Source organism: candidate division KSB1 bacterium (genome assembly GCA_024655945.1).
In the GTDB taxonomy this organism is placed as follows: Bacteria; Zhuqueibacterota; Zhuqueibacteria; order JANLFK01; family Oleimicrobiaceae; genus Oleimicrobium.
Genome location: JANLFK010000019.1, coordinates 1 through 49345, shown reverse-complemented (window position 1 = coordinate 49345; position 49345 = coordinate 1). Strand labels below are relative to the sequence as shown.

Genomic DNA, 49345 nt, shown 5'->3' with positions numbered 1-49345 from the left:
TCTCATTTAAAGATAAAAAAAAGGGGCCGCTGTCAAGGACTTTTTTTTCGCGGGCAACCTCCGGGAGGTTGTAGCGGCTCGGAGAAAGCCCATGCGGTCAAGTAGGCCTGGCGGATCAACCTCCCGGAGGTGCCCGGGAAGCAGCCGCCGCGACCACCGCATGAAGCCGCCTGTGGGTGCGCAGAGGGCCAGAGATCGCCACGCGACTGCCGCACGAACAGCCTTCTCCCCGCCCGCGGTTACTCATAGCGCAGCGCGGCGCGAGGGTCCACCAGGTGCAGGTAAAGCCCCCAATCCCCCCGGCCTGTTCCACTTTGGCCAAGACCATGTTCACCCCGCGTCTGAGCCGCACCACGAACAGGTCCTGCGCCGGCGCGGCTGCCCGGTGGACATGCTCCCTGTGCACAAGTTCGCCGTTTACCGATAGGGCCACGCCATCGTCGCTCCCCAAAAGGAGCAGCGTTTCCAGCTCCTCGGTGGCTTGCACTTCCGCAAAGGCATAGGCCACCGCGTTCTCCTTGACCGCAAAACAGGCAGTCAGGTCCAAGAAGCCTTCGCGGTTGGCTTCGGCCGGCTGCCACGCCACGGTTCCACCGAGACCGTCCTCGTAGGAGCTACGTTCTGGGCCGTAGGGGCGGTCAAGACCTGCATCGTCGCCATTGTCGAATGGCCCCACCACCTGCCACTTGGTGGTGAACCGGCAAGAAAGACCAGGAAAGTGGGCACTGGTGGTCCAGGTCCTGGCCAGCTCCTTACGGCGGGCAAGGGAGGCGGAACGCGCCTGGGCAAGGTAGAGGTCCCAGGCGGAGAGATCGCCGAGTGCAAAGACAAAGGGCTGCCTGACAAGCCGCAGCTCCGGCGGGGAGGCTTTTACCACAGCCTGTACCAGGGGGTGGATGCGCTGTTTGTCGTTGCGGGCCAGGCTCACTACCTGGGGCAGCATGGCCGCAAGCGAAGGGTCGGCGGGAGAGACTTCCGCCCGCTTGACAAGGGTCTCCAGGGTAACCTGGCTCAGCTCTACTGGCCCGAACGCGGGCAGTGCCATGTCGAGCTCGTCGGTCACCGTGCAGTGCGGGTCGAGGCCCCACCCGTACCACAGGTAGGCGTCCGGTGGCCGCGCCTGCCGCAAGTACAGGTCAATAGAGGGTTCTGAGGACGATGCCTCCAATTTGTAGATGAGGCGCAGGTCCTCCCCCTCAGAGCTCCGGATGGAAAAGCCCATAGGCGGGGTGGAGCGGCACAGTCGACCATTTGCTCCCACAAAGTGCAATCGGTAGCAGGGGTAGCGGAAGGGCACGATGGAAATGTCCGCCAGTTGGAGTCCGGGCCAGATGTCGCGACATCCAAACAGATCGCGCAGCACCAGGAGGGCCAGACGTCTGCCCAGGCGCTTGTGCCCGGCAGTGCTGACGTGGATGGGGTCATCAAGGGGCAGGTCAATGCTGGCCACCATGCCGGCGTGCGTGAGTTGAACTGCACAGAGCCTTTGCTCCTCGCGGACGACATTCCAATAGGGGTTCTCGTTGGCGGTCACGTACCGTCCCAGTTGCACGTAGTAAAAGGGGAGCTCTGGGTTGCCAAAATCGCGGCGCACCGCGGCCACAAAGGCCAGGAATCGCTCGCGGAACAGGCGGGCGGCAGTCTGATTTGCATCCGACTCCCCTTGATAGCACGGCACGCCCCGCAGCTTGCGGCCCACTGCCTTGAAGCGCCGGTACATGGAGCCGTAGAGGGAGGCACCACCCTGATCGCGTTTGGCAGGGTCCCACTGCTCCATGGAGGTGCCTCCATGGGCGCAAGGCACCAAACCGATGGGCACGCCGGTGCGGGCCACCAGCTCTTTGGCAAATGGCAAGCCCAGGCCAGCGCCCGTCTGTGCGTCGCGCTTGGCAGCGGCGCGCGCCTTGGCAAGCTCGGAGGGCGTACGCCCGCCGTGGTGCACCGGGTCCGGCGAGTCCAAAAGCCAGTGCAACGGATCAGCAGCGATGCCCCACTTTTCGTCAAAGCCGTAGCAGTTCACCGAAATGCTGGGGTCCTCAGCCTCGCGCAGGTCGCCGATCCCCTGCATGTTCGACTGCCCGGCGAGGAGCTACAGGTCGCCGACCAACACGTGGCGTACCTAGGCGCCGGCTATGACCTTGCCACTCGGGGCCACCACGCGCAGGAGGATGGCATACGGGCCGCCGGTCGGAAGTGACCTTATCGTGCCTTCTACCTGTCCGCGACGGCAGGCGCCTACCTCCTCCCAGTCGCGGAGCGTTGCCCCTGAGCGCTGGGCAATCACCATACACTCCACTCTGCCGGTCGCCCCATCGGCAACTGTTCCGGCAAATGACACAGAAGCATTGCCGTCGCTGTCACGTTGATAGGCCTGGTAGTCTGCCAGGCCCGAGCGGATGGTCAACTCGGCAGCTAAGAGGGAAACAGTTCCGATTGCCGTCGCTAAGGCGGCAACCATGAGGCAGCGCGTGATTCTTTTCATGGCTGTTCCTCCGCACATTTTTCGCTATCCGATTGTACGAATGCTCCGAAGCCAGAGCGCCGACCAGGCCAGTTCCAGGGGGTGGTGGGCCCGCTTTGCTGCTGGATTGGCCCGCGCCTTTAGCCCGCCACCTCGACGCCGGCCCCTTGGACCACCTCCCCGACTTGCCAGCAGTCTTGGCCGTGCTCGTGGCACATTCGCGCCAACTCCTCTGCCTGCTCGTGCGGCACCGCGACCAGCAGCCCCCCGGACGTCTCCGGCGTGAAAAGGAGCAGCTGAGTCTCTTCGGCGATGCCAGACGCAAAGGTCACCTGCGGCCCATAGCAATCCCGGTTGCGACAGGAGCCCCCCGGGAAGAGCCACGCCTCAGCATATTGCCTGGCGCCGTCGAGGAAGGGGAGTGCCTGCAGAGAGAAGCGGAGCCGTACGCGGCTCTTTTCGGCCATCTCACACGCATGGCCAAGGAGCGAGAACCCAGTTACGTCGGTACAGGCATGGGCGCCAGCACGCACGGCGATGCGCACAGCAGTGCGGTTGAGGAGCTTCATTTGTGCCACGGCTAAGGCTATGTGCGCGGGGTCGGCGACGTCCCCTTTTGCGGCGGTGGTCACCATGCCAACGCCGAGTCGCTTGGTGAGACAGAGCACGTCGCCTGGTCGGACGCCGGCCTTGCTGAGGATGCGCTTCGGATGGACCAGTCCGAGCACGGCAAGTCCGTATTTCGGCTCCTTGTCGTCCACCGTGTGGCCGCCGGCGATGACTGCCCCCGCTTCGGCCACTTTATCGGCTCCGCCCTTGAGAATCTCAGTGACCACCTCTGCCGGCAGATCAGGGGGAAAACAGCAGACGTTGAGGGCCAGGGTCACTTCGCCCCCCATGGCGTAGACGTCGCTCAGCGCATTGGCGGCGGCGATGGCGCCATAGTCATACGGGTCGTCCACGATGGGCGTGAAATAGTCCACCGTGAGGATGACCGCCACCTCCGGGGTGAGCTGGTAGACGGCGGCGTCGTCGCTCAGCTCCAGCCCCACCAGAAGCTGAGGGTGGTCGGCGCTTCTGAAGCGCTCCTGCAGAGGGCGCAGCACCTGCGCCAGGGTCTGGGGACCCGTCTTGGCCGCTCAGCCGGCCGCCGAGGTCAGGGCGGTCAACCGCACCTTCGTGCTCATGGTCAGCTTCCTTGGCTACAAGTTCACCACCTTGCCTGCGCCCAACAGGGTCTCGGCGATGGTGTACATGTTGGACACTTCGCCCACTGCGACCTTCTCCTTCAGGCCAAAGTGGCCCAAGCAGGTGCCGCAAGCGAGTATCTGCACCCCTTGCGCCTGCAAGGCCTGCAGGTCTTGCAGAACCGGTGAGCCCTCCACCACCAGGTAGACCCCGCTGTTGAAGAAAATGATGGTCTGCGGCAGAGGGTGCATCTCGTTCAAGGTGTGGAAGAAGCTACCTATCAGGATGCTGCCGAGTTCTTGGTCGCCGTGGCCCATGCGATCCTGGGAGATGGCCAGCACAAGCGGGCCTTGCGCTGGTTTGGCCGCGGCTGCCTTAGCGGGCGCCTCCAGCTGTCCGCCCTTGGTGATGTGCAGGTAGATGCCATCCGGGCGGGTCTCGCTCTGCACCGTGTACCCTGACTTTTCGGCCATGCGGCTCACATTCTGGCGCGAAGTCTCGTTGTCGACGATGACCACCAGCTCGTCAGATTCCTGCAGGGCCTTCCTGGTCAGGATGACCGGTTGCGGACAGGCAAGTCCTCGTGCATCAACGATGCGGCTCATGCGACTTTTCCTCATGTTTTTGCCCAATGTCAGATGTCATGTCTGCTCGTGACGGTAACCCCTGCCTCTGCAAGGAGCTGAGTGGCGCGGGCGCAATCGCTCCTTGCCACCCGCACGCAAACACCGCAGTCGGAGCTCACCTCCCTTGGCACGGGGATGAGTTTGCAGCGCAGGCCATGTGCCTTCAATACGCCCTCCGCCCGCGTGGCGTGGGAGATAGACGGGACCAGCAGGATAGCATAGCGCTCCTTCATCGCTTTCCCCCAGCGATGCGCGCGACGGCCTGCACTGCGCGTTCGATCTGCCGGCGGGTGGTGAAGGCGCTCAGGCTGAAGCGCACTGCCCCCTGCGGAAAGGTGCCGATGGTCCTGTGCGCACGCGGGGCGCAATGCAGCCCAGGGCGGCACATGATGCCATACTGCCGGTCCAGACGCTGGGCAACAACGGCGGGGTCTTTACCCTCAACGTTGAACAGCACCACTGGTGCGCGGCGCGCGGCACTGTCCGGCCCGTAGATGGTGACGCCCGCAACATTCTTGAGGCCCGAGAGCAGATGCGCCGTGAGTTTCTCTTCTCGCGCGCGGATTGTCTCCACCCCCTGACGGCGCAGCCAACGTACCCCGGCGGCAAGTCCGGCTACGCCCACGACGTTCGGCGTGCCACTTTCGTACTTGTCCGGCAGAAAGTCTGGCTGCTCCTCCTCCTCGGACCGGCTGCCGGTGCCGCCCTGCAGAAGCGGCTTCAGTGCCGACAGCGGCACGCGCGGACCGATAACCAGGCCCCCGGTGCCCATGGGCCCAAACAGCGCCTTGTGCCCGGTGAATGCCAATAGATCAATTGGCGTCTGCCGCAGATCCAGGGGGATGGCACCGAGCGTCTGAGCGGCGTCAACCAGGAGGAGGACGTTGCGCTTTGTAGCCAGTTGGGCGAGCTCATCCACAGGAAGCAGTGTGCCCACCGCGTTGGAGGCGTGCGTGGCCACGATCAGCCGGGTGCGCGGGGTAATGGCCTGCTCGACGGCGGCGCACGTCAACTCCCCGGTGACCGAGCACTGCACCACAGTCAGCAACACGCCACCTTGCTCTAAGACGCGCAAAGGTCGCATCACAGAGTTGTGCTCCATGCTCGTGCATACCACGTGGTCGCCCGGGTTGAGCAGGCCGTGCAGCGCCAAATTCAGCGCGGCGGTGGCGTTGGCGCAAAAGACGACACGTAGAGGGTCGTCGCACCCCACCAGGGCGGCAATCTCTTCGCGGCCGCGATAGAGCAGCCGTGCCGCGGCCAGTGACATCCGGTGGCCTGACCTGCCCGGATTGGCCCCGACTTTGTCCATGAATTGCACCATGGCCTGACGCACGGCCGGCGGCTTCGGCCAGGTGGTTGCCGCATTGTCCAGGTAGAGGTACTCGGACACCCTTGCACCTTTAACCGGTCAGCAGGCAAGAGCCTATGTACGCGCTGCCTCGCATGCGGCTCCAGGCGGCGGAGGCAGCTTTGCCCGAGAGGTCCAATGGTGAGGCATGCGAACGCGGACCCACGGGCAGCGGTCCTTGTGTGCGACCATAGCACTGCCGTATTGTAGCAAACTCGGGTCAGACAATCAAGCAGGTTTTTTTTGGGGGTGAGCGATGCAGTTTCAGCGGTAGCGGCCATCCGTGAGGGCGGTCTGGTACATGGCCAGCACGTTCTGCGTCGGCGTGTTGTCCTGCAGTTGATGGGCGGGCGCAAAGCAGTAGCCGCCGCCGGGCATCATGACTTCCAGGACGTGGCGACAGTAGGCGATTACTTCCTGCACGGAGCCGTGGGCAACAGGGCCGGCAGTGGAGATTGCTCCATGGAAAGCCAGCTCCTTGCCGAAACGCGCCTTGAGGTACTCGGGGGACATATCCTTGGCCTCCGGCTGCAAAGTATCCACGGCGGCGATGCCCATGGCGATGAACTCGGGGAAGGCCCAGCTACTGGAGCCGCAGGAGTGGATCATCACCGGAAGGTCAAAGGCGCGGGCAAGCTCCACAAAACGCTGCAGTCGCGGGCGAATCTGCTTGCGGAATAGCTCCACGCTGATCAGCGGGCCATTCTGCCCGCCCAAGTCTTCCCCGATCCATAAGAAGTCGATCTCACCACGGGCCGCTTCCAGCGTGCGCCGGGTGACTTCCAGCTGTACCTCCAGGCGCCGGTCGATGAGCAGCATGCCGGCTGGATCGTCGGTGGCCAAGTCGATGAGCGCTTGCTCCATGCCGCGCAGCATGGTGGTGCTGTTGATGATGTCGCCCAGCCCAGGACCGCCCGCGTAAAGGCAAAACTCCTTGTTCTGGCGACACTGCGCGAGCACCTGCGCGTAGTCATAGTCGTCCGAGGAGGGCATCGGCCAGCGCGCCACTTCTTCCTCGTCGGCAGCGCGCAGGGGAAAATCGCAAAAGTCCCAGTAGCCGCCAGCCGGATGTTCCACCAAGCGCGTGTGCGTGCCCCACTCCGGATCCACATGGCGCTCTGGCACCTCAGGATGGAGTCGCGGGCCGATGTACGAGGCCCAGACCCATTGGAAGTCAACGCCTAAGGCGGCGCGCAGATGCGGCCAGTCGTCGTGGGCCAGGCCAAAGTGCTGCATGAGGCGCGCCTGCACGCCGGGATTGGCGGCAAAGTTGATAGGCACCCTATCAGGCTCTTGATGGGCCAGGGCGGTGAGCACGCGCTCTTTGGGGCTCATTGCACGAGGCACCACGCATCTCCCTCTATTGGGCTGGTTCAGTGGCTGCTTGGGCCATGGCCAGGACATTCTCCGGGGGAACGTTGGGGAGGAGCGCCTCGTGGCTTGGACTCACCACCAGACAGGGGCCCAATACCCGCTTGAGACGATGTACCTCGGCTCTCACCTGCTCAGGCGTGCCGTGCACCAGCAACTGCTGCGTGTCCACCCCGCCCAAAAAGGCGATCCTCCCGCCGACGGTCTTGGATAGCGTCTCGGCATCCATGTTGGCGGCGCGCGCCTGCAGCGGGTGCAAGGCGTTGATGCCAAGCTCCACTATGTTGGGCAAGACCTTGTAGACGGATCCGCAGGAGTGGAGAATCACCTGGTAGCCGTACCCTTTGGCCTGGCACACCAGTTCTCGCATGTAGGGCAGGACGAATTCCTGGAACTGAGCAGGGGAGAACAAGAGGTCCAGCTGCGAGCCAAAGTCGTTGCCGAAAAACAAGCCGTCGATCAGTTCGCCCGCACGCGCGTACAGCCGGCGGTTGGCCTCCAAATAGAAATCCACCACCCGGCGGGTGACCGCGTGCACCACCTCCGGATGGGTGTACATCTTGACGAAGTAGTTCTCCATCCCGAAGAAAGCAGCCACGTCGTGGAAGAACGGGCACCAGAAGCCGCTGGCCCGGTAGACCTCGCCGGCGTTCTCCAAGGCCCACAGCCACTCGTCAAGATCAAGCAGGTCCGGGTCCGGCCAGGGGAATGATGCTACATCGGCCGGGTCTTCGCAGTCGGCAAACACCCCGGCGGCAGCGAGCCCTCGATCGCGGGGGCGAGTGTCAAAGATGGGTTTCCCTTGCGGATGGCGGTAGCAGGTGTACTGAAAGCAGATCCAGCGAAAGTCATCGCCCAAGAGGCGGCGCACGCTCTCCTCGTCCTCACAGCCGAAGGCGCGCAGATAGATGGGCCAGGTCTGTTCGTGGGGCTTTCCTAACCAGAAGCCAGTGCGGTCGGCTTCATTACCGCTGAAGATAATCTTTGCCCTCTCGCGCGAGGTCATCGCGCGACGACTTGTTGCGGGCGGGTCTTTGCTCACGAACAGTCTCTGTGCAGTCGCAGCGGATGCCTGTCTTGGCTGCCCTCACTCTTCCCGCACGGCCTGGCCTGCGGTGAGGAGGTCGTCGGCGGTCTCGAGGGGCGCGTGCTCCGCCTGCCGTCGCTCGGCGTGGCTCTCCACGTCGAGGATGCCTTCGATCTGGTGCAGGTTCATGAACTCGTGGCACGCCTGAATGAGCTCCGGCGAGGTGAGTTGGTCAGGCCCGACCACCTTCACCACCTTGCCCATGGCGCAGAGATGGTTCACCAACGCGACAAAATCGCCGTCGCCGGTGACCAGGATAATCTCATCCAGACGAGGCGCCTGGCTGAGGCTCTCTACGGCCATCTCGAGGTCCATGGTGGCCTTGGTCGAGCCGTCGGGAAGCCGCTTGATGGGCTTGGCTACCACGCGATAGCCAATGAGCCCAAGCAGGTTGAAAAAGTCGCGCTGCCTGCCATTTTCCGGATCGAAACAGGTAAACGCCGTGAAGGTGGTGACGGTGTGGTCGTGGGTGAAGAAATCACGGAGTACACGAAAGTTGATCTTGCCCTGCTGAAACCTCGCTTTGGTGGTCATGTAGATGTTCTGAATGTCGATAAACACGCCTACTCGCTTCATGTACCTCCACTTCCTCTTCTGCCCCCACCTTGCGCCTTGGCGGTCCCCCCCTGCTTTGTCCTACCGTCCAACTTAACCATGGAACGCGCAAAACGGATTCTGCCTGCGACTACCCGAAGCCTTGCGGCAAGAAAGGGTCCTGCGCAGGCCTGTTCCCCCTGTCGACTCTTGTTGCCTACGGACCGGCGAACTGGCCGATCTTCGGCTGCACCAATCGCTCAAAGTCCTTGTAGGCCAGCTTGATCAACTGGGTATGCGAGCCGGCATTGAAGGCGATCTGCTCGTCTTCGGCCAGTTCTTGCGCGGCATAGACCTCTATCCCGTAGAGGTTGCCGAAGGGCGGCATCGCCCCGACCTCGCACTCGGGGAATAGTTCCTTGAACTCCTGCTCAGAGGCGAGTTCGACCTTTTTCGCCCCGGCCAGCTGCTGCAAGCGCGCAAAGTCGATGCGTCGCGAGGCTGGCAGCACCGCCAGAGCCATTTTGCCGTCGATCTTGACTACCACCGTCTTGGCCAGCTCCTTGCCGGGCACGTGCGCTGCCGCGGCTATTTCCTGCGCCGTGTAGGCCGTGGAGTGGTTGATGGTGGTGTACTTGACCTTGTTACGGTCGAGGAACTCTTTCAGCGTTCTGACCGGCATGCGACCCTCCTCGGCGACTGAACGTCGCCCCTTGGTGGCCAAACCACGCGGAGGTGCAGTGCGCGTCGTTCCACGTGACCCCGAAGATTTATGCCTCTCCTGCAAAGGCCCGTCCTTGACCTCGGGTGTCAAAACAACTAAATTATAGGAAAAAGCGGGGAAACAATCAAGCGGAATGTGCTCCGAGGGACAAAGAGCAAGTGGGGTCGTCGGCAGGCTTTCTGCCTGGTCACGCAAAAAAGAGCTTGACTCTTAGAGCTTTTTTTCTTATGATTGACTACAGTTCACGGGGAGGGAGTGGGTCAGTTGGCGTGATACCAGTAACCCAAGAGGAAAGGGATCCCGCCATGGCATCACGAGGTGTAAACAAGGTCATCCTGATCGGGCACTTAGGGGCCGATCCCGAACTGCGCTACACCCCCAGTGGCGCGGCCGTGGCCAACCTGCGGGTGGCCACCAACGAGGTCTGGAAGGACAACGAGGGCAACACTCAGGAACGGACAGAGTGGCATCGCGTCGTGCTCTGGCGCAAGTTGGCCGAGGTGGCGGGCCAGTACTTGAAGAAGGGGATGCAGGTGTACGTGGAAGGGCGCTTGCAGACCCGCTCCTGGGAGGACAAGGACGGAGTGAAGCGGTTTGCCACCGACATCGTCGGCCTCAACATGCAGATTCTCGGCAGGAGGGAGGCGGAGGCAGCGCCGGAATTGCCGCCGGCTGATGTTACCGACATCGGGGCGCCGCCACCCGAAGGTGATGACCTCCCCTTCTAAGGTCGTGCAGCAAGTTGGCGCACCGCCGTGCGTGTCGATGGGCGGAGAGCAAGAATCCGGGATCAGTCGGTCTCGGATTCTTGCTATTGAGCCGCATCTACCAAAGAGCTACCGCCGTGCGTAGGAAGAAAGCAGCAGTGGATGAACTCATCGCCCGGGCGACAGAAGCCAAGGAACGGGCGGTAACCCCCTACTCAGGCTTTGCCGTGGGGGCTGCCCTCTTGGCCGCCGACGGCACCATCTACACCGGCTGCAACGTGGAATCCAGCAGCTACGGACTCACGCTCTGCGCCGAGCGCGTGGCCTTAGGCAAGGCCATCTCGGAAGGGCGCCGCGAATTGGTGAGCATCGCGATTGTCACCGACCTCGACGACTTTTGCCCGCCCTGTGGCGCCTGCAGACAGCTCCTATGGGACTATGCTCCGCGCTTGGAGGTCATCTTAGCGACGCGCTCCGGCCGACGCAAGCACTACAAGCTGCGTGACCTCTTCCCCGAGGCCTTCGACAACCACTTCTTGCATGAGAGGTGAACGATGACAGGCCCGGTGCACAGACCGGTGGTGGTGGGGATTGCCGGCGGCTCGGGGTCGGGCAAGGGGTATTTGGTGCGCCGCCTCATGGAGCGGCTGGGGAAAGAGCGCTGCGTGCGCGTGGAGCAGGATTGGTACTACGCCGACTTGAGCACCATGCCTGTTGCCGAGCGCGCACAGCGCAATTTCGACCATCCCGAAGCCATCGACTTTGCGCTGCTCGTTCGCCATTTGCCGGAGCTCATCCGGGGGAACACCATCCAGAGGCCGGTTTATGACTTTGCCCTCCACACGCGGCGGCCGGAGACCGTGTCGCTGTCGCCCGCCGAAGTGATACTGGTGGAGGGGATTCTCGTTTTGCACGATTCTCGCCTGCGCGCTCTGTGCGACATCCGCGTCTTTGTGGAAGCACCGGAGGAGGTGCGCTTTCAGCGCCGCCTGGCTCGTGACATTGCCACACGTGGGCGCACGGAGGAATCGGTGCGGGTGCAGTTTGCCCAATCAGTGCGCCCAATGCACCAGGCCTATGTGGAACCGTCCCGGCAGTTCGCCGATTTGGTAATTGACGGTTGCGGCGAGGACCTGGACGGTTTCCAGGCGCTGGTGCGGCGCATCGAACAAGAGCTTGCCAGCAGAAGAGCCTTAGTTAAGCAGGAGTAGCCACCATGCTCACCATCGCCCCGCGCAACGTTGGTTGGCTTGAGGTCATCTGCGGTCCCATGTTCAGCGGCAAGACCGAAGAGCTGATTCGCCGCATCAGGCGAGCGCAGATCGCCCGCCAGCGGGTCGCCATCTTCAAGCCGCGCATCGACGACCGCTACTCGAGTGACCACATCGTCTCCCATGACGAGCAGCGCATCCCCTCCACTGCGGTGGCCAGCGCCAGCGAGATTCTGGAAAAGTCGGCACACGCGCAGGTGGTGGGCATCGACGAGGCGCAGTTCTTTGACGAGGAATTGGTGGCGGTCTGCGAGACGCTGGCAGCGCAGGGCAAGCGGGTGATTGTGGCAGGCCTCGATCAGGACTATCGGGGTAAACCCTTTGAGCCTATTCCGCAGCTGCTGGCCGTGGCCGAGTACATTACCAAGACGCTGGCCATTTGCGTCAAGTGCGGCAACCCGGCCAACCGCACGCAGCGCATCACCAAGGCGAAGGAGCGGGTCCTGGTGGGCGCTGAAGACGTGTACGAGGCGCGGTGCCGGCATTGCTTCGAACCGCCGCAGGAGGAATGAAGCCATTATGCGTTGGATCGGCCTGCTCGGACTGGCGATACTCCTTGGCATCGGCGTGCTTTTTTCAAAGAACCGGCCGCGCATTCGCTTGCGGGTGGTCACCTGGGGTGTGGCGCTGCAGGTGCTTTTTGCCGTCATCATCCTCAGCCAGAACGCGCTCAGCTGGGTGGGGATGTACGTGTTCTTGGTGCTTGTGCTGCTCTACGTGTTCACCGATACGGCCCTCACGCCTGGTCAGTGGGGCAAGGCTGCTGGTCCAGCGACTGTGATCGCGGCCGGGGGGGCGGCTGTCGTGGCAATCGGCTACTTCTTGGACAGGCTGCAGGCGGCCGTTCCCCTGGTGGTGGTCACTGTGCTGGCAGCTATCGTGCTCCACGCCTGCAAACGACCGCAGTTTGCGCGTTACAGCAGCGGCGCGGTTTTGACCCTTGGGCTGGGTGTGCTCATCAGTCGCGGCATTTACGGTCAGAGCGTCATGCAGGTGCTGGCCGACCAGGTGGCGAAATTCCTCAAGCTCAGCGATCTCGGCGCCACCTTTCTGTTCGGCAACTTGGCCAAGGCGGAGTTCTTTGACCAATTCGGCGTGCAGTTTGCCTTTTCTGTGCTCCCGACCATCATCTTCTTTTCGGCGGTGATTGCAATTCTCTACTACTTGGGCGTGATGCAGGCCGTGGTGGTGATGATGGCGCGCTTCATGCGCTGGACCATGGGCACCTCCGGAGCAGAGACTCTCTCGTGCTCCGCGAACATCTTCGTTGGGCAGACCGAAGCGCCGTTGCTCATCCGCCCGTTCTTGGATCGCCTCACCATCTCGGAACTGCATGCCGTGATGGTGGGTGGTTTTGCGACCATTGCCGGCGGGGTGATGGCCGGCTATATCCGCATGGGGATCAACCCGGCTTACTTGATTACCGCCAGCGTCATGTCCACCCCGGCGGCGCTGGTCATGGCCAAGATCTTCCTGCCGGAGACGGAGCGTTCCGTCACCGCAGGCGATGTGCGTTTGCCGCCAATTCCCCGGGGTGAGAATTTGTTGGACGCAGCGGCGCGCGGCGTGACCGATGGGCTCAAACTGGCCGCCAATGTGGGCGCTATGCTCATTGCCTTCATCGCCCTCATCGGCCTGGTGGATGTGGTGCTGGCCTTCGGCGACAAGTTCATCGACGGACGCCTGCTGGGAGGTGTGTACAATGCGCAGAGGCAGGAGTTCCGGGGGATTTTTCCCGGCAGCCTGCGCGTGCTGTTTGGAGCCATCTTTTCGCCCTTGGCCTTCGTGATGGGCGTGCCGTGGAAGGAGGCTGCTGCCGTGGGCAACCTGCTGGGGATCAAGGTGGCTGCCAACGAGTTCGTGGCCTACGTAGAGCTGAGTAAGCATGTCGCTGCGGCCGACCTGTCTCCCAGGGCGACTTTGATTGCGACCTACGCGCTGTGTGGGTTCGCCAACTTTTCCTCCATCGGCATCCAGATTGGTGGCATCGGCGCCTTAGCGCCGAATAGAAGGCCTGAGTTGGCAAAGGTCGGGCTGCGCGCCATGATCGCCGGCGCCTTGGCTTCGTGGATGACGGCCACCATTGCCGGGCTGCTGTCTTAGCCGACCAGAAGGTATGGGCAAAGGACTGCGCGAAAAACTCCGCGAATCAATGGCTGCGCTGCGCGAGGCCGGCATAGGCACCCCCGAGGTGGCAGTGATCCTTGGCTCGGGACTGGGGGGCTTTGCCGACCTGGTGCGCAACAGCCTGTCGGTCCCGACCAGCGCCATACCTCATTATCCCCGCTCCACAGTACCGGGACATGCCGGCCGCTGGGTGTTTGGGGAAGTCTCCGAGGTGCGCGTCCTGGTAGTGCAGGGGCGCATCCACTTCTACGAAGGCTATGCCATGCAGCAGGTGGGTTACCCGGTTCACCTCCTGGCGGAATTGGGAGCCAAGGCTCTGGTGGTGACCACGGCCTCTGGCGGGGTCAATCCCTGGTTTTCGCCCGGCGACCTGATGCTCATTGTGGACCACATCAACTTGGGTTTTGCGAATCCCCTGAGGGGGCCAGCGGAGGAGCAACTGGGCCCACGCTTTCCGGACATGTCCGAGCCGTATGACCGCCAGTTTCTGGAAATGGCCCGGCAAGTCGCCCTGCGCATAGGCATCCGGGTGCAGCAAGGGGTGTTCTGTTGGCTTCGCGGGCCGAGTTACGAGACGGCTGCCGAGGTCAGAATGTTGCGACGCATTGGCGTGGACGCCGCCAGCATGTCCACCGTGCCCGAGGTCATTGTCGCCAGACAGCGAGGCATCAGAGTGCTGGGCATCTCCTGCATCACGAATTTGGCCACCGGGCTTGCGCCGCAGCCGCTGTCGCACGAGGAGGTCACTGCCGTGGCTGAGCAGGTGCGCTTGCGATTCCACCAGTTCCTCGCCGCGGTTGTCCAGGCAATCGCCGCTGAGTTGAGGAAAACGGGCTGACCGTGACGGGGATGGCGGACATTGTCGTGCGCAGCGCCACGGTGGTGACCATCAACGAGCGGCGGGAGGTGCTCACCGGGGACGTGGCCATCAACGGGAGCACGATTGCCGCAGTGGGAACGGTGGCGGCGCGCGGCAGGCGCGAGATCGACGGCGAGGGGTGCGTGCTGCTCCCTGGATTGGTGCAAGCGCACATCCATCTCTGCCAGACGCTCTTTCGCAATGTGGCAGACGGCATGCCCCTGCTGGAGTGGCTTCGCTCCTGGATCTTGCCGCTCGAGGCGCTGCACGACGAACGTTCCATGCGCGCTTCCGTGCGGCTGGGCGTGGCCGAACTCCTGCGTGGCGGTACCACGTGCGTGCTGGACATGGGCAGCGTGCACCACACCGAGGTCGTGTTCAGCGAGCTGGAGGCTTTGGGCCTACGCGCCAGCAGCGGCAAGGCAATGATGGACTGCGGCGACGAGATCCCGCGTGCGCTTTGTGAGGAGCCGTCCGCCGCCTTGGAGGAAAGCGTGGCCCTGTTGCGCCGCTGGCATGGCGCGGCACAGGGGCGCTTGCGCTATGCCTTTGCGCCGCGCTTCGCCCTGTCCAGCTCTGCGGAATTGCACCGTCAGGTGGCCGAGGAGGCACGGCGGCGCAATGCGCGCGTGCACAGCCATGCAGCCGAGCACCGTGACGAAGTCGCCCGTGTGCGCGGCAGGACGGGCAAGGGCAATGTTGCCTACCTGCACGGGCTTGGTCTCACCGGGCCGCAGCTCTGCCTGGCGCACTGCGTCTGGCTCGGCGATGAGGAGATGGCCATCTTGCGCGAGACTGGTACGCACGTCTTGCACTGCCCAACCGCCAACCTCAAGCTGGGCTCCGGCATCGCTAAGGTGCCGGAGATGCGAGCAATGGGGATCAACGTGGCCCTTGGGTCGGATGGCGCTGCCTGCAACAACAACCTCGATGCCTTCCAGGAGATGCGCATGGCTGCCCTCATCCAGGGGGCGCGGCTGGGCGCAGGGGCCCTGCCGGCACAGGCAGTGGTGGAGATGGCGACCCTGGGCGGGGCGCGCACCCTCGGCCTGGCCGACCAGATCGGGAGCATCGAGGTAGGCAAGAAGGCCGACCTTATTCTTGTTGACGTGCACCGACCCCACAACAGTCCTGGCCACGACATCTACGGCCAGCTGGTCTTTGCGTGCCGCTCATCGGACGTGCGCACGGTCATTATCGACGGCAACATCGTCGTGCACCAGGGCCGCGTGCTGGTGGTGGACGAGGAAGAAGTCGTGAGGAGAGCTGAAGAGGAAAGCAGCCGCCTTCTTCGGAAGATGCGGTGAAGCGGGAAGGGAGGCAGGCATGGTACCGTTGGAGCGGATTTTGAGAGCCCATCGAGGCGAGCTGCCCGTCGACCTGCTGCTGCGCAACGGCAAGATGGTGAACGTGCTCTCCGGCGAAATCTATGAGGCCGACGTTGCCATCTTGGGCGACACCATCCTTGCGGTGGGGCAGGCGTGCGAGGCACGCGAAACAATCGACCTGCGGGGGCTTTACCTGGCTCCCGGGTTCATCGATGGCCACATCCACATCGAGAGCTCCATGGTGGAAGTGCCGCAGTTCGCCAGGGCGGTGGTGCCCCTGGGCACCACGTCGGTGGTGGCCGACCCGCACGAAATCGCCAACGTGCTCGGCAATGAGGGGATCCGCTACATGATGGACGCCAGCAAGTACAATCCGCTGAACGTCTTCTTCATGCTTCCCTCGTGCATCCCCTCCACGAACCTGGAATCCACAGGCTCAGTGCTCCGCGCGTTCGATATCTTCCCCTTCCTGCGCGAGAAGTGGGTGCTGGGCCTGGGCGAGATGATGAACTTCGGCGGCGTGTTGGCCGGTGAGGAAGACGTGTTGGACAAACTGAAGATTGTAGAGGACAAGCGAATGGACGGGCACGCCCCGGGCCTGAGCGGCCGCGACCTGAACACCTACATCGCCATGGGCATCCGGTCCGACCACGAATGCACCACCGTGGAGGAGGCGCGCGAAAAGTTGCGCTTGGGCATGCACATCATGATCAGGGAGGGCACCGGTACCAGGAACCTGCGCGCGCTGCTCCCTTTGGTGACGCCGGAGAACGAGCGCCGCTGCATGTTCGTCACCGACGACCGTCACCCAAACGACATCTTGGAAGAGGGGCACATCAACTACATGATCAAGACGGCCATTGCCGAAGGTCTGCCACCGGTCACGGCCATCCGGCTGGCCACCATCAACACGGCAGAGTACTTTGGTCTGCGCCGCCTGGGGGCGATCGCCCCGGGGCGCACCGCCGATCTGGTGGCGTTCGATGACTTTGAGCATTTTGCCATCAAGAAGGTGTTCAAGAACGGGCGGCTGGTGGCCGAAGACGGCAAAGCCATTTACGACGTGCCTGTGCGTCCCCCCGCACAAGTGCGCAGCTCGATGAACATCAAGTGGCTGGAAGGAGGGGAGTTTGTCGTCCCGGCACGCGGCAACAAGTGCCGGGTGATGGGCGTGGTGCCGGACCAGATCGTCACCGAGTCGCTGGTGGAAGATGCCCCAGTCCGCGACGGCATGGTGGTGTCGGAACCGGAGCGGGACCTGCTGCGTTGCTACGTGGTGGAGCGCCACCGCGCCTCCGGCAACATCGGCAAGGGCCTGGTGCGAGGCTTTGGCCTGCGCAAGGGGGCATTGGCCTCCTCCATCGCGCACGATGCGCACAACGTCATCGTGTTCGGCATTGACGACCGCGACATTGCCCGCGCCGTCATTCACGTCAACAAAATGGGAGGCGGATTGGTGGTCGTTGCCGATGGAGAAGTGAAAGAGGCACTGCAACTGCCCATCGGCGGGTTGATGTCGGACCGGCCGCTGGAAGAGGTGAGCGCCGCCACCAAGCGGGTGAACCAGGCAGCCCGCGCACTGGGTGCGAAGATGGCGGACCCTTTCATGACCATGAGCTTTTTGGCGCTGCCCGTGGTGCCCAAGCTGAAACTCACCGACCGCGGTCTGGTGGACGTCGAGCGCTTCGCCTTCGTGGACCTGTTCGTCGATGCGCGAGAATAGGCTGCCGGCAAGTGGCCGGCGGGGCGCGCTCTGGGACCTGAGGGCCCATCTCTATCGTCGCTTTCGACGGTGGCCGCCCTTTGCGATTGTGGCCAACCGGGAACGGGCGCTCCTCAGACAAGGCCTTGCGGAAGTACCCGCAGGGGAGGGACGCGCCCTGGATGTGGCCACGGGCACCGGCGAAGGACTCGCCGCGCTCATGGGCAAGGTGGAGTGGTATGGACTGGATAGTTCGCGAGCGATGTTGGCCTACGCCAAGAGGCGACTGCCAGGGATGCGACTGGTGCGCGGTGACGCCTTAGCGCTGCCGTTTCGGCCCGGGTGCTTCGTGCTGGTGACCTGCATAGGGCTGGCAGAGTATCTGCCTGCAGTGACGGGCCTCCTGAGGGAAACAGCCAGAACCTTGCGCCCGGGAGGCGCGGCCCTGGTGTCAACCTCGCCGACGAACCTCCTGTTGTTCATGCGTCGAGCCCTGGGACATCGACTGCACAGGCACAGTCACGACTCCATCAGTCGCGCCGCAACTGCTGCGGGCTTCGTGCTGGTGAAGGTGCTCGCTTCGTGCAGCCAGCGGCTGTACGTGTTGCGCAAAGCGGGGGAGGAGGGCCAAGGCCTCTCGGTTCCCTGCTGAGCGGAAGGCAAACAGGGCCGGGTACCGAGAAAGCGTTATGCCTCCGAATGGAGACGACTTCTCATGAATCTAAAGAGAGTGAAGCTCATTTTCAACCCGAAGGCTGGTCTGCTGCGCCACACTCACCTGGTGGTGCGTATTGTGGACGAGTGCCTGCGGCAGGCTCCCTTTCGCTATGAGGTCCACAACGTCGAATACAAGGACCATGCCATAGAGCTGGCCTCCGCTGCCGAGTGCGAGGGGTTCGATGCGGTGGTGGCCATTGGCGGCGACGGCACCGTGAACGCTGCTGCGCGCGGTTTGCTGCACAGCCGGCTTCCCTTAGGCATTGTGCCCATCGGCTCGGGCAACGGTTTGGCGCGAGGCTTGGGCATACCCATCAGCATCAGGCGTGCGTGTCAGTTGCTCCTGGAAGGCGGCACGGTGCGTGCCATCGATGCGGGGCGCATAAGGGACCGCTACTTCTTTGTGGTGGCCGGACTGGGCTTCGACGCGGTGGTGGGCAAGCTATTCGACGACCAGAGCCTGCGCGGCCCGCTGCCTTACTTTTACCTCGGCGTGCGCGAATTTTTTAGCTATGAACCGGAGACCTTCATCCTACGCCTCGCCGACCGCCAGATCACCGTGCCGGCGCTCTTGGTCACTGTGGCCAACACCCAGCAATGGGGCAACGGCGCAATCATCGCTCCGCACGCCCAGCCTGACGACGGACTGCTTGACATCTGCATCATCCACAAGGTCAACCTCGGCCAGGCGCTCTTTCATCTGCCCAAGCTTTTCACCGGCAAGATCGACAAGGTGCGCCACTACGAGAACTACCGTTCGACGGAGGTGGAGATAGTGCGGGAGCGGCCGGGGTACTTCCATGTGGACGGCGAGCCGGTGGAGGGGGGCACGCATTTGCGGGTATCCATCGACCCCAAGGCATTGCGGGTCATCGTTCCTGCCCGCGGAGGCGAGCGTCACGAGGTGGGTTCTGCGTGTGAATGAGCCGGTTCCCCACGTGCCCACTGTGTGCCATTTCACCACGGTGCACCGGCCTTTTGATGTGCGCGTCTTCCACCGCGAGGCATGCGGCATAGCGCGCGCGGGGTATCGGGTGATGCTCATCGCCCATGCGGACTTTCAACAGCGGACGGACAAGGGGGTCGTGATCAAGGGGGTGCGGCGGGCCAAGAATCGCCTGCAACGCATTGCCCACACCGCCAAATTTGTTCGCCTGGCCATTCGCCAGCGGGCAGACCTGTACCATTTCCATGACCCGGAGCTGCTCCCCGGAGGCGTCCTCATTAAGTGGCTCTACCGGCGGCCGGTCATCTACGACTGCCACGAGAACTTTCCCGAGACGGCATTTGAGCGCGTCTGGTATCCGGCTTTTTTCAAGCCCTACCTTGCCAAGGTGGTGGCCGTGTTCGAGCCGCTTTTTGCAAGGCGGCTGGATGCGGTGGTCTGTGTGGTGCCCGATCAGGAGCAGCGGTTTCGCGCCCGAGGCTGTCGTACCCTGCTGGTGAGGAACTTTCCGCGTCTGGAGCCTTTTGACGAAGCGTTCCAGTCGGCACCCCCAAAGGAGAACCGCCTCATTTACGTTGGTGGGCTGACTGTGGTCAAAGGTGCCCGGATGCTGGTGGACATCATGGCCGAGCTCGGGCGCTTGCACCGCGACGTGCGCTTGGTGGCCATCGGCTCTTTCAACGAGGAAAAGGTGAAAGCGGAAGTGTTGCGGTACGCCCAGGAGCTGGGAGTGGCCGAGGTCATGGAGTTTCTCGAATACCAGCCGCACGAGGAGATCCCGCGCGAGCTGCTCAAGTCCCGCATCGCGCTGGTACCCTGGCAAGAGAACGAGCAGACGCTGCGCATGTTCTTCCCCAACAAGCTGTTCGAGTATATGGCCTGCGGCTTGCCCATCGTGGCCAGCGACCTCCCTTCCCTGCGGCAGGTGATAGGCAAGGCGGGCTGTGGCCTCCTCGTGAGGCCTGACGACGCCCGTGCCCATGCCGAGGCTATTGCCTACCTGCTTGACCATCCGCGCGTGGCCACTCGCATGCGCCTAGAGGGGCGCAAGGCAGTGCATGCCCTCTATCGCTGGGAGAACGAGGAGGCACGGCTGTTGGCCCTCTACCGGGAGCTCTTGCCGAGCCAGTAGGGATGAGGACTCGATTCGCGAGGCTTGTATGACGCTTGCCGTCCTGCTGCCGGGCTACCTGCCCAGTATCCCCTTCTTCGCCATGCTCGCCGCCGCCGATGTGGCGCTCTTGGCCGATGACCTGCAATACTCCACTCGCAGCAACCTGAATCGCGCGCGCATCAAGACTGCCACCGGGGCTCAATGGCTCACGGTGCCGGTGCTGAGCAAGGGTCGCCTGGGTCAGAGTATTGCCGCCGTCCGCATCGACCCGTATCATGAGTGGCGCAAGAGGCACTGGCGCTCGCTCATGGTCAACTATGCCCCAGCTCCTTACTGGGGCCGTTACGAGGGCGCGCTTGAGGAGGTGTACGGGCGTTCCTGGGATAGCCTGCTTGACCTCAACCGGACGCTGATCGAGATGCTCGCCCTGGAACTGGGTCTCAAAGTGCCCATGGGCCTGACTTCCCGCTTTAGCACACACCCGGCGCGCACGGATAAGGTGGTGGACCTGTTGCGGGCGTGCGGGTGCGATACCTACCTGGTGCTCCGTGCCGACTATCACCTGGTGGATAGTGAGCGCATCGCCGGCATGGGCTTGACAGTGCGCCCTGTGGATGTGGCGGAGCCCATCTACCACCAGCTCTTTGGGCCATTCGTCCCTGGCTTCTCTGTGCTGGACCTGCTGATGAACGAGGGGCCAAGCGCGGCGGCCTTGATCCAGCAGTCGGCCAAAGTGGCACCTGAGGGGAGGGCAAGGCAATCACCTTGCATTTGAGTGCCAAATTTCTTATATTGACGGCCGTCGCAGGTCTGGGAGCTCACTCGCGGAGGCGCTGATGAAAGCAGATGCTTTTGCGCAGGTCGCGGCGCGCATTGACGGGTATCGAGACGAGGTCATCAGGTTGGAGATCGAATTGACGGCGATACCCGCCCTGTCGCCAGAAAACGGTGGCGAGGGTGAAGTTGCCAAGGCCGAATATGTCAAGAAGCTGCTCGCCACCCTTCCCGTGGACGAGCTGCAGGAGATCAAAGCGCCGGATGCCCGCGTGCCGTGTGGCTATCGGCCGAACCTGGTGGCCAGGTTCAAGGGCGCCGACAGCAGTCGCACCGTGTGGGTCCTCTCGCATTTGGACATTGTGCCGCCCGGTGAGCTCAGCCTTTGGCAAAGCGATCCCTATCGCGTGCGAGTGGATGGCGACCTGTTGTACGGCCGCGGCGTTGAGGACAACCAACAGGGGATGGTCGCCTCGCTGCTGGCGGTGCGCGCGCTCCATGAGCAGGGCCTGCGTCCCGCCCATGACGTCGGCGTGGTATTGGTGGCCGATGAGGAGACAGGGAGCCAATACGGCCTGCAATACCTGCTTGCCCATCATCGTCACCTATTCGGCACCGAAGACCTCATCATCGTGCCCGACTCGGGAAATGCCGATGGTTCCATGGTGGAAGTGGCCGAGAAGAGCATCCTGTGGGTTGGCTTCAGGACCATAGGGAAGCAGTGTCATGGCTCGCGTCCGGCCTTGGGCATCAATGCGCACAAAGCTGCGGCGCACTTGATCGTCAAGTTAGAAGGGCTGTACCAAGCGTTTCCGGAGAGCGATCCGGTCTTCGCGCCGCCCACCAGCACGTTCGAGCCCACGAAAAAAGAGGCCAACGTGCCCAACATCAACACGATCCCTGGGGAGGACGTGTTCTACTTTGACTGCCGCGTATTGCCCGCGTACAAGGTGGACGACGTCATTACCTGGATGCAGTCGGCGGTGCGCGAGGTGGAAGCACAGTTTGGCGTGAAGGTGGAGCTTTTCTTCCCCCAGCGCGAGGATGCGGCTCCGCCTACGCCCGTGGACGCGCCGGTGGTGCAGGCATTGACCCGCGCCTTAGCCGAGACGCGGGGAGTGAAAGCAGTGCCGATGGGCATTGGTGGCGGCACGGTGGCTGCCCATTTCCGGCGTGCCGGACTGCCAGCCGTGGTGTGGGAGACCATTGACCAGACCGCGCACCAACCCAATGAGTATTGTCGCATCAGCAATGTTCTTGCCGATGCCAAGGTGTTTGCTCACCTCTTCTTGTACGCATAGCTTGCCGAGGGTGTCGTGGATCGCGACTTGGAATCCATGCAGCAGGCGCGCCATCTCTGTGTGCGGGCGCGCGAAGCGCAGCTCAAGTTCAAGGAATTTTCCCAGAAGGACGTGGACCGCGTGGTGGCGGCCATGGCAGACGCCGGCTTTCGTGCGGCAGAGCAACTGGCGCAGTTGGCCGTGGAGGAGACCGGTTTCGGAGTGGTTGCCGACAAGGTAGCCAAAAACCAGCTCGCCACGCGGGATGTCTACAACCTCATCAAGAACATGAAGACGGTGGGGGTGATCAACGAACTGCCCGGCAAACGCATATTGGAGATCGCCGAGCCGATGGGAGTGATCGCCGGCATTGTGCCGGTCACCAATCCCACCTCCACGGTGCTCTTCAAATCCCTCATTGCGGTGAAGGCCAGAAACGCCATCGTCTTCTCGCCCCATCCCAATGCGGTGCGTTGTGCCAATGCGGCGGCGGCGGTGATGAGTCAGGCTGCAGAGAGCGCGGGCGCACCCCCTGGTCTCATCAGTTGCATGACCCTTTCTACGCTCCAGGGTACCAACGAGCTGATGCACCATCGCGATGTGGCCATCATCTTGGCAACGGGCGGCGCGGGTTTGGTCAAGGCGGCCTACAGCGCTGGCAAGCCGGCTTACGGCGTAGGGCCGGGCAACGTGCCGGCGTTCATCGAGCGCACTGCAGACGTGCGCAAGGCAGTGGCGGACATCGCCGCCTCCAAGACCTTCGACAACGGCACGGTGTGCGCCTCCGAGCAGGCCATCATCGCCGATTTGCCCATCAAGGACCAGGTCATCGCCGAGTTGCAGGCGCGCAAGGCTTACTTTCTCAACCCGGACGAGTGCCGCAGGGTGGGTGCCACCTTGGTGACGCGCGAGCTCACGGTCAGCCCGGATTGCGTCGGACAACCGGCCTACGTCATCGCGCAGAAGGCGGGCATAGCGGTGCCGCGCGACACCAGCATGCTGGTCGCCCCGCTGGATGGGGTTGGGCCTCACTATCCCCTCTCCATCGAGAAACTCTCGCCGGTGATCGCCTTCTACGTTGCGGATGGCTGGGAGGCCGGGTGCGAGCGCTGTATCGAAATACTGAACTTTGGCGGGCTCGGCCATACGCTGGTCATCCACTCCCGGGACGAGGAGGTGATTATGCAGTTTGCCCTCAAGAAGCCTGCCTTCCGCATTCTGGTCAATACGCCCGGCACGCACGGAGCAGTGGGGATCACCACCGAGCTGGACCCATCCATGATGCTGGGCTGCGGCACGTACGGGGGTAACATCACCACAGACAACGTGACGCCCATGCACCTGTTGAACATCAAACGAGTTGCCTACGAGACGAAGCCGTTGCGCCGTTCCGAGCGCAGTACCGATTGGCGCCCAGAATTGCTCACGCATGGCAGGGTGAATGTGCGTGCGCCGTACCAGGCGGCACTGACTCCGGCGGCGGGCATTTCGCGCCGAGAGGCTCCCCAGGCGGAATTCCATGCCCGCCAGCCGTCGCCTGCGCCGCGAGGGCGTTATGGCAGCAGCGGTTTGACCGACGAAGAGGTGGAGCGCATTGTCGCCGAATTTCTTCAGACGAGGTGAAAGACTGGGAATGGTGACCCGGCTCCAGTTGCAACGCGCTGAGCGGAGGAGGGCGTGGAAAGGATACTGATCCCCGTCGGCGTTTCCAACCGCCATGCCCACTTGTGCCGGGAGCACCTGGACGTTCTGTTCGGCAAGGGGTTTGAGCTGACCAGGGAACGAGAGCTCTACCAGTGCGGTCAGTTCGTCTCCGAGCAGACGGTGACCATTAGCGGGCCGAAGGGGGCCATCGAGGGGATGCGCATCTTGGGACCGCTGCGCAGCCGCACGCAAGTGGAGGTCTCGCGCACCGACGCCTACCGCCTTGGCCTGGATTGCCCGGTGGGCGATGCGGGACCCTTGCCTGCCGGCCAGGCGGCCGTGCTCATCGGGCCGCAGGGTTCGGTGACGCTCCATCAGGACGTGGTGGTGGCGCGCCGCCACATTCACGTCAACCCGGAGATAGCGGCCAAGTTGGGGGTGCGCCACGGCGATGCGGTGTTTGTGGCACCCGTGGCGCAGCCAGGGGCGGACCCTGCGCAATTGCGCACCGTGATTTTTGGCAACGTCCTCGTCCGCGTCGACGAGACCTTCCGCCTGCAGATGCACATCGACCTGGACGAGGCAAACGCCGCAGGCCTGAAGACCGGCGACATGGTGTACATCGTGCAAAGCAGCCTGCGCTACAACTTTAACCTGAACGGGCGGAGGGTCATCACCGAGAACGATGTGCGCCAGGCCATCCTCCGGGGGCAAAAGATTCGCGTGGAGCCCGGCGTCATCGTCACACCGGCGGCCCGCGATCTTGGCAAACAGCACAATGTCTTCGTGTGAGCGAAAGCGGTCCGCTCCTGCTGCTCTTGGCACGCACAGCCATCTCTCTTGCCTGGCGTGTGACGCAGACCTTGACGGGCACCTTGCAGGTGCGGGCGATGAGTGTGCATAGGGAGGCTCATGCCGCCGGACAGAGCCAGGAGCCTGCCGAGGTTCTGGTGGTCTGTTCCGTGGGGCAGGAGGAGCTGGAGGTGCACTGGGACGCGCAGGTGCCGCAGTACCCGGCCGAAATGGTCGCCGTTGCCACCCATCACTGGCAGCGACTTTGCAGTGAGGCGCGGCCTGGTGCAGTTCTCTTCGATGGGGCGCTCTGTTTTCTCCGAAACTTCTCGTGGGATGGCTTCCGTCTCCACCTTTCCCTTGGCAGAACAAGCTACCTCTATGCCCTCTTTGCCAATGCTTATTGCCAGGAAATCGTCCGTCGTTGGGGAGCAGAGCACCTGCCCAGGGTGCTTGGCGTCAGCGCGGTGGTGGTTAGTGCGGGCGGTGTCCTGCCGCTTATGCGCCGTAGCGACACCGTCGGTGAGTTCCCCGGACGGTTGGATGTCTTCGGCGGGCACATCGACCCGGGGGTAGATGTGCTGGCGGGGGTGCCCCACCCGTTTGTGGCAATCGGCAACGAGCTTTGTGAAGAGCTCGACCTGCGACCTGCCGAGCTGAATTCCCTTCGCTGCATAGGGCTCATCAAGAGCCGCTGCAATCAGAAGCCCGAACTGGTCTTCGCGTGTTCTGTGCCGGGCGACCTGCAGGAGCTGTGTCGCCGGGCAGGAGGCGCTCGCGGTGCCGGCGAGTTCGTCGACCTCCTCGCCGTGCAGGACGAGCCGCCTGCTCTTCGCCAGCTTTTGGAAAAAAGGCGCAGCGAGCTCACGCCTTCTGCCTATGGCAGTCTGTGGGTTTACGGGCTCTACCGAGGGTTCTGGAAGTACACGGCCGCAAAAAAATCTTGACTTTTTGCAAAATAGTTCTAAATTAGCTGCGCCCTTGCGTCGGGAACTGTACCGCTGGTTTGGGCCTGTAGTCATGGTGCGCATAAGCAGCGCCTGTTGTTCATACAGACAACTTTCCGCCTGATGGTGGAGAAGCTGTTGCTGGAAGTGACAGCGGTGCAGTCGTTCCTGACCGCGGGCCGAGAGGCAGGAGTGGGCAAGGCTCGAGATGGCCGTCGCGTTGGGTCTGGAACGTGACGGCTTTTTGTTGTGGCAACCGTTGGCAAAGCGGAGGCAAGCACAAGGCAATGGAAGCACTAGGAGGGGCGGCAGAGCCCATGCCGCGGCAGATTCAGGCCAAAGTCACTGGCTATGGGGGGTACACCTCGAGAGCGGAACGAAGGAGTTCTGACCAGCTCCTCCGCGCCCATCTCATCTCCCGCCTCGAAGGTCTGGCGAGCAGGCTCAACGGTGCCGCCGAGCAGGCGCAGAGCCTCGGTGCGCCCGAGCTTTCTGAGCCGCTCAGCCGCCTGCACCGCAAGTTGAGCACCATTTGCGAAGGCTTGCACGCGCCCAGCTACCTTGAATCGAGCTTTTTCGAGAGCACATCGCTGCCGGCGGAGTTGTTGGAGTCCATCTATGGCTGTGAGCTGGCACTGCTCGGAGAGGTGAGCGAGCTGGATGAGGAGGTTTCTGACCTGGATGTGACGGTGCTCTCCGAGGCGGAGCTCCAGGAACTGGCCTTGCGCATGTCTGACTCTGTGGATGCCTTCAACCAGGCGCTCTTCGAGCGGGAATCGCTGATGATGGGAGGGGAGGGGGAGTAGATAGAACACCGGTGGCAGGGGAGGAAAGAGAGCATGCGCCTTTTCGCCATAAGTGCAGAGGGCGAATTCCAGGAGTTCAGCAAGAAGCAGTTCGCCGCGCAACACCAGGAACAGATTCTCGAGGAGTGGTTGGAAAAGAATCCCGACGGGATTGTCGAGGACGGCAAACTACTGCTCATCGGGAGGCAGGTTACCACGAACCTGGGTAGCACCATCGACCTCGTGGGCCTGGATCGGTCGGGAGCCGTGGTCGTTGTGGAACTCAAGAGGGGGCGGACACCACGAGAGACAGTGGCCCAGGCCCTCGAATACGCTTCCTATGCGGAGCAACTCGATGCCCAGCAACTGGAGGAGCTGTTTCAGCAGTACATGGCTGATGAGTCCCTGTCCCTTGCGGACTATCACAGGGAGTATTTTGATTTGCCCCCGGAGGAGGCAGTGACGCTGAACAAGGAACAACGCATTGTGATCGTCGCGCAAGAAGTAAGTAGCCCAGTGAGAGAGACTTCAACCTTTCTGAGGAGGAAGGGCATCAGGATTACCTGCGTAGAGTTCTCCTACTTTGAGTCAAAAGGGGGAGGGGCGCTGCTGGGCCAAGATATCGCCGTCGGAGAGGAATCTGTTCGGGCGAGGCGTCCCCAGGGGTTGCCAGCGAGAACGCTTACCCCGGCGAGTTCCCGGAGGGTACCGACGAGTTCGGCAAACCTGTGTTCGAGAAGATTCTGGGCTTCGCCGAGCTAAGGAAGCTGCCTATCCATTGGGGCAGGAGAGGATTCTCTGTATGCTTGGACCAGGATGGCGTGCAGATCCCTGTACTTTTTTGTTATAATCTCAGCTCAGAGCGTGGACAGTCGATCTACTACGTGCCGCGTCGCGGCGAGACAGTCGGCATTGCGGCGAATACGGCTGTTCCTCAGGCCGAGCTGGACAGGTTGAGCAATCGACTGTTGAACACGAATTTGTTCGTGTCGACTGGCGCGTATTTGAAGTGCAGCATTGACCACAGCCTTACGGACGAAAAGATCGACCAAATCATCAACTGGTTCGAGGACGTTATCGACACTGTGTCCAAACATGGACTAAACGGATAGCATGCCCTTGGCCCGATGGCAGCTCTACGCCCAATAGGGGCATGCACTGCGGGAGTGGAGAAAGGTTCGCTTTTCGTCAGCGCTTGGCACTGATAGCCGGGAACATCGCCCATGAAGCACTACACCGAGTACCTCTGGTTCAACACCAAGAAGCACCGCGAGTACATCAACATCACCGACCAGGTGGAGCAGGCGGTGCAGAAGAGCGGCGTCCAGGAGGGGATGGTGCTGGTGTCGGCCATGCACATCACGGCTGCCGTCTACGTCAACGACGCCGAGGTGGGGCTCATTGAGGACATCGAAGAATGGCTGCAACGGCTTGCCCCCGAGGGACCGGACTATCACCACCATCGCACCGGCGAGCACAACGGCGACGCCCACCTCAAGAGCCTGCTCATGCACCATCAGGTGGTGCTGCCCATCACCGATGGCCGCGTGGACTTGGGGCCCTGGCAGCAGGTTTACTACGCAGAATTCGACGGCCAGCGCCGCAAGCGCGTGGTCATAAAGGTCATCGGGGAGTAGGCGGTCGATAGAATCCACTTCTGAGGAGGCGACGGCATGGGTGAGCAGCAAGCCCATCGTGGCGGCCAGCAGCGCGGGGCGCTGTCCGGTATTGTCAGCGGCCTGGTTATCATCTGGCTGGGGATTGTGTTTCTCTTGGACAGGCAGGGAGTGCTCGCTCCCGGCGTGGGGTGGGTCTGGTACTTCCTCTTTGGGCTGGGCGTGATTCTGCTCTTGGAGGTGATTGCCCGCCATGTGCTGCCGCAGTACCGCCAGCGCTCGGGAGGACGGCTGGTGGCCGCGGTGGCGCTCATGGCCATCGGCGCCTGGCAAATCACCGGCTTGGGGGAATGGTGGCCGCTGCTTCTCATCGCCGCAGGCCTGGTGCTGATTGTCAGCAGCTTCCGCCTTAGCGAGAAGGCGTGACGCCCCCGGCTGCGCCGCTCCCGAGTACCGGGGGGCTGCAAACGCCTGCTATGGCCTGTTCGCTCCTCCTTGCTTGCCCTGGCCGTGGTCGATGGGGTGACGCGTCCAGTCCCTTGCTGGGAAGAACTCCAGCACCTCCCCTTCCGGCGTGCGCAGCAGCACACGGATAACGCCTGCGTTGGCGATCTGTGCCTTGCACTGGTTGCAGATATGGCGATGGCCGACGATGAACATGGTGGTGCCTCTGGTGGAGTGGCCGTTGCGCGCTGCTAAGGCAATGGCGTTGGATTCGGCGTGCGAGCCCACCGCGCGACAGAGCTCCAGCCTGGTGCCGGAGGGGATGCCATGGGCGTCGCGGTAGCAGGAGCCGAGCTCTAAGCAGTGTGGCTGGTACTTAGGCGCACCGTTGTAGCCAGTGGACACGATGTCCCGGTCGCGCACGATTACCGCGCCGACCTTGGTGCGCAGGCAGGACGAGCGCGTGGCCACTACTGCGGCAACGTTCAAGAAGTAGTCATCCCAGCTCGGCCGTGAGCTGTCCATAGAGCTTGTTTCTGCCGGCATCGGGGCCTCACCCTCTTTCGGGACCTGCCCTTGAGCCTTCCCTGATGCATTGCCTCACTCCACCAGTGCCGGCGTCACTGCCCAGGCCAGGAGCCATCCGGAGCCTTCGCCCCGGCTGTCCAAGCAGACGATCCCGCCATGTGTGAAGCTGACCACCGGCGGTTCCGGAGTCCCCGCCACCAGGAGCGCTGCCAGCCGCGAAAGGAAAGGGAGATGGCCGACGAGCATGGGCGCGTCTTCTTTTTCCAACCAGGCCACCACGGGCCGCGGGTCGTCCAAGGGTGCTAGGCCGCTGCGCTCTTCCACGCCCCCTGGCGGGTGGAGCATGCTGGCGAAGAGCTCTGCCGTCTGGCGGGCGCGTTGCTTGCCGCTGTGCACGATACGACCCACGTGCAGCCCTTGCCGCTGCGCCCAAGCGGCCATTCGCTCCACCTCGCGCGCCCCCTCAGGGGAAAGATGGCGTTTTGGGTCAGCTTCCTCGGGGAGGCTCTTGCCGTGTTGGACGAGAAAGATAGCCATGGTCCTTCTCCTAAGCGTGCTCGGCGGTGCGGGCCGGCCACAAGGCCAACATGGGCGCCGCCACCTGCTCGGCCCGTTCCTTTCCGTAAAGGAGCTCAACTAAGCTCAAGGCAAACTCCAGCGCCGTGCCCGGGCCCCTGCTGGTCACGCAGTTGCCATCCACCACGACGCGCTCCTCAACGGCCTCCTGGTTGGTGAGACGAGGCGCAAAGGAGGGGTGTGCAGTGGCGCGCCGGCCGGTCAGCAAGCCGTGATGCTGGAGCACCACCACCGGCGCGGCGCAAATGGCGGCGTAAAGCCTTCCGGATGACGCCTGCTCTTTGAGAAGGCGCACCAGGGGCGCGCAGTCGCGAAGGTGCTCAGCCCCTGGCATGCCGCCAGGTAGCGCGATGAGGTCGAATGTCAGCATCTCGCATGCGCCAATCGGTACGTCAGCCACGAGTTTCGTGCCACGGGAGGCCACCACCTGCAGGTTGTCAACCGCAGCTACCGTTACCTCTGCCCCTGCGCGCCTCAAGACGTCGATGACGGTGACCGCCTCGAGCTCCTCGATGCCGTTGGCAATGGGTACCAGGACCTTCTTCACTTTCTCCTCCGCCTGTGGGAACTTCGGGGCCGCACAGGTCACCACGCAAGAGCGGCGGCCTTGTTGAAAATTAGCAAAAGCCAGCGAAAGTTGCAAGGGCCGGTGACGGCCACTGGAGCTCCTGCCTTCCTCGCCGCCGTCTGCACTCCCTCGGGCAAAAGCGCCTCCCCACAGCGGCCTTGCCTGTTTTCCGCACCTGCTACCTCATTCGCAGCGCGTACCCGCGGCTCAGTCCATTGGCCACGAAGTACCACTCTACCTCAAGGCAGATCAGGGCCGTGCCATCCTGCTCGACAAACTCGGCCAGTTCCGGATGACGTGCCGCGTCACCTTCCGCCAGAGCAGCTCTTTCGCGAGCGTGCACCTCCCGTGTCGCACCGGTGGCGGTAAGGGCAATAGCCTGCTGCAAATCCTCGGGAGTATTGGCGCGGTTGTCCACCAGAAGAGCAGCACGTGGACGGGCAGCTAAGTTGGCGAACTTGCGCGTGGCCGGCGACGTGGCGATGAGCAGCGAATACAGGTCGTGGGTGCTGGCAAAGGTCACCAAACTGGCGTAAGGCCTCCCCTGGCTCTGCGTGCACAATACGCCGAATTTCTGCTCCTCCAAAACCTGCCGGATCTCCCTGGGGATGTCCATGGTAAGTTCATTTCCTGTCAGTGCGTCCCACCACTCGAGAAATCGGTCAGTGGCAGTATTGTCCCCCCGCACCTGGTCGGATTAGCCGTGGCTACCTCACCTCCAGCGTCTGCCCAGCGGCGAGCTCGACACGGGGGAGGGTGAGCTCCGGTCGCCCCTCCTTTCGCTGCGCGCGAGTCTTGGTCGGCACCCCGTCCACGTATGCGCGTGGCTCGTCCGGAAAGAGGCTCGCGGGTGACAGGGAGAGCTGGCTGAGCGTGAGGCTCCCGTGCAGCACGCTGAGCCTGGCGGGGCCTTTTCGTTGCGCAAAGGCCCCCAAGCCGTTCCGGTTGACCAGAAGCAGGCAAAGTCTTCGCTGTGAATGACCGGGGCAAAGGCCATCTGTCCTGTCACCGCGTCACAAGAAGAGCCGGAGAGCGCCAGCAAGACCGCCTAACTGGCCATCGCTCGTGCATAGTGGTGCCCGCATTCGATCTCCTCCCAAGGATTTCGGCGGAGTCCATCGTAGCGGTCGCGCGCCCCCTTCACCACGGAAAGCCCTTCGTCAATCCAACCGTTGTAGATGAGCGTGGCAGCCACCTGGTATTCGATGCCCGTCCAGACTTCGTCGCTGTACACGAAGGGCAGCAGCGGTCGCTTGCCAAAAGGCCACGAGCAGAGCAGCAACCCCGCTTCGTCGTTCAGGGCGTACACGCGTTGCACGTTGCAAAGGTCACCCAGCGGCCGCCGCCAGTTGTAGTCGAACACTGACTTGATCGCGGTTCTCACGTGTTCCGGCGGCAACAGATAGCCGAGCCCGACCACGTGCGCCAAGTACTGGCCGAGCAACTGGTCCGACAGGCACCCCTCGCCGTACTGGTACTTGGGTTGTCCACCGCTGGGTGCGTCTTGGGACGAGGGCATGCGCAGGTGCTCCGGGACTTCTAAACCTTCAGCCACCTCGACCTGCTGGCGGTAGTAGCGACCGTTCCACAGCAGCTGGTCATACTTTTTCCTGCCCTGCTCGTAGAGGCTACGATACAAAGTGGCGGCCTTGTGCTCGCCCATGGCCTTGGCCATCTCTGCTGCCGCCTTGAGGGCGCCGAGGTAGAGCGAGCCGGTCATGGTGTTCGGCCCATAGAACTCGATGTCGTAGGTGTTGTGCTGCTCCCCTTCCATGACCCGGTCCATGTCCTTGTCCCAGGGCCGGGTGACCTGCGCGGCTGTCCACTCGAACCCTTGCGGTGGTGGCGAGCCGCACCCTTTCCATGCGAACTCTAACGCCGCCTTGACCTTGGGCCAGAGCTCGCGCAAGAACCCATTGTCGCCGCTCAATTTCCACTCACGGGAGGCCTTGATGACGGTGCCCATCTGGCCATCGGCGCATGCCTTGAATTGCCACCAGTGCTCGCCGAGGGGTATGAGGGTGCGGAAGGTCATGTACCCGTTGGGCAGAGTATTGTGGAGAAAATCGGTGCGGCGCATGGAACGCTCGAGGCTCGGAAAGAGATAGGCCAGTGCCTGTTCATAATTCCACACGTGCGGCAGTTCATTGGACAGCAGCCTGAGGCGTCGCCGCACCCTTCGAAGGCGAAGAACGAGCCGTCGTCCAACCACAGGCAGGTGTTGGTGCGGATGACGGAGGCCTGGCTCGAGACGGCGTCGATCACGTATCCGGGCAACGTGCTATTGAAGAGCGCATTGTGGAAGAGTCGCGTCGCGTGCTCCAGCTTGTCCAGGCGACTCTGCACGTAGCGGGCCACCTCCCAGGCACTGGCAAAGCGCGTTGCATAGTAGTTGCGCATCCGCCTCTGGCGAACAGCGGGCTTGGCGTTCCAGTAGTTCTCGCGGTTGGGAAAGTACCAGGCCAGAATGAAGGTAAAGGTGAGCGACTGAGCTGGTTCCATCTCGGCGTGCAACACGAGCGAGCCGACGTCGCTTCGCCCCTCTGGCGAGGGGTCGCTCTCAGTGATTGCCTGCACCCGGCCGTCATCGGCGAAATCGTCCCAGAAGATGTGTGCCTGGTCCCACCAGCCGCCACGGTACCAATGAGTCTGCACATCAAGCTCGGGCCATGTGGTGGCTAAGGCTATGTTGCCGAAGCAGATGTCTTCGGCATCCATCCCGGGCTTGGACAGGACGAGGCCGCGGAGGCGCCCTCCTCCACGTACTGGTTGAGATTGCCACCGAGAGTCTTCCCGCTCAGCTCGCGCCCGTCTGTGCCCACCGGGTTGAACAGGCTGGCGGCAAGCGAGACGAGCACTCGGCGCTGCGTCGGGTTGGCCACCTTCCAGGTGAGGATGGCCACAGGTAATCCGCTATCGGCCGGTTCGTGCGGGATGAAGGGGTTCCAGGCCTCCAGGGACACCTGCACAGGCAGTTCTCCGTCCCTAAACTCGACCCACGCGAAAGGGTACTCGCCGCGGAACACCGCCTCATGGAGACGGGCCACCCCGGCCTGCTGATTCTGCGGGAGACCGAAGGCGCCAGTGTACGGCGGCAGCAGCCGACGCTCGAGAGTCCTTGCCACCGGCATTCCCCCTTCCTGGTTTGCGTAAATGGCAAAAAAGGTGAAGGGAAGGGCAAACCCCTTGCCCGGGCGGTTGAAAATCTCCCAGTCACGGAGTTCGCCCCGCCCGCCTAACGACACGGTGCCGGTGCCTATCCCACCCAAAGGAAAAGCCACCTGCGCTAAGGCCGGTCCGGTGAAGGTGCGGATGGCAGGCCCACAGTACAGCTCCTCACGGCCGTAGGGGATGCTTCTTGTGCGAGAGAAACACGTTGCGACACCCAAGAACAAGGTGCAAAGGCAAATGAACCTGCACATGGTCTCCTCCGCATACTGTTGCCATTGCGTTCAGCGGAAACGTCCCGCTGGTTCGCCCATAGCTTCTGCCCCCGGAATCGGTTTGAGCCCGGTCCCTGAGGATTGAAACCCCGGCCTCCGCAGCATCGTGGGCGAAGAGTGTGTGGTTTCCATTGCTGCAACAAAGCTTGTCGTGGCGGCATGTGGCCTCCCACGGCGCCGCCACCACCCCGAGCCCGGCCACAGGTCTTTTTGCCACCGGATGCGACGGGTAGCCCTCGCAAGTGGTGCGAGAGTTCCTCCGCAGACGCCCTTGCTGGAGTGCCCGTAGGGTGAGGTGCGGGGCGAAGAGTCGCTGCCGGCTATCGGAGAACTGCAGGGGGAAAGTTCACCTCTGCAAGCCGAAGAAAGTAGTCCCCCTCAATGTGTGCCACGCGCCACGGCCGAAAAACCGCATCTTGAGGCACAGAAAGGGACAATGAACCGCACTCCGCCACGCCCGCTCAGTGGTCCTCTGCAAATCCGCTCTTTTTCCCGCCAGGTGAGAGTGCTCGTCGCGGCCCCGGTGACGGGATGTTCTCGAGCAGTCTCAGCCAGTCGGTGAATGTATGTGCTCCGCCGCGCGCCTGCCGCCAGCCAAGGCCTGAGCCGCAGCTGGCGAGCTTTGTCCTACTGCTTCTTCTTGCCGAAAAGGGAAGATAGGACGTTTCCCACCGCCTGGGCACCACCCCGAGAGCCCGAACCGCCCATGAGTCCCTTCATGAGAAACCCTGCTGCGTCGTCGAGGATGTTGCCGTCGCCCTCTCGATCCAGCAGGGCTGCCACGGCCGAGGAGCCGCCTTTCTGGGTGGCCCGCTTCTGCCTCAGGGCAGCCAGGACGAACGGGGTCACCATGGGGATGAGCTTGGTGGCCACGCCCGGGTCGAGCTTGAACTGCCTAGCTATGGCCTGGGTGGCCTGTACTCCGGCCGGTCCCAGAAGTCCTCCCAGTTGCGGGTCAGCACTCGGGTCCGTTGCCTTTTGCGCAACCAGGCCGGCGATGTTTTGCAAGAAGCTTGCGCTCCCGTACTCGTTCAGGATATGATCGACTCGCGCTTCGCCGCCTCGTTCGTCCTTCTGTTTGCGAAGGCCGCTCAGGATGAGGGGGACTACCTGCGGAATGATCTGGGCGACCACGTTGGAGCTGATGCCCAGCTTGTTGCCGATCTCTCTGCTTACCTCCCCACCCCATTTGCTCATGAACTCTTCGACAAGCTTGGCATGGAATCGCCTCCTTCCGGAGTGGCAGAGGCAAACTCTTGCCCCTGCCACCCGTTCTCTGACCACGGTGGCCTATCGCGCGATCTTGGGGATGCGCAGGACCTGGCCAGGATAGATCAGATTGGGGTCCTTGATCACCTCCCGGTTGGCCTCGAAGATGACCGGATACTTCATGGCATCGCCGTAGTAGGCCTTGGCAATCTTGGACAGCGAGTCTCCTCTCTTCACGGTGTAGAACTCGGTCTCTTCCTCCGGCTTGGGCGCGGTGAAATAGTCGTCATTCACGGTGGCAACGCCTTTGACATTGCCGGCGAGCAGAATGGCCTTTTCCTTGGTGGCATGTGTATCACATTGACCGTACAGGAAGATGGTGTCGTTCTTGAATTCGACCTTGAGGTTCTTGATGCGGTCTCCGAGTTCGGTGCGCAGGAGCGTTTCCACCTCCTTGGCTTCGTTCTTGCCTCCACCAAAAATTGCCGCACCCACGTTCTTCAGGAAACTAAAGGTTCCCATTGGATGGCCTCCTCTTGACTTCGATGGACATTGTCTGCTTCAGGAAACGTGCGGGATGTAGTTCAACGCCGCAGGGGTCAACGGATTGTGGAAGGACCACACTCCTCCTTTCTCCCTCGGAAAAAGCGCGGCGCGCTGGAAGTGAGGCGCCGCTTGCTATGGAACGTGCTGCTGCGAGCTCTGCTCAGTACTTGAGGACCGGCTCGAGCTGCTTGGCAGCCTCTACCCAGCCTTCGACCTGGCTAAGACCGGGCAGCTTCCGCACGAGCTTGTGCTTCTCGTTGACCTCGGTGAGGGCCGCGTGGAGATTCTCGGGCTTGCGGTTGCGCAGCTCCTTGACGCTGTCCACACCCGCCTTCTCCAGCAGCTCCGCGTACTCGCTGCCAATGCCCGGGATGCGGAACAAGTCGGCGGCGTTCACCCACTTCAGGATCAGGGACTCGTTGATGCCGGTAGCCTCTGCCAAGTCCTTCCGTCCCTTGCGGGTGGCCCCTTTTTCGAGCAGGTCGCTGACCGTCGTGACGCCGACCTTGGCCAACTTGTTTGCGTATGACTTGCCGATGCCTTCGATTTCCACAATCTTGTAGTTTGCCATGGCTGGCCTCCCTCAGCTCGTGAACCCGACAGTTGACTATGCCTCCACTGTGGCTATAAGATAACAATTGTTCCGATGAAAGTCAACTGCTATTTTTCCTGGAAGCCTGGTTGGCAAACCACTGGAGGCACGGTTCTGCCGGCAGGGGAAAGATTCCCCTTGAAATTGTCCCTGAGGTTTATATCTTTGTCTGGTGACGCAATCGGTGTTGGTTCAGGTTGCGGAGGAGGAGCCATGCAGGAGTTTGAAAAGTTGGGCGTCTTTTACTTAGGCCGCCTGTATGACTTGGAGAAGAAGGCGCGCCGCGATGAGCTTCTGCTCTATGACTCCAAGGACTTGGTGACGCACGCCGTCTGCGTGGGCATGACCGGCAGCGGCAAGACGGGCCTGTGCATTGGCCTTCTCGAAGAGGCCGCACTCGATGGCATCCCGGCGATTATCGTCGATCCAAAGGGCGATCTCCCCAATTTGCTCCTCACGTTTCCAGAATTGAGTCCTGCAGAATTCTTGCCCTGGATCACCGAGGACGATGCGCGCACGAGGGGCCTCTCTGCGGAAGAGTATGCTCGGGAACAGGCAGAGTTGTGGAAGAAGGGCTTGGCCGAATGGGGGCAGGACGGTGCGCGCATCCGGCGGCTGCGCGAGGCCGCAGACTTTGCCATCTACACGCCGGGAAGCACCGTCGGCCTACCGGTGTCCATCATTGCTTCTTTTGCCGCCCCTCCGCAAGAGATTGTCGACGATAGCGAGCTCTTGCGCGAGCGCGTCAACACCACCGTCACCAGCCTGCTCAATTTGATGGGCATCGAGGCTGACCCGCTGCAGAGCCGCGAGCACATTCTGCTGAGCAACATCCTCGACCGCGCATGGCGACAACGTCAGGACATGGAGCTTGCCGCGCTCATTCAAGCCATTCAGTCCCCGCCCATGAGGAAGATCGGTGTGTTCGATGTGGAATCGTTTTTTCCGACCAAGGAGCGCTTTGCGTTGGCCATGCGGCTCAACAACTTGCTGGCTGCCCCCGGGTTTGAGACCTGGCTGGAAGGGGAGGCCTTGGACATCGGTCGCATCCTCTACACGCCGGAGGGCAAGCCGCGCATGGCCATCTTCTCGATCGCCCACCTCAACGACGCCGAGCGTATGTTCTTCGTCTCCCTTCTCTTGAGCCAGCTCTTAGGGTGGATGCGCACCCAATCGGGTACCAGCACCTTGCGGGCACTGTTCTATATGGACGAAATCTTTGGCTACTTCCCGCCGGTCGCCAACCCGCCCGCAAAGGCGCCGCTGATGACCCTGCTGAAGCAGGCGCGGGCGTTTGGCCTGGGCATCGTCCTTGCCACCCAGAACCCCGTGGACCTGGACTACAAGGGCTTGGCCAACGCCGGCACCTGGTTTATCGGTCGGCTGCAGACGGACCGCGACAAGCAGCGGCTGCTGGACGGCCTGGAGGGGGCAAACCTCGGCAGCGCCTTCGACCGCAAGCGCATGGAGCAGACGTTGGCCAGCCTGGGGAAGCGAATCTTCCTCATGAATAACGTCCACGAGAAAGAGCCCGTGATTTTCGAGACGCGGTGGGCGATGTCCTACCTGCGCGGTCCGATGACCAGGACGCAGATCAAGCAGCTCATGGAGGAGCGCAAGAAGGCGGTGCCGGTGGTGCAAGAGGTGAGTGGGCGGGCGCTGACTGCACGACGCCAGGCAGCAACCCGGCCAGCGCTGCCGCCGGACATCCCCGGGTACTTCCTGCCCGTGCGCAGGGGGCAACCAGGTGGCACCCTGCTGCGGTACGAGCCGAGGCTGCTCGGGCTGGCGAAGGTCTATTACCTGGACAGGAAGCTGGAGATCGATTCTGAACAGACCGCGGCACTCCTTGCCACCATGCCCGAGCGACCTGCGCTAATCGACTGGGACGGCGCCGAGCCAGTGGCGATAGCCGAAGCTGAGTTGCAAAGGGCGGCCGCCGACGAGCAAGCGGTGTTCGGGGAGCTGCCTGCCGAGGCGACTAAAAGGGCCAATTACCCCGAGTGGCAAAAGGACTTGCAGGAATGGCTCTTTCGCAAGCACACTCTGCAACTGTTGCGCAGCCCGTCCTTAGGCCTAGTGTCCAAGCCGGGCGAGACGGCGAGAGACTTCCGCATCCGGCTGCAGCTTGCCGCCCATGAGCAGCGGGACGAGATGGTGGAACGCTTGCGGCAAAAGTACGCCGCGCGCATGACGTCGCTGCAGGAGCGCGTCCGTCGTGCCGAGTGGGCTTTGCAGCGAGAGGTGGAACAGGCCAAGCAGCAGAAGATGCAGACGGCGCTCTCGTTGGGTACCACCTTGCTCGGTGCCTTTGTGGGCAGAAAGGCCATCAGCCATTCCACGCTTGGTCGCGCTACCACTGCCGCCCGTGGGGCCAGCAGGGCGATGAAGGAGGAGCAGGACGTGAGGCGCGCGCAGGAAAACCTGGAACAGGTACGTCAACAGCTGGCAGAGTTGGAGCAGCAACTCGCCCGCGAGATAGAAGAGATGCAGGCGCGCACCGACCCAATGAACGAGCGGCTGGAGACCGTGGTGCTCAGGCCACGCAAGACGGACGTGAACGTGTCGCTGATCGCCTTAGCCTGGGTACCCCATTGGCAGGACCAGGCCGGACAGCTCTCGCCGGCATGGTGAGCCCCCAGCTCATGGGGGTGAATTCTATGCCGCCGCTTTCCACCGGATGATGCGGCGGGAGTTTGAGTGCAGGAGGCTTTCGCCCAATGGCGCCGCCTCGTTTGTCGTGCGGAATGCGATTGGGAGTTGGCGCCCGTTGGGTTAACAGGGGTCATCGCACGGCTTGCACACTGAGCGCTTCGCGGCACAGGGAATTGCCTCGGTGCGAGCCTGGCCACAGGGGAGAAGGGCGATGAGCCAACACAGCGCAGGCATTCTGCTCTTCAGGCGCCAGCACGGCAAGCTCGAAGTCCTGCTCGTGCATCCTGGCGGGCCCTTTTGGGCAAAGAGGGACCTCGGCGCCTGGTCCATACCAAAGGGTCTTGACGACTCAACAGAGGACCCACTCCAGGCGGCACTAAGGGAGCTGAAAGAGGAAACCGGGTTGACGGTTCAGGGCAGCCCGATTGCCCTGGGGGAGTTTCGGCAACCAAGCGGCAAGATAATCTACGCCTGGGCTCTGGAGCACGACTTTGACGTGACGCGACTTGTCAGCAACACCTTCCCGCTGGAGTGGCCGAAGGGCTCTGGGAAGGTGCACCAGTTCCCAGAAGTCGACCGCGCTGCCTGGTTCGAGGTCGAGGAGGCGAAAAGGAGGATCCTCGAGGGGCAAGTTCCCATCATTGACAAGCTGGTGGCAGCTCTGGCGCGCCAGGGGGAGCCGCAGCCAGGCGCAGCTTAGCTGCATCTGCGTGGGCCGGCCTTTTGCACGCTCCTTGCTGAGGCGAGCAGGCGAAGAGACCCTCACGGAGCCGTGCTTCATAGCCAGGCCTCACCACGGGAGAAGGTCGTGCGGTCGTGGTACCCAGGGGCTCTTTCCATCGATACACTCCAGGCTCTGTCTGAAGCAACACATGGCGCATGCGCGTAGCTCTGCAAATAGTGCTTGACATTGTCGATGAGAACTCTTATCTTAAGGCGTCTCAAGATATATCAAGCCGAGGACGATGATAAGAGTGGGCGGGTTGCAGGGGAAGAAGCGATGCCGCTGGTGATAAAGGGAAAGACCTACTACCGAACGCACGAGGCTCTGGAACTGGCGGGCATCAGCCGCGCCACCTGGTACCGCTGGAAGGCCGCCCGTTTGGTGCGGGATGCCAAACAGAAAGACCGGCGAGGCTGGCGCCTGTTCACCGCGGAAGAGGTGGAGCGTCTCAAGGAATTCGCGCAGCAGGTGAGGGCTGTGCCCACACAGTCGGAGCTTGACCTGAAGTGAGTCGGGGGGGTGGATTCGACACCCCGGCAGGCCGGGGGTGGTTGGGATGGGAAGTGCGAGGGGTGTGCCATGAGCAAAATAGGGAGGAAGAGGGTGGTCGTTGCGCTGGGCAGCGGCAAAGGCGGCGTGGGCAAGACGACGCTTTCCTTAGCTTTGGCGCAACGCCTGTGCACTCAGGGGCACACGGTCACCCTCGTCGACGCAGATCTTGGGGGACAGAATCTGGCGGCGGCTCTCATGCATCCTGCGGGTGGGCCGCTCCGCGAGGGTTTCCTGCGGAACGCTATGGCGGTGTCACGCCACGAAAAGAGTGGCGGCCAACTCCAACTGGTGAGCTTCTGCCACACGCCGTCAGATGCCTCCGAGCACGATGGCCTGGCCGGACGCCTTGCGCGCACCCTGCGGGGGCTTAGATCCGGCTTGGTCATTGTCGACCTGGGTCCGGGCGTTGCCCCGTTCACTTTGGACTGCTTCCTGGCTGCCGACCTCGGGGTAGTGGTGACCACTCCTGAACCATTAGCGATCCGGGGGTCTTTTCTCTTCCTGGAGGCGTGCCTTTTACGGGGCTTGGAGCGAGAGGCTTATGGGCGTCCCGAGGCGAATAAGCTATTGCGGTTCCTGCGCAAGCGCCGCGGCAACGACGACAAACCTCTGCGCGAGCTCCTGGGCGGCTTCAACAAGGGACGCCACTGCCTGACCAGCGTGTTGGAAGTCCTCCTGGAGAAATTGCGGGTGGGAATTGTCGTCAATTGCGTGCGCGAGGAGGGGGACAAGCGCGTGGCGCAAACGTTGCGCGCTATGCTGCTCGACCTCTTGGGCATGCACACCGAGCTGTGGGGTTATGTCCCGTTCCTTCGGGAACTGCGCCGGCTCTCGCGGGCCCACCACGGCGACAGCACCTGGACGTCCCCGCTTCTCGACGGTTGCCTTGACCCATTGACCAGCGTGGTCCAGTTGGCCGCACGCGGCTTGCGCCGGGGATGGCCATCGGACAGGATTACCGTGCTGGACAACCAGGAGGGGCCGCAGGTGGTGTGCAGCACACGATGCACCTGTTGGTCCAGTTGCGAGCTGCGGCGCGGCGGCTATCCATGCCGCATCACTCCCCTTGGCGAGCTCAAGACGCTGTTGGCCGACCTTGCGGCGGAATAGGGCAAGCAGCGTCAAGAGCTTTCCTTTTTCCGAGGTAAAGAGGGCGTGCGACGCGGGCGAGTGTTAGTGGTCGACAATGAACAGCGCATGTGCCAGGTGTTGAAGGCGGGGCTGGAAGCCGATGGACACTACGTGGTCATGGCCTTCGATGGTCAGGCCGCCTTGGACGCTTTTGCCCGCGAACCTTTCGACGTGGTGCTCTGTGACCTTAAGATGCCCGGCATGGATGGCCTGCAGGTGCTCAAAGAGCTCAAGAGGCGCCACCCCGGGGTGGAGGTCATGCTGATGACCGCCTACGCCACCGCCCAGACGGCGGTGGAGGCCATGAAACAGGGGGCGTACGACTACCTCATCAAGCCTTTCGAGACCGATGAGCTGCGCCTGAAAGTCGCACACCTCATCGAAAAGCGGCGCCTGGCTGAAGAGAACGTTGCCCTCCGTCAAGAGCTACGCCATACCTTCGAGCTGGCCTATGTGGTGGGCCGCAGCGAAGCCATGGAGAAGGTCTACCGTATGGTGCAGAAAGTGGCCCCCACCGACGCCACCGTGCTGCTCCGAGGCGAGAGCGGCACCGGCAAGGAGCTTATCGCCAGAGCCATCCACGAGTTGAGCCCGCGTGCCGACAAGCCGTTTGTCGCCGTCAGCTGTGGCGCCTTGCCGGAGAGCCTGTTGGAGAGCGAGCTTTTTGGCTACGAAAAGGGCGCCTTCACTGGAGCTGACCGTCGCAAAGAGGGATTGTTTCAGGCAGCCGGCGAAGGGACGCTCTTTTTAGACGAAATCGGCGATGTCTCGCTGGCTACCCAAGTGAAGCTCCTTCGCGTCCTGCAGAGCCACGAGATGGTGCCGCTGGGTGCCACCAAAGCCATCCCTGTGCGCGCCCGCATCATCGCTGCCACCAATCGCAACCTGGAGGAGGCGCTGCATGCCGGCACCTTCCGCGAAGACCTCTACTACCGCATCAATGTCTTCCCCATCGTGTTGCCGCCACTGCGCGAGCGTCGCGAGGACATCCCGGAACTGATCAACCACTTTCTGCGAAAGTACGGAGGCCCCAAGGCCGCCATCGAGCCCGATGCCTTGGTGGCCCTGATGCACTACGCCTGGCCGGGCAACGTGCGCGAGCTGGAGAACGTGGTGGAGCGCACGGTGATCATGACCGGCGGGGGAGTCATCACGCGCGCCGACTTGCCGGCGCACATCGTCCACAGCACAGCACCGTCCTCGCCGGTGGAAATCCCCCACGAAGGGCTGGCCTTGGAGGAAGTCGAGCGGCACTTGATCGTCAGAGCTCTTGATAAGGCAGGAGGAAACAAGACCGAAGCTGCGCGGCTCTTGGGAGTGACGCGCCGCAGGCTGTACTCGATGATGGAGCGGCTCGGCGTTCGCTCACCGTGAAACTTGAATTTCGAAGCGGAGCTGCAGTGCAGAGCCCATAGTCCGGGGAAAGGGCAGAAGTTGCGCGGATGATGATGGGAGGAAGAGCGGATGAGGCGCGAGCAGAAGTCGTTTGCCTTCCCTGTGGGGACATTTGTGCTGTTCGTGGCGGTGCTCCTCTTGTCGCTGCGAGGAACGCCCCATGAGCGGCGCCTCGTAGTTGGAGTTCAGCTCACCGAGCCCCAGATGCTTGATTCGTTGCTTGCGACGGCCCGCCGCGAGGGGAGCCGGGTCTCCACGTACGAGGCGCCCATGGGCAGGGTGTTCCATCTGGTGGAGTGCCAGGGGTCCGGAGCTGCCCGGGTGATCGTGGAATGTCTGCCCCCCGGCACCGAGAACGTGGCGGCAAGCTCGGTGCTCATGGCCCATGCCGGGCCACAGGGTTGGCGTCCCGATGTGGTGTTGGCCATGACCCTCTGCGACGTGGCTAACACCTCCCCAGGCGACATTGCGCTCAACAGCGCCTGGGCCATCGGCCACAGCGGCAGACTCGACGGCCATGGGTACCGCCCCGAAGAGCTGTGGACGTGGGACCCCACTCTCCAAGAGGCAAGGCCCGCTCGTTTCTTCTGGTCGAACCAACGTCTCTTAGCGATGGCGGTTGATAGCTACCTCAGATTGCGAGAGCTGCTCGTGGCCGAGCAGAGGTACACCGCCGCCGGTTCCCCAGATCCCCTGCCCCGCTTGCATCTCGACCGGGTGGGGGTGAGCACGGAGATGGAGTTTGCCTCATCGCCGCTGGTCGATAGCTGGCAGGAGGTTCTTGCCAACGGAGCGCAGGACGGTCTGCGCCTGTTGCCCGGCTCCACCGAGCGGGGCTTGGCGGCTGCGGCGAAGGTCTTCCAGGAAAGCGGCATCCCCTTTGCGGGCGCGGCCGTGAGCGCTCCCGCCGAACCGATGTCCACAGCAGTCGCCTTGGCCAGTCGCTTCCTCTGGACGTGGATCGGCGAGGTGACCAAGGACTGGGGCCCCGTGGAGTAAAGCTGGGTACGTCCCTGCGGAGGTAGGAGATGGAGATCAAGGCTGTTCAGGTCAAGAAGCCCGATGAGGTCAATGTCATCATCGGCATGTCGCACTTCATCAAGACCGTCGAGGATGTGCACGAGGCACTTGTCTGCTCCGTGCCCAACATCAAGTTCGGATTTGCCTTCTGCGAGTCATCGGGGCCGCGCCTGGTGCGCTCCAGCGGCACCGACGACCACTTGGTGCAACTGGCACAAGAGAACGCCTTGGCCATTGGCGCAGGGCACTCGTTTGTCCTCCTCTTGGGAAACGCCTACCCGATCAACGTGCTGCGCGCGCTGCGCGACGTCATGGAGATTGTCAACATCTGCTGCGCTACGGCTAACCCTGTGGAGGTTCTGGTGGTGGAGACGCCGCAGGGGCGAGGGATAATTGGCGTCGTTGATGGTCAGAGCCCGCTCGGGGTGGAGACGGCAGAAGACGTTGCACATCGCAAGGAGTTCCTGCGCCGCATCGGCTACAAGCTCGGCTGACCGGCCGCAGTGGGATTGGTGCCCAGTGGGAGGGGGGGTGGCTAACGCTCAGCCTCAGCGGCAGCGAGCAGCGCGGTCCGCTGCATGCTATTGTTAGGCTTGCGGTCAGGTCCGCACCTCGATACGCAGAGTTACCTCTGTGCCGTGGGGCCAGTCTGCGGGGACAAAGACCTCGCCAGTGGCCGAAACGACTGTTTCGGTCCAAGGAATCTTGTCTTCGATGGAACCCTTCCCTATGGCGCGCGAAATCCTTCAAGGCATCAAGGGCCTTCGCGTTCTTGATGTCAAGACCCATTTGTCTAAGTGTGTCGGTCACGGAGGACTCGGCAGCAATGTCGGCCGCCAAGTCTACCATTTCATCCGGAATAGCCTTCACCCTTACTCTTGTTCCCGGCGCCAGATTAGTCCTGACGCTCGCGGTGCCTCCGAGGATCTTGGTTCTGAGTCTCGTCATGCCCATCTCCTCCGGCGTTGCCTCACGGCCTGCGCATCGCCTGCGAGAAGTTGAGTTCAGCGACGAAGCCCTCAGGCGGATGCGGGTGTTCGCGAGCCTGTCCTCGCTATGTAAACCTACACCACCTGAAGAGATTGACCAAGTGCCTGAACCTCGGCGACTTCCTGCCTTTCCAGTTTCTGCCGAATCTGCTCAAAGCGTCTTACCGTCTCAACCGAATGCAATCGTTCGCCGCAGCGCAGGCATCCATCCGCACGCACCTTGAGCACGGCTGTATGAATGCCGCCTTTGAGCAGTTTCTCTACGTCCTTCTCAACTGGGTTGCCACCACAAGTAGGACACTTATCAAAAGGCTTCATCTGTTTCTCCTGATGTGCCAATCTATCCATCGCTCAGGGTCAGTGCACAGTGACCAACAATGCCCATTGAGTTGCGTGATTGTAAGCCACACACTGTGCATCGGCTCTCCAGCAAGACTGTCACCGTAGATCAGGTAACTCGGACAAGGCTTGTCAGACAGATAATCTTGGATCATCTCGCCGTGCAGGAGGCTGAAGAGGATTTCATCGAAGGATAGATGGCCTCCCTGTGCTTCTTCGTCGGCGTGGTCGGTGATAAGAATACGATTGTACCGGATGCGGTCAACAATGTCCTGAACATCCACAGGATAACCTTGCCAAACGGTTTCTGCTTACCATTGTAGCTCAGTACGCCGAGATTGCAAAGGGGCGGCTAACGACTTGGCTCACCTGCCGAGTGGTGCGGGGAAGATTCCTTCGCACACCAGAACCAAAGCGGGCAAATCGCGCCCGCTCCCTTCGAGCGAAGCGAGGTCAGGTGCAGCCGGTGTTAGGCGCTGTTGGGCCATATAAAACTACCCATCTTCATTCTTTGGCTCTCCGCCTTTTGTGCCATTTTATTGCCGATGTGCAGCATTCGATATTCAAACCGATCATAACAATCACGGAAAGCAATGCCACAAGGCTCGTGGCGACGGTAACGGTATTCAAGGTTTTAGGAATCAGAGTCGGATCAAACCACTTGGAGAACTCCTGACCAATAGTTGCTCCCTTTGGGGCCATTATAGCCAGAGCAATTAGCGGAATTGCCAGACCCAATGAACCTAACGCACCTGAGATAAGACCGACCTGTACGCCGAGTTGTTCGGAAACCTGCTCTCCAAGTTTCTGCTTACGGACAAGCAGAAGTCCTGTAGTGATTCCACTGGCAATCGCCAGCGGAATGCAAGCAATAGGAAGTCCCATAAAGACAAACATTGAAAAGCCTGCTGTGACAAAGGAAGCCCCACCGACAAGAAGATCTATCTGCGCATGGTTAGGTATGAGCTGACGAGGTACCCGTTTTCTCATGTGGTCATACCCTATGTTGGGACGCAACAGCGCCCAACGGCTAGCGTCAGCTGCTCGCCGGAGTGCAGCGGAGGCGGGTCGGCTGCACGCAGTGTTGGGCGGCATGATGGAGTGGCAACTTCCAAATCTCGGTGTCACTGCGCACATGCTGATGGAATACAGCGACGCGATCAACGGTGTACGCCCCTGTAGAACCGGCGTTTCGCCACCTCCGCACTCACCACGTAACCCAGCACGATCACCCCCATCAGCCCCAGAAAGAGTGGTGGCAATGGGACGAAGCCGAATGCCACACCGAGCGGGGTGTAGGAGATTGCCAGCGCCGCGGCCGCAACCGCCAGCGTCGCGCTCAACAGCGCGCGTCCCGGCCGACTGCGAAGGAGACTCCCGCGCGTGCGCACCACGAGCACGACCAGCGTCGCCGAGACCACGGATTCGACGAACCATCCGGTCCGGAACTCTGCCGGACTCGCGTGCAGCAGCCAGAGCAGCACGCCGAACGTCAGATAGTCGAACACGGAGCTGACGAGCCCGAACGTGAGCATGAACCGGCGGATGAACCCGATGTCCCAGCGGCGCGGCCGCTCAACCCAGTCTGCATCCACCCGGTCGGACGAGATCGTCAACTCCGGAACATCCGTCAGGAGATTGGTCAACAAGATCTGCTTCGGCAGCAGCGGCAGGAACGGGAGCAAGAGTGAGGCGCCGGCCATGCTGAACATATTTCCGAAATTGGCACTGGTCGCCATGAACACGTACTTGAGCGTGTTGGCGAAGGTGCGACGGCCTTCGCGCACCCCCGCCTCCAGCACCGCGAGGTCCCGCTCGAGGAGCACGATGTCGGCCGCCTCTTTGGCAACATCTACCGCCTCCTCTACCGAGATGGAGACGTCCGCCGCATGCAGCGCCGGGGCGTCGTTGATCCCGTCGCCCATATAGCCCACCACGTTTCCAGCCTTGCGCAGGGCGCGAATGATCCGCTCCTTTTGATTGGGCTCAACCTCGGCGAAGATATCCGTTGCCTCCGCCGCGACCGGCAGGGCCTCGTCGCTCAGCAGCCGCAACGCGGAGCCCGTCAGTACACGGGGGGCGACCAGCCCTACCTGAGCGCCCACCCGGGCGGCGACCAATGCGTTATCGCCGGTGATCACCTTGAGCCGCACGCCCAATTGGTGCAGCGCCTCCACCGTGGCCGTGACCCCCGGCTTCGGCGGATCGGCAAGCGCGAGCAGGCCCAGGAACGTCATGTCGCGTTCAGAGTCTCGGTCGATAGGGCCGGGCGCCCCGATGTCGCGCACTGCGACGCCAAGCGTGCGGTAGCCCTCAGCACTGAGGGCTGCATAGCGCCGCTCGATCTCCAGCCGCGCCGCGGCGATCGGGATCGTCGTGCCGTCTGCCAGCTCGGCCGTGCTGCAGACCTCGATCACGTTGTTTACTGCGCCCTTTGTAATGAGTAGGGCTGCCTGGCCTCCGTGGTCTACGAGCACGCTCAGGCGCTTGCGCCCGAAGTCGTAGGGCACCTCGTCCAGCTTACGCCAACCGTCGAGTGGGAATGCGCGGTGCGCGCGGATCGCCACGTCGATCGGATTGGTGAATCCCGTCTCAAATGAGGCGTTGAGAAAGGCGTGGAAGAGCACGCGTTCACTTTCGTTCCCCTTGGCGTCGAATGCGGCGTGGACGCGCACCCGGCCCTCGGTGAGCGTGCCCGTCTTGTCGGAACAGAGCACGTTCATACTGCCAAAGTTCTCGATCGCGGCCAGCCGCTTCACGATCACCTTCTGTGCGGCCATCCTTCGCGCGCCACTCGCCAAATTCACGCTGATGATCGCCGGCAACAACTGCGGCGTAAGCCCTACCGCCAGCGCCAGCGCGAAGAGGAAAGAGTCCAGAACTGACCGATGGAGGTAGACGTTGAACGCGAAGATGGCGATCACCAACACCAGCGTGATTTCCATGAGCAGATAGCCGAAGCGGCGCACACCCTGCTCGAACTCCGTTTCCGCCGGGCGCAGGCGCAGGCGTGCGGCGATCGCCCCGAATTCCGTCGACCTCCCGGTGTGCACGACGACGGCCTGTGCGCTGCCGCTTATCACATGCGTCCCCAGGAAGAGCACGTTGTGGCGCTGACCAAGCGGCGCATCTGCGGGCAGGGGGCCGGGACTCTTGGCTACCGGGAAGCTCTCTCCCGTGAGCGCGGCCTCGTCCACAAACAGATCCTGCGAGGTGAGCAGCAGACAATCCGCTGGGACACTGGAGCCCGCCGAGAGCAGCACCACGTCGCCCGGTACCAGTTCCTCCACGGCCGCCTCGGTCTGGCGCCCATCGCGCAGCACAAAAGCCTTCACCCCGACCGTCGCCAAAAGTGTCTCAACGGCTGTTGCGGCGCGATGTTCCTGCCAAGAGCCGAGTAGCGCGCTCGCTCCGACAATCCCCAGGATGATGATCCCATCCGTAGGATCGAGCAGCGCGAAGGAGAGCAGAGCCGCGCCGATCAGGAGCAGCACCAGTGGGCTGGCGACCTGTCTGAGCAGCAATTTCGGGACATTGGAGCGTTTGAGCTCACCGAGCACGTTCAGCCCGAGGCGGGCGAGACGTTCGGCGGCGCTATCCGCCGCAAGACCGCTGGGCGACGATTGCAGTGCCGACAGCACGTCCGCCGCCGGTATGCTCCAGAACGAACGCAACACATCTGGCGCCGCTGACGCCTTATCTGGGCTCACGGCACCGGGGGACGTCAACGAACGCATGGAAATGTCCTCACATTTTCATGGGGGCCATGATGCCGCCCAACGCCAAGCATCGGCCGCGGCAGGCCAACGTTTGGCGCAGCGATTACACCGCTTTGAGCAATCCCAGCGCTCTATATCCCAAGCCAATCGGAACTGAATAGAGTGGCCAGCTCTCTTTCACTCGCTTGAAGAATAGACTCGGATGGCCTGGATTATCTCGCCACAACTTGTAGGCTTGCCGTGCACGCTGGCGAATCTCTGGAGGCAAAGCCCAATAGTGCTTCCAGAATGACTTGGTCGTTTGTGATTTCATGGATGTTCGATGAATTCGCCGTGTTCATCGAACATCGGCAGTGTCTTACCTTCGTTGATTTCCGTCTCAACCGCCGCTATCAGTGCGGCCAGTTTGTCATCATCTGTTGCCGCGAATTGTGTATCCCATAGGGCTTCAGCTGCCGCGATTTCTTCAAAGCTTTCTTCGGTGGGTAAGGGATGTGTTTTGAGAAAAAGCGCAAATTGGTAGAGTTGCACTGTCCGCGCCCGGGGCATGGCAGCGGCGATGTCCGCAACGGCTTTCACCAAATCGGCTTGTGTTTGCTGTATCTTGGTTACCATTTCTCTAACTCCAAGTGACAATTCTATCACAGCTTGCTACACGGTTGCAATCACGCCGCCCAACTCTTGTTTAGATAGCTTCTATGTATCACCTTTGGGCCGCTGGCGGGCGGCCTAAAACACCGGTGTGTATCCGTTCTTACATCCTGTATTGCCAATGAATTCATCCTGTTTCTCTAGCTCCCTCGGGGTGTTATATGCTTTCTATATGACAGCCCGCTACGTTCCGGTCACAACGTGTCAGCCGGACTGCGAACGCCCTTGCCGCCGCGGTTGAGAACGTGCGTGTAAATCATCGCCGTTTTCACGTCCTTGTGCTCGAGAAGCTCCGGGACAGTGCGGATGTCAT

Annotated in this window: 49 protein-coding genes and 3 pseudogenes; 28 read left to right on the top strand and 24 right to left on the bottom strand. The window is 62.3% G+C overall.

Translation table 11 applies throughout. The annotated features are described in order from the left end of the window. Positions 1–115 precede the first annotated feature (115 nt). The 10 genes and pseudogenes from NUW13_16000 to NUW13_15955 form a co-directional block, all read right to left on the bottom strand. A pseudogene (locus NUW13_16000) lies at positions 116–2074 on the bottom strand (sialate O-acetylesterase). Between the two features lie 45 nt (positions 2075–2119). Next, the gene (locus NUW13_15995) at positions 2120–2482 is read right to left on the bottom strand and encodes a hypothetical protein (GenBank protein MCR4440511.1); all 363 of its coding nucleotides are present in this window, start codon (positions 2480–2482) and stop codon (positions 2120–2122) included. A 119-nt stretch (positions 2483–2601) separates the two neighbouring features. Beyond that, complete coding sequence (selD, locus tag NUW13_15990; GenBank protein MCR4440510.1) at positions 2602–3648, bottom strand: selenide, water dikinase SelD; 1047 nt, start codon at positions 3646–3648, stop codon at positions 2602–2604. Between the two features lie 15 nt (positions 3649–3663). Continuing rightward, positions 3664–4254 carry a sulfurtransferase-like selenium metabolism protein YedF gene (gene yedF / locus NUW13_15985; GenBank protein MCR4440509.1) on the bottom strand — a complete coding sequence of 197 codons (591 nt, stop codon included), beginning with the start codon at positions 4252–4254 and terminating at the stop codon, positions 3664–3666. A 29-nt stretch (positions 4255–4283) separates the two neighbouring features. After that, a complete protein-coding gene (locus NUW13_15980) occupies positions 4284–4508 on the bottom strand; it encodes a DUF3343 domain-containing protein (protein MCR4440508.1) in 225 nt (74 codons plus the stop codon). After that, complete coding sequence (locus NUW13_15975) at positions 4505–5668, bottom strand: aminotransferase class V-fold PLP-dependent enzyme (protein ID MCR4440507.1); 1164 nt, start codon at positions 5666–5668, stop codon at positions 4505–4507. Before NUW13_15975 ends, NUW13_15980 begins: the two co-directional genes overlap by 4 nt. A gap of 222 nt (positions 5669–5890) precedes the next feature. After that, positions 5891–6961 carry a hypothetical protein gene (locus NUW13_15970; GenBank protein ID MCR4440506.1) on the bottom strand — a complete coding sequence of 357 codons (1071 nt, stop codon included), beginning with the start codon at positions 6959–6961 and terminating at the stop codon, positions 5891–5893. 25 nt (positions 6962–6986) lie between these two features. Then, positions 6987–8039: a hypothetical protein gene (locus NUW13_15965; protein ID MCR4440505.1), complete on the bottom strand. Its 1053-nt coding sequence runs from the start codon at positions 8037–8039 to the stop codon at positions 6987–6989. A gap of 45 nt (positions 8040–8084) precedes the next feature. Continuing rightward, entirely contained in the window at positions 8085–8660 is a 576-nt protein-coding gene (locus NUW13_15960) for an NYN domain-containing protein (GenBank protein MCR4440504.1), read from the bottom strand. A 175-nt stretch (positions 8661–8835) separates the two neighbouring features. Beyond that, positions 8836–9300: a YbaK/EbsC family protein gene (locus NUW13_15955; protein ID MCR4440503.1), complete on the bottom strand. Its 465-nt coding sequence runs from the start codon at positions 9298–9300 to the stop codon at positions 8836–8838. Positions 9301–9647: 347 nt separating this feature from the next. On the opposite strand from NUW13_15955, the gene NUW13_15950 reads away from it, so the two are divergent. From NUW13_15950 to NUW13_15850, 21 genes and pseudogenes are all read left to right on the top strand, one after another. Then, positions 9648–10070 (top strand): single-stranded DNA-binding protein, encoded by a 423-nt coding sequence (locus tag NUW13_15950; GenBank protein MCR4440502.1) that lies wholly within the window; start codon positions 9648–9650, stop codon positions 10068–10070. Between the two features lie 116 nt (positions 10071–10186). Further along, positions 10187–10600: a cytidine deaminase gene (locus tag NUW13_15945; GenBank protein ID MCR4440501.1), complete on the top strand. Its 414-nt coding sequence runs from the start codon at positions 10187–10189 to the stop codon at positions 10598–10600. A 3-nt stretch (positions 10601–10603) separates the two neighbouring features. After that, a complete protein-coding gene (gene udk, locus NUW13_15940) occupies positions 10604–11260 on the top strand; it encodes a uridine kinase (protein MCR4440500.1) in 657 nt (218 codons plus the stop codon). A gap of 5 nt (positions 11261–11265) precedes the next feature. Beyond that, positions 11266–11832 carry a thymidine kinase gene (locus NUW13_15935; protein ID MCR4440499.1) on the top strand — a complete coding sequence of 189 codons (567 nt, stop codon included), beginning with the start codon at positions 11266–11268 and terminating at the stop codon, positions 11830–11832. A gap of 7 nt (positions 11833–11839) precedes the next feature. Beyond that, complete coding sequence (locus NUW13_15930) at positions 11840–13423, top strand: NupC/NupG family nucleoside CNT transporter (protein ID MCR4440498.1); 1584 nt, start codon at positions 11840–11842, stop codon at positions 13421–13423. A 13-nt stretch (positions 13424–13436) separates the two neighbouring features. After that, positions 13437–14285, top strand: coding sequence for a purine-nucleoside phosphorylase (locus NUW13_15925; protein ID MCR4440497.1), 849 nt, complete (start codon positions 13437–13439; stop codon positions 14283–14285). Between the two features lie 11 nt (positions 14286–14296). Next, positions 14297–15613 carry a 5'-deoxyadenosine deaminase gene (locus NUW13_15920; protein MCR4440496.1) on the top strand — a complete coding sequence of 439 codons (1317 nt, stop codon included), beginning with the start codon at positions 14297–14299 and terminating at the stop codon, positions 15611–15613. A gap of 19 nt (positions 15614–15632) precedes the next feature. Then, the gene (ade, locus tag NUW13_15915; protein MCR4440495.1) at positions 15633–17357 is read left to right on the top strand and encodes an adenine deaminase; all 1725 of its coding nucleotides are present in this window, start codon (positions 15633–15635) and stop codon (positions 17355–17357) included. Next, positions 17344–17988 (top strand): class I SAM-dependent methyltransferase, encoded by a 645-nt coding sequence (locus tag NUW13_15910; GenBank protein MCR4440494.1) that lies wholly within the window; start codon positions 17344–17346, stop codon positions 17986–17988. The genes ade and NUW13_15910 overlap by 14 nt, the downstream gene beginning before the upstream one ends. Positions 17989–18051: 63 nt before the next feature. Beyond that, entirely contained in the window at positions 18052–18978 is a 927-nt protein-coding gene (locus NUW13_15905; protein ID MCR4440493.1) for a diacylglycerol kinase family lipid kinase, read from the top strand. Next, entirely contained in the window at positions 18971–20131 is a 1161-nt protein-coding gene (locus NUW13_15900) for a glycosyltransferase family 4 protein (GenBank protein MCR4440492.1), read from the top strand. Before NUW13_15905 ends, NUW13_15900 begins: the two co-directional genes overlap by 8 nt. Positions 20132–20159: 28 nt before the next feature. Next, positions 20160–20888: a WbqC family protein gene (locus NUW13_15895; protein MCR4440491.1), complete on the top strand. Its 729-nt coding sequence runs from the start codon at positions 20160–20162 to the stop codon at positions 20886–20888. 61 nt (positions 20889–20949) lie between these two features. Continuing rightward, entirely contained in the window at positions 20950–22188 is a 1239-nt protein-coding gene (locus NUW13_15890; GenBank protein MCR4440490.1) for a M20 family metallo-hydrolase, read from the top strand. Between the two features lie 15 nt (positions 22189–22203). After that, positions 22204–23790 carry an aldehyde dehydrogenase family protein gene (locus NUW13_15885; protein ID MCR4440489.1) on the top strand — a complete coding sequence of 529 codons (1587 nt, stop codon included), beginning with the start codon at positions 22204–22206 and terminating at the stop codon, positions 23788–23790. A 54-nt stretch (positions 23791–23844) separates the two neighbouring features. Continuing rightward, positions 23845–24441 (top strand): annotated as a pseudogene (gene pduL / locus NUW13_15880) (phosphate propanoyltransferase). 260 nt (positions 24442–24701) lie between these two features. After that, entirely contained in the window at positions 24702–25550 is an 849-nt protein-coding gene (locus NUW13_15875) for a hypothetical protein (protein MCR4440488.1), read from the top strand. 287 nt (positions 25551–25837) lie between these two features. Then, positions 25838–26356: a hypothetical protein gene (locus NUW13_15870; GenBank protein ID MCR4440487.1), complete on the top strand. Its 519-nt coding sequence runs from the start codon at positions 25838–25840 to the stop codon at positions 26354–26356. Positions 26357–26389: 33 nt separating this feature from the next. Next, positions 26390–27097, top strand: coding sequence for an endonuclease NucS (locus NUW13_15865; protein MCR4440486.1), 708 nt, complete (start codon positions 26390–26392; stop codon positions 27095–27097). A gap of 191 nt (positions 27098–27288) precedes the next feature. After that, positions 27289–27447: a hypothetical protein gene (locus NUW13_15860; protein ID MCR4440485.1), complete on the top strand. Its 159-nt coding sequence runs from the start codon at positions 27289–27291 to the stop codon at positions 27445–27447. Between the two features lie 111 nt (positions 27448–27558). After that, positions 27559–27972 carry a secondary thiamine-phosphate synthase enzyme YjbQ gene (locus tag NUW13_15855; GenBank protein ID MCR4440484.1) on the top strand — a complete coding sequence of 138 codons (414 nt, stop codon included), beginning with the start codon at positions 27559–27561 and terminating at the stop codon, positions 27970–27972. Between the two features lie 36 nt (positions 27973–28008). Then, positions 28009–28377: a hypothetical protein gene (locus tag NUW13_15850; GenBank protein MCR4440483.1), complete on the top strand. Its 369-nt coding sequence runs from the start codon at positions 28009–28011 to the stop codon at positions 28375–28377. Between the two features lie 48 nt (positions 28378–28425). Here the strand turns inward: NUW13_15850 and NUW13_15845 are convergent, their stop codons facing one another. The 9 genes and pseudogenes from NUW13_15845 to NUW13_15805 form a co-directional block, all read right to left on the bottom strand. Next, the gene (locus NUW13_15845; protein MCR4440482.1) at positions 28426–28941 is read right to left on the bottom strand and encodes a dCMP deaminase family protein; all 516 of its coding nucleotides are present in this window, start codon (positions 28939–28941) and stop codon (positions 28426–28428) included. A gap of 54 nt (positions 28942–28995) precedes the next feature. Continuing rightward, on the bottom strand, positions 28996–29460 hold the full coding sequence (gene sixA, locus NUW13_15840) for a phosphohistidine phosphatase SixA (protein MCR4440481.1): 465 nt from the start codon (positions 29458–29460) through the stop codon (positions 28996–28998). A gap of 10 nt (positions 29461–29470) precedes the next feature. Next, the gene (locus NUW13_15835) at positions 29471–30046 is read right to left on the bottom strand and encodes a DJ-1/PfpI family protein (GenBank protein ID MCR4440480.1); all 576 of its coding nucleotides are present in this window, start codon (positions 30044–30046) and stop codon (positions 29471–29473) included. A gap of 199 nt (positions 30047–30245) precedes the next feature. Next, a complete protein-coding gene (locus NUW13_15830) occupies positions 30246–30683 on the bottom strand; it encodes a pyridoxamine 5'-phosphate oxidase family protein (GenBank protein ID MCR4440479.1) in 438 nt (145 codons plus the stop codon). Between the two features lie 432 nt (positions 30684–31115). Continuing rightward, positions 31116–32147 (bottom strand): glycoside hydrolase family 116 protein, encoded by a 1032-nt coding sequence (locus NUW13_15825; GenBank protein ID MCR4440478.1) that lies wholly within the window; start codon positions 32145–32147, stop codon positions 31116–31118. Continuing rightward, positions 32099–33489 (bottom strand): annotated as a pseudogene (locus NUW13_15820) (GH116 family glycosyl-hydrolase). Before NUW13_15820 ends, NUW13_15825 begins: the two are co-directional and overlap by 49 nt. A gap of 648 nt (positions 33490–34137) precedes the next feature. Then, entirely contained in the window at positions 34138–34707 is a 570-nt protein-coding gene (locus NUW13_15815) for a DUF937 domain-containing protein (GenBank protein ID MCR4440477.1), read from the bottom strand. A gap of 93 nt (positions 34708–34800) precedes the next feature. Then, on the bottom strand, positions 34801–35241 hold the full coding sequence (gene lysM, locus NUW13_15810) for a peptidoglycan-binding protein LysM (protein ID MCR4440476.1): 441 nt from the start codon (positions 35239–35241) through the stop codon (positions 34801–34803). 184 nt (positions 35242–35425) lie between these two features. After that, entirely contained in the window at positions 35426–35836 is a 411-nt protein-coding gene (locus NUW13_15805; GenBank protein MCR4440475.1) for a DUF4332 domain-containing protein, read from the bottom strand. 234 nt (positions 35837–36070) lie between these two features. Here NUW13_15805 and NUW13_15800 point away from each other — a divergent pair, with 234 nt between their 5' ends. The 7 genes from NUW13_15800 (at position 36071) to NUW13_15770 (ending at position 43828) form a co-directional block, all read left to right on the top strand. Beyond that, positions 36071–38491, top strand: coding sequence for an ATP-binding protein (locus tag NUW13_15800; protein MCR4440474.1), 2421 nt, complete (start codon positions 36071–36073; stop codon positions 38489–38491). 232 nt (positions 38492–38723) lie between these two features. Then, positions 38724–39212 carry an NUDIX domain-containing protein gene (locus NUW13_15795; protein MCR4440473.1) on the top strand — a complete coding sequence of 163 codons (489 nt, stop codon included), beginning with the start codon at positions 38724–38726 and terminating at the stop codon, positions 39210–39212. A gap of 300 nt (positions 39213–39512) precedes the next feature. Beyond that, positions 39513–39746, top strand: coding sequence for a hypothetical protein (locus NUW13_15790; GenBank protein MCR4440472.1), 234 nt, complete (start codon positions 39513–39515; stop codon positions 39744–39746). 69 nt (positions 39747–39815) lie between these two features. Continuing rightward, entirely contained in the window at positions 39816–40898 is a 1083-nt protein-coding gene (locus tag NUW13_15785) for a P-loop NTPase (protein MCR4440471.1), read from the top strand. Positions 40899–40943: 45 nt separating this feature from the next. Beyond that, entirely contained in the window at positions 40944–42293 is a 1350-nt protein-coding gene (locus NUW13_15780; protein ID MCR4440470.1) for a sigma-54 dependent transcriptional regulator, read from the top strand. 90 nt (positions 42294–42383) lie between these two features. Next, the gene (locus NUW13_15775) at positions 42384–43313 is read left to right on the top strand and encodes a hypothetical protein (GenBank protein ID MCR4440469.1); all 930 of its coding nucleotides are present in this window, start codon (positions 42384–42386) and stop codon (positions 43311–43313) included. A gap of 29 nt (positions 43314–43342) precedes the next feature. Further along, a complete protein-coding gene (locus tag NUW13_15770; protein ID MCR4440468.1) occupies positions 43343–43828 on the top strand; it encodes an adenosine-specific kinase in 486 nt (161 codons plus the stop codon). Positions 43829–44398: 570 nt separating this feature from the next. Here NUW13_15770 and NUW13_15765 read toward each other — a convergent pair. From NUW13_15765 to NUW13_15745, 5 genes are all read right to left on the bottom strand, one after another. Then, complete coding sequence (locus NUW13_15765; protein ID MCR4440467.1) at positions 44399–44641, bottom strand: YgiT-type zinc finger protein; 243 nt, start codon at positions 44639–44641, stop codon at positions 44399–44401. 525 nt (positions 44642–45166) lie between these two features. After that, positions 45167–45652 carry a hypothetical protein gene (locus tag NUW13_15760; GenBank protein ID MCR4440466.1) on the bottom strand — a complete coding sequence of 162 codons (486 nt, stop codon included), beginning with the start codon at positions 45650–45652 and terminating at the stop codon, positions 45167–45169. Positions 45653–45822: 170 nt separating this feature from the next. Continuing rightward, complete coding sequence (gene mgtA, locus NUW13_15755) at positions 45823–48399, bottom strand: magnesium-translocating P-type ATPase (protein ID MCR4440465.1); 2577 nt, start codon at positions 48397–48399, stop codon at positions 45823–45825. A gap of 291 nt (positions 48400–48690) precedes the next feature. Then, positions 48691–48996: a hypothetical protein gene (locus NUW13_15750; GenBank protein MCR4440464.1), complete on the bottom strand. Its 306-nt coding sequence runs from the start codon at positions 48994–48996 to the stop codon at positions 48691–48693. Positions 48997–49226: 230 nt separating this feature from the next. Then, a partial coding sequence (locus NUW13_15745) for an integron integrase (GenBank protein MCR4440463.1) occupies positions 49227–49345 on the bottom strand: 119 nt, incomplete at its 5' end.

Coding starts and splice junctions, on each gene's coding strand:
- udk (MCR4440500.1), top strand. CDS start 10,604: ATGACAGGCCCGGTGCACAGACCGGTGGTGGTGGGGATTGCCGGCGGC.
- NUW13_15790 (MCR4440472.1), top strand. CDS start 39,513: ATGCCGCTGGTGATAAAGGGAAAGACCTACTACCGAACGCACGAGGCT.
- NUW13_15785 (MCR4440471.1), top strand. CDS start 39,816: ATGAGCAAAATAGGGAGGAAGAGGGTGGTCGTTGCGCTGGGCAGCGGC.
- NUW13_15760 (MCR4440466.1), bottom strand. CDS start 45,652: ATGAGAAAACGGGTACCTCGTCAGCTCATACCTAACCATGCGCAGATA.
- NUW13_15765 (MCR4440467.1), bottom strand. CDS start 44,641: ATGAAGCCTTTTGATAAGTGTCCTACTTGTGGTGGCAACCCAGTTGAG.
- NUW13_15750 (MCR4440464.1), bottom strand. CDS start 48,996: ATGGTAACCAAGATACAGCAAACACAAGCCGATTTGGTGAAAGCCGTT.
- NUW13_15870 (MCR4440487.1), top strand. CDS start 25,838: ATGGAAGCACTAGGAGGGGCGGCAGAGCCCATGCCGCGGCAGATTCAG.
- mgtA (MCR4440465.1), bottom strand. CDS start 48,399: ATGCGTTCGTTGACGTCCCCCGGTGCCGTGAGCCCAGATAAGGCGTCA.
- NUW13_15895 (MCR4440491.1), top strand. CDS start 20,160: ATGACGCTTGCCGTCCTGCTGCCGGGCTACCTGCCCAGTATCCCCTTC.
- NUW13_15865 (MCR4440486.1), top strand. CDS start 26,390: ATGCGCCTTTTCGCCATAAGTGCAGAGGGCGAATTCCAGGAGTTCAGC.
- NUW13_15825 (MCR4440478.1), bottom strand. CDS start 32,147: ATGCGCCGCACCGATTTTCTCCACAATACTCTGCCCAACGGGTACATG.
- lysM (MCR4440476.1), bottom strand. CDS start 35,241: ATGGGAACCTTTAGTTTCCTGAAGAACGTGGGTGCGGCAATTTTTGGT.
- NUW13_15935 (MCR4440499.1), top strand. CDS start 11,266: ATGCTCACCATCGCCCCGCGCAACGTTGGTTGGCTTGAGGTCATCTGC.
- ade (MCR4440495.1), top strand. CDS start 15,633: ATGGTACCGTTGGAGCGGATTTTGAGAGCCCATCGAGGCGAGCTGCCC.
- NUW13_15795 (MCR4440473.1), top strand. CDS start 38,724: ATGAGCCAACACAGCGCAGGCATTCTGCTCTTCAGGCGCCAGCACGGC.
- NUW13_15775 (MCR4440469.1), top strand. CDS start 42,384: ATGAGGCGCGAGCAGAAGTCGTTTGCCTTCCCTGTGGGGACATTTGTG.
- NUW13_15815 (MCR4440477.1), bottom strand. CDS start 34,707: ATGAGCAAATGGGGTGGGGAGGTAAGCAGAGAGATCGGCAACAAGCTG.
- NUW13_15955 (MCR4440503.1), bottom strand. CDS start 9,300: ATGCCGGTCAGAACGCTGAAAGAGTTCCTCGACCGTAACAAGGTCAAG.
- sixA (MCR4440481.1), bottom strand. CDS start 29,460: ATGGCTATCTTTCTCGTCCAACACGGCAAGAGCCTCCCCGAGGAAGCT.
- NUW13_15845 (MCR4440482.1), bottom strand. CDS start 28,941: ATGCCGGCAGAAACAAGCTCTATGGACAGCTCACGGCCGAGCTGGGAT.
- NUW13_15925 (MCR4440497.1), top strand. CDS start 13,437: ATGGGCAAAGGACTGCGCGAAAAACTCCGCGAATCAATGGCTGCGCTG.
- NUW13_15995 (MCR4440511.1), bottom strand. CDS start 2,482: ATGAAAAGAATCACGCGCTGCCTCATGGTTGCCGCCTTAGCGACGGCA.
- NUW13_15960 (MCR4440504.1), bottom strand. CDS start 8,660: ATGAAGCGAGTAGGCGTGTTTATCGACATTCAGAACATCTACATGACC.
- yedF (MCR4440509.1), bottom strand. CDS start 4,254: ATGAGCCGCATCGTTGATGCACGAGGACTTGCCTGTCCGCAACCGGTC.
- NUW13_15910 (MCR4440494.1), top strand. CDS start 17,344: ATGCGCGAGAATAGGCTGCCGGCAAGTGGCCGGCGGGGCGCGCTCTGG.
- NUW13_15930 (MCR4440498.1), top strand. CDS start 11,840: ATGCGTTGGATCGGCCTGCTCGGACTGGCGATACTCCTTGGCATCGGC.
- NUW13_15970 (MCR4440506.1), bottom strand. CDS start 6,961: ATGAGCCCCAAAGAGCGCGTGCTCACCGCCCTGGCCCATCAAGAGCCT.
- NUW13_15875 (MCR4440488.1), top strand. CDS start 24,702: ATGAGTGTGCATAGGGAGGCTCATGCCGCCGGACAGAGCCAGGAGCCT.
- NUW13_15855 (MCR4440484.1), top strand. CDS start 27,559: ATGAAGCACTACACCGAGTACCTCTGGTTCAACACCAAGAAGCACCGC.
- NUW13_15905 (MCR4440493.1), top strand. CDS start 18,052: ATGAATCTAAAGAGAGTGAAGCTCATTTTCAACCCGAAGGCTGGTCTG.
- NUW13_15890 (MCR4440490.1), top strand. CDS start 20,950: ATGAAAGCAGATGCTTTTGCGCAGGTCGCGGCGCGCATTGACGGGTAT.
- NUW13_15770 (MCR4440468.1), top strand. CDS start 43,343: ATGGAGATCAAGGCTGTTCAGGTCAAGAAGCCCGATGAGGTCAATGTC.
- NUW13_15980 (MCR4440508.1), bottom strand. CDS start 4,508: ATGAAGGAGCGCTATGCTATCCTGCTGGTCCCGTCTATCTCCCACGCC.
- NUW13_15850 (MCR4440483.1), top strand. CDS start 28,009: ATGGGTGAGCAGCAAGCCCATCGTGGCGGCCAGCAGCGCGGGGCGCTG.
- NUW13_15830 (MCR4440479.1), bottom strand. CDS start 30,683: ATGGACATCCCCAGGGAGATCCGGCAGGTTTTGGAGGAGCAGAAATTC.
- NUW13_15800 (MCR4440474.1), top strand. CDS start 36,071: ATGCAGGAGTTTGAAAAGTTGGGCGTCTTTTACTTAGGCCGCCTGTAT.
- NUW13_15920 (MCR4440496.1), top strand. CDS start 14,297: ATGGCGGACATTGTCGTGCGCAGCGCCACGGTGGTGACCATCAACGAG.
- NUW13_15805 (MCR4440475.1), bottom strand. CDS start 35,836: ATGGCAAACTACAAGATTGTGGAAATCGAAGGCATCGGCAAGTCATAC.
- NUW13_15950 (MCR4440502.1), top strand. CDS start 9,648: ATGGCATCACGAGGTGTAAACAAGGTCATCCTGATCGGGCACTTAGGG.